Below are 57,671 nucleotides of genomic sequence, written 5' to 3'. Positions count from 1 at the left end.
CACCCCGTACTTCGCCTTCCGGATCGGGCCAAACCGGCGGCGGTTCCTTCTCCGCCATAAACCAGGCATCCATGGGCGCAGCCGCATGGGCGGTCGGCATACCCCGGTTCAATCCGCCCCGGTCCGGGACGAACACATACTGAATACCATGCAATAAGAAATCTTCCAGATTCCGGATATTCGGCCATATAGTGTCGCCCTCTTTCACTGCCAGCCTGGCAGCCAACGCCCGTTTGGCGGCTGCATGCACTTCCGAGGGGCTCATTCCCAGCTCAACAGCTAACTTATTGAATGACCAGTGCTTTTTACCCAAAGTGACCAGCTTCAGTAAAAACAAAACATCCTGTGGCTTCAAGTTCATCAAAATATTCTCTGTTCGCGATTCGCGAATTGAGAATAGCATTTCCAGATACTGTGTCAAGCGGCCAAAAAAGACGACGGTCACACAGCTTGTGGCGGTCAGCCCCCGCTCAGCATATCCTGCAGATTGTCACAAAAGGCCAGCTTGCGTGGGCCGGAGACCGCATAGCCGATTCACCAGTCGTTCACAAAATATGAACGACAGTTCAGTATTTCTGAACTTTTAATGCCACTCTCATAACTATCTGTTTTTATGTGATTATTTCCCAGCCAGGGGTGGCAGCCAAAAATCATGCTTGATTTTCAGCATAGAAAATACGATATTAGTGAACAGACGGGTAAATCCTATTATGTGCCTGGTATGTTCCCTTCCAGCGGTTGGCAAGAATACCAGGAACCTAGACATAATAGGGGCCGTCTTTTTTATGCCTGTTCACTTCCCAAGTATTCGGTTTCAAAAGCGATTTTATCGGCAAAGTGCCGATACCAATCCAGATCGCCGTGTTCATATTTTCGGTAAATTCCCCAACAAAACGAATCGACTGCCTGTAAACCAGTATTCGCTTTCGAATCTTCATGACTGATATTAAGCGGGACATTCAAGGGTAATTTCGCCTCCAGCTAATATGCCAGATACTGATTAAAATCCTCAATCTCAGCTTTATTTTTACTCTTATCCACGACCATCGTGACTGCGGGATTTGCTGCGCTCAAATCGATTTGCTTAAGTAAGAAATTAGCCAGGAAATTATAAAGTTTCTTCCGGCCGGATTTACTTGTTAGATAGTCATATACACGGCGTTTATTGAGTGCAACTGCATATATCCGCCAGTCCTGGCTCCTGATTTTCTGATAGAAATATGCCTTGATTGTGAGCGCATCATGAGTAGCATGTAATTCCTCGGCCACGCGTTTATTTTTGCTTTTGTGGTTGATTTTGTTCCTCAGCGTCTTTCGAACAGCCGCTTTAAAACTATTCACAGCGGCACGGTTATCACAGACAAGCAGCGTGATCACAAACTTTTCCGATGGGCGTTTGTCACCATAATCAAACCCCAGATCACCGGATTCATCGAGATAGATAAACATAAACGTCCTTGTTAATACGTGATATGCCAGTATAGCTGGATTTTTAAATCCTGAAAAATGCCGGTAAAGCGCTTCCTGGGCCTGAATTTTAAGCTATTATTTTCTGATTTCAACAACCTGAAAGGCTTGCGTGAGTCAGACCCTCTCAGCTCTCTGGTCTTCCCTTCTACTCTCGCGATCTCCTTGATCCCGTAGAGTGCCGGATCCACGTTGCTTGATCCCGCCTACCACTGCCGACTGCTATCTGCCAACTGCGAACTATTATTTACCAACTATCTTTTCAAGTTTCTTGGCAGACACCGGCAGGGAGGTTCCGAGCTCCTGGGCAAATAAGGACACGCGCAGCTCTTCCACCATCCAGCGGTAGGTCTCCCACTCAGGATCAAGGGTTTGGTATGGTTCATCGCCGATCTGCGCATACACCCGGTCCCAGTGCTTCTGCACCTCGCCCTGGCGTTGTTTATCCGCCGCCAGCGAGCGTTCCAGTTTGTCCAGCCGTAAATTAATGGCCTTGAGATAGCGCGGCAGGTGTTTCAGCCATTGTCGCGGGGTGGTGCTGATAAAGCCCTCGTAGACCAGGCAATCCAGTTGCTGGCGGATATCCTTGACGGCATCGAACCAGGCCAGTGGAATATTGCCCTGCAGCCGTTTGGCAACGGTATGGTATTGCTCCAGAATCTCGAACAGCCGATCACAGATGTTATTTGACACGCTCATCAGGTTGGCTTTGGCCTCTTCAACCCGGCGATTGAACTCATCTTGTGAACGAATATCCTCGCTATCTTTCAGCAGGGCTTCATCGATGATGGCGTTTTCGAGATCCTGCAACAGGCTTTGCTTGTCACCGATCGAGGTATAGAACAACTGGATCTTATCGATGTGGCGCAGGTTCTTGCGCAGGTATTTCATCTCCTTGCGGGCCACCAGTCGGAACAGTCGGCGCAGTCCCGGGCGCTGTTCGGCCGCCGCCTGTTCGGGATCACTGAACAGGCGCACCGACACACTCTCGCCCTCTTCACTGCCATCCACCAGCGCCGGGGTAGCGCGGATCGTCAGCCCGTGTTGCTCCAGCTCCACGACCTGCGGCAGATCCCCAAAGTCCCACTGGTTAATATTTTCCTTTTCAAACTCGGATGTAGGAAGCTCGGCCAGCACGCCCTCGCTCAGGGTCGACAGCTCTTGCTGCAACTGCCCCAGATCCCGGCCGACGCCCAGCACCTGGTTGTCCTGATCGATCACGCGAAAGTTCATGTGATAAAAGTCCGGCAGGTTAGCCAGTTGCCAGGCATCACTCTCTATTGTAGCACTGCTGATTTTTTGCAGATGCGCGCTCAGGTTGTCGAGTAACGGCCGGTTGCGATCGTAGCCCGAGGCGAGAAAGCCATCCGCATAACCGGGCACCGGCACGAACTGCTTGCGCAGCGCCTTGGGCAAACACTTGATCAGGGCGATCACCTTGTCGCGCAACAGGCCGGGGACCAGGTAATCAAATGTCGCTTCCCGTAATTGGCCCAGGATGGCCAGCGGGACGATCACCGTTACCCCATCCTCGGCATGGCCGGGTTCAAAGTGGTAATCGAGATCGAGCGTGACCCCGTCGACCTCCATGGTCCCGGGGAACTGTTCCTCGTTGATGTGTTCCGCTTCATGGCGCATCAACGATTCTTTCTGCAAATACAATATTTCGGGGTGGGTTTGCTGCACGGTCTTGAGCCATTTTTCAAAGGCCTTGCCGCTGTAAATCCCCGCGGGAATGCGCTCGTCGTAAAATTCATACAGCGCCTGGTCATCCACCAGGATATCCCGACGCCGACCACGGGCCTCCAGCGACTCGATCTCCTCGATCACCGACCGGTTATAGGCAAAGAACGACGCGCGAGTTTCATAGTCCCCCTGCACCAGCGCCTCGCGGATGAAGATCTCCCGCGCCAGCACCGGGTCGATGGGGCCATAGTTGATCCGCCGTTTGGGGCAGATCGTTATTCCATAAAGCGTGGTGCGCTCAAACGCCGCGACCTGGGCCGCTTTTTTCTGCCAATGGGGCTCGGAATAACTGCGCTTGAGCAAATGGGCCGCGAGCGCTTCAATCCACTCGGGCTCAATCCGGGCCACCATTCGCCCGTACAGGCGGGTGGTTTCCACCAGCTCGGCACACATCACCCACTTGGGTGGCTTCTTGGCCTGCCACGAGCCCGGGTGGATATGAAACCGGATATTGCGCGCGCCATGAAACTCGTTGGATTCGATGGACTTGTTGCCAATATTACCCAGCAGCCCTGACAACAGGGCCCGGTGGATGGCGTCATACCCGGCCGCCGTGGTATTGAGCCGGGCGCCCTGCTCTTTGAACAGCGTATGGATCTGCTGGTAAATATCCCGCCACTCCTGCATCCGGTTGTAGGAGAGAAAATGCTGCTTGCAGAACTTGCGCAGTTTGTTCTGGCTGAGGTGCTTGCGCTTCTCCTCGTACAGGTGCCATAAATTCAGATAAAACAGAAAGTCGGACTTTGGCCTGTCTTTTTTCTGTTTGTGCTTTGGTGTGTTGGCGTTCTTATCCGCTTCCTGGTCTTCCGGCGGGAAATAAATCAGCCGGTGCTGCTCATCGGCCTGTTGTTGCTTGTCGGCCGGGCGCTCGCGCGGGTCCTGCACACTCAGGGCACTGCCGATGATCAACAGCTCCTGCAGGCAACTGAACTCGCGCGCCGCGATCAACATGCGACCGATCTTCGGGTCCACCGGCAGGCGGGCCAGTTCCTTGCCCAGCGGCGTGACCGTCTGCTGTTCATCGACCGCACCGAGCTCATAGAGTAACTTGTAACCGTCCTTGATGTAGCGGGCATCCGGCGGCTCGATGAACGGGAAATCGTCAATATGCCCCAGCCGCATCGCCTCCATTTGCAAGATCACCGCCGCCAGGTTGGTGCGTTTGATCTCCGGATCGGTAAACTCGGGCCGCGCGTTAAAGTCTTCCTCCGAGTAGAGGCGAATACACACCCCTTCAGCAATCCGGCCACAGCGGCCCTTGCGCTGGTTGGCGCTGGACTGGGACACCGGCTCAACGGGCAGGCGCTGAATCTTGCTGCGATAACTGTAGCGGCTGATCCGCACCGTGCCGGTATCGATCACATAATGGATGCCGGGCACGGTCAACGAGGTCTCGGCGACATTGGTCGCCAGCACAATACGCCGGTGTTTGGCCGGGCTGAAGACCCGGTTCTGTTCCGCGCCACTGAGGCGGGCATATAACGGCAGGATCTCGGTCTGGGGGGGATGATGCTTGCGCAGCGCCTCGGCCGCCTGGCGGATCTCCCGTTCGCCACTGAAAAAGATCAGAATATGCCCCGGGCTTTTGCCCTGCGCGGTATCGATCGCCGCCAGCTCATCCACCGCCTCCAGCACGGCCTGTTGCATGTCTTTCGGTGTCGCCTCGCTGTCATCGCCGGCGTTCTCGCTCGTCGGTTCATCCAGCAGCGGCCGATACCGCACCTCGACCGGGTAGGTCCGGCCCGAGACCTCGATGATGGGCGCATTGTCAAAATGGCGGGAAAAGCGCTCGGTATCGATGGTCGCCGAGGTAATGATCACCTTCAGATCCGGCCGTCGGGGCAACAGCTGTTTGAGATACCCCAGCAGAAAATCGATATTCAGGCTGCGCTCGTGGGCCTCGTCGATGATCAGGGTGTCGTACTCGTTCAAAAACCGATCGCCCTGGATCTCGGCCAGCAGGATCCCGTCGGTCATCAGTTTCAGGTAAGTATTCGGACCGACCCGGTCCTTGAACCGGACCTTGTAGCCCACCGTCTCGCCCAGCTCACTCTGCAGCTCCTCGGCCACCCGGCCGGCAATACTGCGCGCCGCCAGGCGTCGCGGCTGGGTGTGGCCAATCATCCCGGCCACGCCGCGGCCCAGTTCCATACAGATCTTGGGCAACTGGGTCGTCTTGCCCGAGCCCGTCTCCCCCGCCACGATCACCACCTGGTGCTGTTCAATCGCCTCGCGGATATCCTCGCGCCGCTCACTGACCGGCAGATTTTCCGGGTAAGTCGGCACCGGCAGGCCGATCAGTCGCCGGGCACGCCGCGACGCCGAGCCTTGAATATCGGCGGCCAGCTTCTGCCATTGGGCGTCACCGGCATCACCCTTGCGCTTTGACTGCTGCAGTTTCTTCAAACGCCGCCGAAAACGGACCTGATCGCGCAGCATGCAGCTGGCGATTAAGTCAGATAAGGATTCGGTAGTCGGTTCCGCAGGCGCTGTCATCGGGGGTTATCGGGGGATAATTGGGGTAATCAAAGGACGGTATGATACCAATTTCAGTCAGGGTCGTGCCATCGTTGCCGGGCAATTTCGATCAAGAATAAAGGGGTATTGTATTGAATGGAACAGACCTCATAATTTTTGCGAAGCAAGCAAAAACCAACTGGTCTATGGCGGCATTTAGCTTTATTTACATCAACATCGACTCTAATGCGTTTAATTTATTTTCATAAAATCTCTCACCCCAAAGACTCAGACTTTTCTGCTCAACCGGCTTTAGAAACCGTTCGACATCGTCAGCAGCATCTTGCCAATTAATCGAGGCAATCTTGTCTCTCAACTTGCTGATAAGCCATTCCTGATTTACGTTCAGTTCTTGATCTTTGTGGGGGCCATATTGGTACAAAGCATTTTTAAGCAAAATGAGATTCGGGATAATCCCCTGAGCGATATACCAGTTAAAATCATACCAATCCCGCCCCTTCAGGTAATCCCTGCATAATAAAGCATGAATCTTCAGTGCAAAGTTACTACCTGGATCTTGATGGCATACTTCATAGTCAACCGGGAAATCCAGGTAGGTGTAATCAAAATCAGAGCCGGCCGGTGGATTGCAGTCAATTTCCAGTTTAATTTTTAATTTCTTTTCGCTGTGATTGACAAAACTCAGGTTCAGCTGGTTGGCAATGGAGCTATCCTTAATCAACGCCGCCTTCACGTTCTGGTCCATGCGGTTTTTATCCAGCACTTCCGGCTCGATGCCGAACTCTTTGCATGTCTCGGCAAGATTGTTCAGGTAAGGCTGCCAGGTAAAGGTAGGATCGGGCTCCAGCAGGATAAAGTCGATGTCTTCCGAAAAGCGCGGTAGGCCATGCAGAATTCTCAGACTGGTCCCACCCTGGAACGCGGCGACGTCAAAAAAACCTTCCCGCCATAATGCGAATAACAAAATTTCCTGAACAATTTCCTTAAGCGCATTCTCCTCTTCAAGAGGACTACCCGGGTTATAGGTTTCCAAACGTTTTTGAATCAATTCAATCATAATCCCAGCGCCCTTTTCAGTTCCGTAAGGAAGGCCTGTTCCCGCTTGCCTTTGTATACATCCATCAATCGCGAAATATCCAGACAGGTCACGGTACGTAGCTGTGGTTCATCGATCCGCAGTCCACTGGTTAAAAAATCGAGCCCCTGCCACTCGAATTTGCGCAAATAGACCAGGTCCATCAAGGCCCGTAGCGGTTCGGCAATTAACGCGACCTGATGGTGCAGCTCGTGCCGGGCCACCGACTGCAGAAAATAACCGCTTTTCACCGTCATACGTCGGAACTCGAATCTTCCCAATTGCACATTCTCGTAAGTCACGGATTTTCCGCCATGAGTCATGCTCAGCACGGTGTGCACCGACTCCGGAATCCAGCCATGAAACCCCAATGCCGATTCGGCAGAAATATAACTGCCGGGCAGCATTTGCTGGGCCAGGACAAAAGGATGCAAAGAATGTTTTCGGTAAATCGGATTCAGAACATAGAGCCCGCGGCGAGCCTTGATTAACTCCCCTTCCTTGAGGGCACGATTCACCTGACCATAGCGACGAGCATCACTGCCGCCTAACAGGCGCTCGACCTGGCGGATGGATAATGGCCGGTCAGCCAGACCGGATTGGATAATCTTTTCTGTGAGGGGAACCATATGAATAATTTACAGTAACTTCCATATTTTGCAAGTATCTGTAAATTATTATCCCCGGAAAGGCGAAAGAATCCCTAACTTATTGTTTTTATAGGGCTATAGAATGGCGTACTGAATATGAGGAGAATTGCCAGGCGATCTGGGACCAACCATAAGCGCGTGGGTCCCGTCCCCCTGCTCACCGGCGTAGAACTGGTAGCGATTGATCCCCAGACTCAGCGCCTGACGCAAGGCGCATTGACCGCCATGGGGGCGACGGCGGTAGAGGATGTACGAGCAGAATCGGTCATAACGAGCCAGACAAACTGTCTCCAGATATCAATATATGGTGACAGTTTGTCTCAAAAGGGTTTGGTTTATTCTTCTCTACAGACTGCTATCTGCCAACTATCTCTCCTCGTCCCTCGTAACTCGCCCCTCGTCCCCGTACCCGCAGGGTACCTGTAGCGCGACAGGAAAAGAGGCACACCGGTCGCCGATAGAATCGCCTCCTACAACTTCCCTGGTCTTGCACCCTACTCTCGCGAGGTCCTTGATCCCGTAGAGTGCCAGATCCGCGTTGCTTGATCCGGCCTACCTCTGCCAACTATCTCTCCTCGTCCCTCGTCACTCGTCCCTCGTCCCTGCCCGAAGGGCCGTAGGAGGGCATTCCATGCGCGACGGAATAGAGGCAACCCGGTCGCCGATGGAATCGCCTCCTACTAAGTACTCAGTACCTGCCATCTGCCAACTGCCAACTGCAAACTATCTTTTCTTATGACGAACAACTCATATGCGACACCCCACCGAGCTCACTGAACTCAGGGGGCTTCAGGAGATAGTATTTCGCTTCCACCTCTGGCGACTGCTCGGCGTAAGGTTGGGTCATCACGGCTTGAAGTTCTCTGATCAGCGCGTAATCCCCCCGGGCCGCTTGCTGATAAGCCGGGGCAAGGAACCATTCTCGCAGACTGTATTTTGGATTCACGCGTTTCATCTGGGCTGAAATCTCTTCCAGCGTGCGCGGCGTCTCGGTCACCCGCGATGTCCATTTGCTCAGCCACTCGGCCCAACGCGTTTCCAGCTCGTCATTCAACTGGTTGTAGAAGCTCTTTTTAAGCGGGCCAATCTCATCCGGTATCGACGAGAGCTCGCGGAAAAAGAGGGTGTAATCGACCGAGGTTTGCAGCATGAGGTTAGCGAGCTCATTGAACAGGTCGACGTCCAGCGACCCCATGCCCAGCTTGGTCGCAAACATCGTTTGCAGTTCTTCCTGCATCACATTGGCAAAGCCGTTGCGAATCTCGTCAAGCTCTTGTACTGCCTTGTGATCCGATTCCAGTAACGGCCTCAACGCCGTACAAAAACTCTCGAAGTTGCGTTCCGCGGCCACGGGTTGATTCCAGAACGCGAAGTGCTCCCCGCCGCCCGTCCAGGGCTGGTAGTAAGGATCAAACACTTCCATGAAGCCGAAGGGACCGTAATCCAGGGTAAAGCCACCGGCCGCGCAGTTGTCGCTGTTGAAATTGCCCTGGCAATACCCGACCCGGATCCAGTTGGCCACCAGTGCGGTCAGGCGGCGGCGAAATTCCCGCGCGAGCAATACCACTTTCTCACTGGTACTCCGATCCGGGTCGATGACCTCCGGGTACTCCCGGTCGATCAGGTGCAACACCAGCTGCTCCAGTTCCGCCAGCGCCTCGGGGTGTTCCTGCTTGCGCGCCCGGCGACCAAACAGCTCGAGCTGGCCCACCCGAATGAATGACGGGGCAACGCGCGTCGAGATCGCCACCGCTTCAGAGACCATGCTGTCGGGCTCGTGTGAGCGTGAGCCTTCCGAATACCAGGGTCGCTGCACCTGCTCCGTTTTCGACACATACAGGCTCAACGACCGGGATGTCGGCACCCCCAGGGCGTGCATGTGCTCCTGTGCCAGGAACTCCCGAACACTCGAGCGCAACACCGCGCGACCGTCCGCGCCGCGGCAGTATGGCGTGCGACCGCCCCCTTTGAGCTGCATCTCCCAGCGCCGGCCCCCGTTCCGATCAGGCATGACCGCTTCCAGCACCGACATGGCACGGCCATCCCCATAGCCATTACCGGTCCGAAACGGGCACTGTGCGGTGTACTCGGTACCGAAGATAGAAAGGGCATACCCCGTGGCCCAGCCCACCGGGCGCATCGGTGCCGGAACCGTTGAGAGGTCCCCGCTGAACACCCGCATGAAATCGGCGGACTCGGCCAGGCTGTCCGCCAAACCCAGTTCCTGGAAAAAGTCCCAACTGTGCGCGACATACTCGGGGTTTTCGATTGGCGTGGGTTTAACCGGGACATAATGGCCCGAGAAGACCTGACGCGGGGCGTGATCCGCGCCCTTTTCATTCGCCTCAGGATCGCGATTGAGCGTATCCATGAAGGAATAGTCGGCGAGTTCAGCGAGCTCTTCCAGCGTCGCGACACTGGGGGTAGATTGCTTCAATACTTGATTTTTCATAGGGTAATTAGACACTGTTTAAACTGATCGTCACTATGCCATGCATACACAGGCGTTGTGAATAAGACCGTACATCAACGCAGGGGTTCAAAAGGAAACCGTGTCTGACAACAAGCGACGCAAATATCAGAAACAATGGTGCCGTGAAGGTTGTTGGTATTCTCTAACAAATTTAGGCAAGATTTCTTTCTGATGGCGGCGGGGTTTTTGCACAGGATGTGGTTTTGTATCACAAGCAGGTTGATCAGGCCCTTTTCTGCCGACTGCCATCTGCCAACTGAAAACTATTTATAATCATTTCTGACATGCTTTCTCTTTCATGAGGCGGTTGTACTCACTACTGTTACTGGCGTATTCCTGCCTCCAAAAGCTGCAGACTTCATTCTGAGTCCGGGCAATACTTCGTTGTCGCTCGGCTTCAATTTTTGCCTGACGTTGCCGTCTTTCGGTTTCACGACGTTGTGCCTCTAACTGACTTTGTCTCTCAGCTTGTCGTTTTTTGGACTCAACAGCTTGTTTTTTCGTCATCTCTTCCATAGCAGCAATTGCCATATTCGCTTCATAAGTCAAATAAGCTTTTACCGCTAAAAGATTCAAGAAAATAGCCAAAAAGATTCCGCCAAATACAGCCCAGAACAGGCGTATATAGTTAATAGGATTCTCGTTTTCCATTTATTTGGATCGCTCCCGTTCTGCGCCACGAATAACTCTAACTTTGATTCTTCTCTGTCGACTGTTATCTGCCAACTGCCAACTATCTTTTTCTTTTCATCCCTGAAAAGGAGCTTTTAAGGCCTGTTTGAGCCTGAATTTTGAGGTTTTTGTTATTTATTTCAATAAATTGTACTGGTCCGAGCCAGTTCAGCTCTGACTGCCAGACTTGTTCATTCTTTTTTCTCAGGATAGGCTCTCTCTTGCGCTTCTTTTCTATACGATTCTAACGGACTGCTAAATATATAATAGATATAAAAGGTTATTAGTGCACCAACCAAGCCATACATGGCCAAGCGCATAAATATATCTTTCTCAGTTATAGCTGCAAGTATGAATGATATGAACATAAACCCTGAACTAATCAAAACCAAGCGTTCGAAATAACTACTGGCCTTTCTGATGCTTTCCTCGTGAGTACTGCATAATCTTTTTATGAAGCACCATATTTTATCTGTATAATGCTGCCCGACAAATAGAACTACTATAAAAATCAACAGCATAAATAATAGCTCAGGATTCCCCAATTTCTGCACCCACGTAATTCATCATAATTATATACAATAAAAAAAGAAATTCTTTCATCGCATCGATCTAAATCATTTTCATTCAGTTATAAGCTCGAGAATACTGCAAAGCCCATTAGCGTAAAACCAATAGCGAATGATATTCCACCTAAAATAGCTAAAATACTTCTAGTTATTTGAAATGGATACAAAGGCTCCTTCGCTTTTTTGTCATACATATAATATTTAAGTCTATTAAGATAAATATACTTAGAGCTTATGACTACGGCCATAAATAAACATAAGGTTATTATTGTTGATATTATAAAACCCCAAGATAAATATAATACGCAACCAGAATAAAATGAATTTCCATTAATGATTATTGCGCCTAATGTTAAAGATAATGCACCAACACACAAACCAATTAATAATTTGCAGAAATTTATCAAATGTGACTCAGTATCTAACTGATGCGTATTATATTGGTTTATTTCATCCTGCGATGGTTTTCTTTTATTCATGTTTTATCTTCCTGAGAAATCATACTAGGATGATAGGCATTCGCTTTTTTAGAAATGTGGTCTGGACTTAAATTTTACTTCCTAAAATTCAAATACAAGACCTGTCTAATTTCGGGGCAGAACACTCATTTCCGCATCCATTTTCGACCGACAATAAAATAGGTATACTGCGCCCCCCGATTTCTCTTTTCATGCTCATATTGATTTTTACTATTTAATTCTTTTACTTATATAATCCTGAGTTTGACTAGCACTCAGCTCAGTTGTTGATGGCCCAGTACGGACGAAGAAACGTTCTACATCACCGTCTTTGACGAACACAGGAGATGGTGATTTTGAACACCTTATGACCAGTACTCGATCCCCATTATGATCATCAAATTGCATATGCATATAAGTCAGAGATTGAGGACCCATTTTTGACTTAACGATATTTACCAGATGCAAACTCATTTTGTCTTCATTTGGAAATTTATCGGCCTCGATACCTACTGGAACACCATCATCTGAGATACCGATGATTAATGTCCCTCCATATGTATTAAGAAATCCCGCCAGCGTTTTTAATGCGCCCATTTCCATTCGCTTGTCAGACTCGCCTGTATGCAAATTTATACGAAGTGTAGATTTAAACTCTATAGAACCTGATTCTCCACTATCGATTATGGATGCCAAATCAAATACATCCACACCTTCATCGTCCTTTTGTCCTTGCGTTAATTTTTCATAGCCCTCGCGAATAATTTGCGCCATTAGTTCCCGACGCTTTTCAAGAAATTCCCTATATTCCATATTTTCCCATTCTGGAGGTAATGCATGAAATCGATACATTGCTTCAAGAGTCGATTTTGAAAATCTATTTTTTAATTTAGGAAGATATTCAGAGGGTGAGTCATCAGACGCTTTTATATTATCTGACCACTCTAAGTAGGCATAATTAGCAATCTGGTTCGTTTCCCGCGTACTAGTTATACCGATTTTTGCAAGATAATTCTTAGGAAAAAGGTGATGTCTCTCAATTGCAGAGCGTTGCGCTTGCAAAGACGGATCAAGAAGCTCTGCAATTTTTGCATCAGAAAACAGGACTGGCGCCTCTAACAATACAAGGGAGGCATTATAAGCAAACAATGATGGGCTTCTTGGTGACGATGTAGCCAAATCGTTAGGTAACGTAACTGACCAGTAGTCATTTGTGAGCGTAATATTGCATATATGCTGAAGCCTTTTGACAAACTCCTCTGGACTATCTACATCGCGTAATCTGGCCAGATCGAATTCCATAGCTGACTCCGGCGATCCAGTAAAACGTCCAGTTACGGCTGACATAAAAAACCATTGAGCTATTACTTTCCGTAGTACATACGGGTCAACACCGATTTCAACTCGTCCTATTAAATAGAGTATGTAAGAAAACAATAGATTATTTTTCGAGCTAATCATTTTTCCATTACGGAAACCTGCCATACGAATACAGGCTAAAAAATCATGCCAGAACTGAACATCCAGTGTCCAAGCCTGGGCGCGCTTAAGATTTTCAAACTGCTCAATACGACGTTCTGTACTGAATTTTTCAGTCTCTAAGTCTTTTCCTCGTAGAATAGAATAGACATAGCGAAGTCGCGCTCTTTTAAATGCCACACCAACACTAACTCGTAACAATTGGTCTGGATCAGGTTCTATAAAGTGATTGAAAGGCGAGGCAGTTCCCTTTGTTGGCTTACGGGCATCCTTACAAAACTTTTCAAGTTCTGAACGCCCTTCGTCCCAAAAAACTGACATAAGTGTCAGAATAAAGTCTGATTGATTAAGCGGCGTTCCTTTACTATTAATTCTTACAAATACATCTGAAACATCTTCTTCTGAAATATCTGCTGCGAGTTCAAGAGCTGTAAACGGGAACGTCAACAAACTTTGTAATTTCGTTAATGAATTTTGTATTTTTTCTGTCTCTTCATCACTTACTTCTTTTGTCGCCTTCAGAGCAGTTAGATACTCAGTGGCAACCTTGAAGATATTAGTGTGACCAGCCCATATTTGTGAAATGTCAGGAATAAAAGATTTATCACGTTCAATGGCAGCATCAACTACCTCAAAGCGCTCTTCAGTTGGATTGAATGCAATTTTAATTCGCTCACTATCATAATTCTCACGAACAACTTCAACACCTTTTACTACAGCATACAAAGATGTGAGTCTTTGTTGCCCATCGACAATCACTAACCGTGGTGGCTTTTGTTTGTTATCAGTACCGATTGTTTTGTCATCAGCCAACCCATTGCGCCAGAGTAATAAATAACCCACCGGGTAACCACGATACATGGAATCAAAAAGATCGCGAACTTTCGCATTTTTCCAAACAAAAGGCCTCTGAATATCTGGCAGACCTATTTCACCAAGTTCGATATATTTTACCAACGACCCCAAATCATAATCGACTTTTGTGAATACTGTGTCACTCATACTAAACTCCAACTTTGTGATAATGTTTCTGCCTGCTTGAGGACGAGGTCTATTGCCTCATCAGCCTTGTCGGGCGGGTATTTGTAGCGGCGGAGCAAGACGCGGACCATGTTGCGGAGTTTGGCGCGGACGCTGTCTCGGACTTGCCAGTCGACGGTGGTGCTTTTGCGTAGCTTCTCGACCAGTTCATGGGCGATTTTCTTAAGAGTCTCATCGCCCAGCTCGCGCACGGCGCTTTCGTTGTTGGCCAGGGCATCGTAGAAGGCCACTTCATCCTCGTTCAGGCCCAGTTCTTCGTGGCGTTTTACTGCCTCCTGGAAGTCCTTGGCCATCTGGATCAGTTCCTCGATGACCTGGGCAGTTTCGATGGCGCGGTTGCGGTATTTGGTTAAGGATTCCAGCAGGCGGTCGCTGTATTTTTTCTCCTGCACCACGTTGTTACGGGTATGGGAGCGGATTTCGTCACGTAGCAGTTTTTCCAGTAGCTCCACGGCGAAGTTGCGCTCTTTCATGTGGCGCAGGTCGGAGAGAAATTCATCATCCAGCAGGCCGATATTGGGTTTGTCGAGACCGGCGAGCTGGAAAACGTCCTCGACGCCCTCGGCGATGACGGCGTTGTCGAGGATCTGTTTGAGCATGGAATTGCGTTTTGCTTCGTCGCGCTTTTTGTCCACCGATTCGGTCTTGCTGATAACGGATTTGACGCCGTTGAAGAAGGCAATTTCGGTTTTGTACTCCTCCGCCTCATCCAGTGTACCGCACAGGGCCATGGCCTTGCTCATCGCCAGCACCGTATCCATAAAGCGCTTTTTGCCTTCCTCCAGGCCCAGAATGTGGTTGGCCGCCGGGATGAGCAGGGCGGTGCCTTCGGTCTCATAATCGCCGTAATCAAAGCCCTGAAACATGCCGCGGACGATGTCGACTTTTTCTACCAGCACGGCGAAGGCTTCCTCGGCCATGTGGGTCGGCCGGCCCCGGCCCTTGGCTTCGGTGTATTCCTTGAGGGCCTGCTTTAGTTCGTTGGCGATTCCGATGTAGTCCACTACCACGCCGCCGGGCTTGTCCCGGAACACCCGGTTGACGCGGGCGATGGCCTGCATCAGGTTGTGCCCGCGCATGGGCTTGTCCACATACATGGTATGCACGCAGGGGGCGTCGAAGCCGGTGAGCCACATGTCTCGCACGATCACCAGTTTCAGCGGATCGTCGGGGTTCTTGAAGCGCGCTTCCAGGCGCTTTTTCTGCTGTTTGTTGTAATTGTGTGGCTGTAACAGTTCTTTGTCCGAGGCCGAGGCGGTCATGATGACCTTGATGGCGCCCTTTTCGATATCCGTGTCGTGCCAATCCGGTCGCAGGGTGGTGAGTTCATTATAGAGGTGGGCGCAGATATCGCGGCTCATTGCCACGATCATACCTTTGCCCTCGATAAACGCATTGCGCTCCTCGAAGTGGCGCACCAGATCCTCGGCCACTTCCTTGATGCGCGGCTGGGCGCCGACCAGCTTTTCCAGCGCCGCCCACTGGCCCTTGGTCTTCTCGCGCGTGCTGACGTCCTCTTCGTCCTCCATGACCTCTTCGACATCCTCGTTGAGCTTTCCGATTTCGGCCTGGTTGATGTCGAGCTTGGCGAGGCGGCTTTCGTAATAGATGGGTACGGTGGCGCCGTCATCCACCGCATCCTGAATGTCGTAGATGCTGACGTAATCGCCAAAGACCGCGCGGGTATCCTTGTCCTCGGTGGAAATGGGTGTGCCGGTAAAACCGATAAACGAGGCCATCGGCAGGGCATCGCGCATGTGTTTGGCGTAGCCGTATTTGTATTTGCCGGTTTTCTTGTCCAGCACCGCCTTGTGGCCGTACTGGCTGCGGTGGGCCTCGTCGGAGATCACCACAATATTGCTGCGCTCGGTCAGCGCCGGATGGTGATCCTCGCCATTGACCAGGGAGAACTTCTGTACCGTGGTGAAGATGATCCCGCCCGACTGGCGCGACTCCAGCAGCTCGCGCAGCTCCTCGCGGCTGTCAGCGCGCACCGGGTCCTGCTTGAGCAGCATGCGGGCGGCGACGAAATTCTCGAATAACTGATTGTCCAGATCGTTGCGGTCGGTCACCACCACCAGGGTGGGGTTCTGCATCTCCGGCTGCTGTAACAGCTTGCCGGCATAACAGACCATGGAGATGCTCTTGCCCGAGCCCTGGGTGTGCCACACCACCCCGGCCTTGCGCGAACCGGGCACCACTTCTTTGCCATAGGTCGCCCGTTCTTCCTGTACAGCTTTGTATTCAGGGTGCGAGGCGATCACCGTCACCCGCACCGCCTCGCGCACGGCATGGAACTGATGATACCCGGCGATTTTCTTGATCAGGTTGTCGCCATCCTGCTCGAACAGCACAAAATGGCGAATGTAATCCAGCAGCAGTTCCCGATCGAAAAAGCCCCGAACTATTTTCTCCAGCTCGAAATCGACCAGTGGCCTGTCGTTTTCATTCTTGATGGTACGCCAGGGCATGAACCGTTCGGCACTGGCGGTCAGCGACCCGATGCGGGCAACCGGCCCATCGGAGATTACCAGGGCCTCGTTGAATAGGAACAGGTCGGTAATTTCATTCTTGTAGGTTTGTAGCTGGTCGTAGGCCTTCCAGACATCGGCGTTTTCATCGGCCGGATTTTTCAGTTCCAGTACAGCGATGGGCAGGCCGTTGATGAACACCACGACATCGGGACGGCGGTTCATCTTGGTGCCGAGCAGGGTAAACTGGTTAACAGCGAGAAACTGATTATTGGCAGGATTGTGAAAGTCGATCAGCTGAACGTGGTCGGATTGCGTCTCACCGGCCTGGTCGGTGTACTCTACCGGCACCCCTTCCAGCAGCCATTTCTGGAAGGTGTAGTTATTGCGGATCAGAACCGGGCTTTCGGGTTTGCCCAGCGGATGGATGACCTGCTCATCCAACACCTCGGAGGGCACGTGGGGGTTGATGCGTCGCAGTGCCTGATGCAGCCGACCAGTGAGGAGTACCTGCCGGTAATCCTCCCGCTCCGGGGCCTCGCCGTCGGGAGCGATATCCGGGCCATGGGCGGTCTCGTACCCCGCTTCGTGGAACCAGTTGAGGCAGAGTTGTTCGAGTTGATCTTCGGTAATCATGTCCCTGCCAGTTTTATCTGATTTCCAACCCGCTCATATGTGCGGCCTGTTAGCCTATTTAAGTGATATACCAAACCTCCACCATAATATCTTGGTTTAGTACCATTAAACCCAAACCCACCTCGAAGTTCACTATTATTTTCAAATGCACTTATAAGCCCTGTAATCTGCTGATCACTCAAATTATCAATATAAGGTAACAGCTCTGCCATTGTATTTGCATTATCATAACTAGTGCATTCATGTGCTGTTTTTATGTACGCATCAATCATCTTATCTTGCTTTATAAGAATTTTTGCAATTCCCATTGCTGTACTTTTCCAATCACTTCGCAATGCTTGAAACTTACCTATAAATCCATATGGGTCTCTACCTATTTTTATAGCAACTATCGGCACGCCTCTACCAAAAGCAACGCCTACTTCCTGATCCGTCCAGTCGCTTTCGTGAAAATTCTTCGTCATTAAGGCAACAAATGAATCCATTGAAAACAAAGCGTTTTCTATTTCATTCTGCCATTCTTTTGTTGGGTGTATGTCCTGATGCGCCACGAATGCCGAGACACCAAACAATTTTAGCTTTTCTTTCACTCCCGCCACATCGGCCTTGACTTCCGACTTGTGACTAAGAAAGACACGATATCTGCCATCTTCCCAGATTCTCCCCTCTGATTCAGGTGGCACCGTTTTCTTATTCGACAAAAGAACACCAGATTCTTTACGCCAATCATGGTCTTCGGCTATCTCCATTTCGAGGATTACGGCATCTATATATTCATTTTCAGAATTATGTGATTTACCTAGATCCTGGCTAATTCTATTTTGATACTCTTCTTTTTGATTTATTACTCTTAAATATAATGACTCTGGTAGAACTAAATAGACACTATGTCCATACATTCCTCCATTCCAATTATCATACCCACTCTCCTCATGTATCCTAATTTGTGCGTTCACAATAATTTCTTGCAGCTCTTTATTTCCTTCTTGTGCATAGACTTTTGAGAGCATAGCTAAATAGCGCTCTATATTTCTGGGTAAACCGTATTTTGATTCAATAGCACTCATATCTGTAATTCTTCTATCTAGTCACCTTTAACTTCTGCTTCTTCGTCCAAGTTGACAAACATCTTTCCAATCAAATCAATTTCGCTTTTTGTATGATGACCAGATATAGGAATAAAACTCACATCTTCATCTTTCAATATATCGAAACAGTTCTCGCCTACAAATGGGTTAGCGATAATGCCGTCAAAGAAAAGTTGATATAAAAGAACCCAATATTGATCCAACTCATAGAGATCGGAGCTATCCAAGTTATCGACAAACTGCTTTGTTTCACCCTCAAAAACACCGACCTGGTAAAGCATGAGTATTGCCATGCAATCTCTAGTCTCCAAAACTTTCTCTACTGCGTCATAACAAATAACCAAGTCATTCTCGACAAGATAATAAAGCGCCCAACACATACCATCGGAACGCCTGTTTATGGCATTTTCTATAAGAATTTCATTTAAGTTCCGTGCATAAGGCGTGCAATCTATTTTTTTTAGCTCGACTAAATGATTGAGCAACGGTAACAATAAAGGATAAAACCGGGAAATATTCAATAGATATTCAAAAACAGGCTGGACGGCATATTCGTCTAATCTATAAATAATATTTTTTACAGCAAACTTGAGCACACTCCCATCTGGCGTTTTTTTCTTGAGCTGAACCGCAAAATCAATATATCTCAGAGCTTCACTTGCTCCGTAGTGCTTACCTGTTTTCGGTGGATCGTTAGGTGTTCCAGCAGGCATCCTTGTACTCAACTCCACCACCCAATCTGAATCTATTGGGGCTGGTAACTCGACAATTTCTGTTTTTTTTAGATTTAGAGTTAGCTTGTACTTTCTAAGCTCATCATTGAGGTCCCGGAAGAAATCTTGACTTTCTTCATATTCCTCACAGTAGCACGTGAAATCATCTATATATCTATAATATGTATATTTACTGCTCAGATTCTCGTCAATCTTCGCCAAGATTGCTTCCGATACGACATTCGATGTACCAGGCCCTATTGCCACTCCCTGCGTTTCATTTCGCTTTATCATCCTTTGATGGTAATCGAGCCGGTTAAACCATAATGCTTTATGAGCTGGATTCTTGTGTGGAGCATGTGACTTTGCATAAGAAAACCCAACCGTTGCCCAAGGTATAGCATGGGTATAGATACTTGGAAAACAATTCGAAATATCCGTGTGAGCTCGAAATTTTTTACCAAAACCAATAGTAAGTGACCTGTTGGTCTTTTCTAATGGCTCTTCATAATCCATCACTAAAGCACGCATATCTGCGTGCACTTCAGGCTTAATCAAACTGTTTTCATTGTCGCATATATATTTTAGCTCGTTCCAATTATCACATATGCAGTTTACAAGGTGCGCATATGGCATAGGATGAGGAATTGCCAATGGACGAGAAACATTGTTATACCGCGTTGCATAATACTCAATCTGATCGTAACCACCTTGTCTCAACGCTTCTGCTACAAGTCTCTTCGCTACATGCGGGGTGAATTGACGCGTTGAAAATATGGAAGGAAGTTCCTCACTTTTACTTTTTTGATTCGGAAAGTAGTTCCAGCGCGTTAACGCCTCATACATATAATCCGAATCAACGCTCACGCCACAGCCTCCGTTGTCGATTGGGCACCCTCGACGCTGACTTCGCCTGTGAGTAGTTTTGGCAACAGCACGTCTCTTATTTCAGGCAACAACCTATTTTCTTCCCCATTTTTCTTTGCTTCACTCAAATAACCGCCAGACACCTTATCAAATGCTTTCAACAACTCATGTGGATAGTCCAACCATTTCTGTTCAGCTATAGCTTTTGCATTAGCACGCTGCCTACCACTCGTACCCGTCATAGTCTGTATAGCTTTAGTTCTAAATGATTCTTGGCGTGCAATAATATAACCCAGCGATAAAGGTCGATTGTCTTTTGGCCTCATCACTATGTACTCGGTTGATCCCCAACCAACCTGATCCTCATCAAGAAAATCAACAAATGCCGTTTTACCGTTTTCTAAACATGGTGTAATTCGTGCCAACAAAGTGTCGCCATTGATAAATTTAGTTCCACTCCCCATTTCTCTTAAATATACATCTTCTGCTATATGCCCTTGAGTTGGAACGTTTTTCATATCCAAGTAAGGTGCTAGCTCCCCTTTTTTAAGAGTACGTTTGGGATTAAATTCTAGTATCTGACCCAAGTTAGTTACGCCCCACCCTTTCGGTATTTCACCGAGTTCTGAGACTTCTAATTCGTCGGGGAAGAGTGCTGCTGTCTCGGCGAGTTGTTTGTATTGTTTTTTGCTGAGTTGTTCGAGCTCTTCGTCGGTTTTTCCGCTGATCGCGCGCATGGCGGCGCGTTTGGGGTCCTGGCCGTTTTGTTTGGCCTGTATTTTAGCCTTGACGGGCTCGAAGTCGACGAACCAGGATTTGAAAATAGCCTGGGCGATTTGTTCGAGGGTTTGGTTGATTTGGCGGTTCAGTTCGATTTTGTCAGATAGTGAACTCAATATTTCTGCAATTGCATCTTCACTTCCAGGGTGTCTAGGGATATTTAAATTCTTCAATACAGGTATTCTGACATTACTTACAGTAGATCCAGTCCCTTCATTCCAGGATATTTCATGTTGTACAGCAGGCGACTGTAATGCAAACAATAAATACTTACTATTTACATCTTTTTTTGGCCTTAATAATACTTGCCGTTGGCCCAGACAGCATTTAACTCCCTCTGGAATCATGCATACTTCACCCATAGGGGCTTCTCGCGTAAAAACAATGTCTCCGGGCCGTGGTTCCGCCCTTTTTATCCTTTGTTTGAAATGCTCCTCATTAGTAAAACTTGGATCAGAAAGGTCTAGCCTACCGTTCCTAATGTTCTGATTACGCAGTACTATTAGCCCACTATCTTTCCACTTAGGTGTTGAGTGTGGGCAGTCAACAACAAGTTCACACATTGATTCAAGGATATCAGTTTGAATATCCATTCTACGATCCCTTAACCATATTCATCAGCTTTTGGTACTGTTTTTTCCATGATGCTGGCGGAGACTTACAAATCCCATCTTCCCTAGAAAAAGCACAAACATTTGGCATCATATTTTTTGAACAGATGTTTGGGTTCGTGTGCCTACAGCCCACTGTTTGCGTTTCTGTATCTTCGTCATTTAATGGGGCATGAAAGGTATCTGGATTTTTATTACTCATACTTCGTATCCTAGACCCGCCAAATTCTTTTTGATCTCAGCTTCCAGCGTGTCACTCTGCTCGAACTGTTCCTTGAGCTGTGTGGTCAAGCGCTGCATTTTATCCGCGAAGGGTTCGCCGTCGTCTTCCTCTTCCACCGCGCCGACGTAGCGGCCAGGGGTGAGGACGTAGTCGTGCTTTTTAATTTCGTCGAGGGTGGCGCTTTTGCAGAAGCCGGGGATGTCTTCGTATAGAGATTGCTTCGCTTCGCTTGCAATGACATCGTTGCGCCAGGCATGGAACGTGTCGGCGATCTTGCGGATGTCGTCTTCGCTGAAGTCGCGCAGGATGCGGTCTTTCATGTAGCCGAGGCTGCGGGCGTCGATGAACAGGACTTCGCCGCTGCGATCGCGCAGTACGGGGTTGTTGCCTTTGTCTGAATTCGGGTCGGCCAGTTCCTTTTGTTTGCCGCCCTGCTTGGTCCTGGCCAGGAACCATATGCAGGCGGGGATCTGGGTGTTGGTGAACAACTGGCCCGGCAGCGCGACCATGCATTCGACACGGTCGGCCTCGATCAGGTTTTTGCGGATTTCACCTTCGTTATTGGTGTTGGAACTCATGGAGCCGTTGGCCAGCAACAGCGCCATGCTGCCGTTGGGCGCCAGGTGATAGAGCATGTGCTGCATCCAGGCGAAGTTGGCATTATTGGCCGGCGGTGTGCCGTACTGCCAGCGCGGGTCGTCTTCCTTCACGCCGCTGTTCCACTCCTTCATGTTGAAGGGCGGGTTGGCCATGACGAAATCGGCGCGCAGATCGGGGTGCTTGTCGCTGCTGAAGCTGTTGGCCGGCTCGTTGCCGAAGTTGAAGTCGATGCCGCGGATGGCCATGTTCATGGCGGCCAGGCGCCAGGTGGTGGGGTTGGACTCCTGGCCGTAGACCGAGATGTTGCCCAGCTTGCCGCCGTGCTGCTCGATGAACTTTTCCGACTGCACGAAGAAGCCACCGGAGCCCATGGCCGGGTCGTAGACGCGGCCCTTGTAGGGTTGCAGCATTTCGACGATGAGCCCGACGATGGACTTGGGGGTGAAGTACTGGCCGCCCTTTTTGCCCTCGGCCAGGGCGAACTCGCCGAGGAAGTATTCGTAAACGTGGCCGAGGATGTCCTTGGCGCCGAGGCTTTTGTGTTGAAAGGGGATCTCGGAGATGTGATTGATCAGCCCGATCAGCACGCTGGCGTCGATGTGGCGCTGGGCGTAACGCTTGTCGAGTACGCCCTTGAGGCGGGGGTTTTCCTTTTCGATCGCCTCCAGCGCGTCGTCGATTAACTTGGCGACCGAGCGGAACTCGTATTCCTCCTTTTTGCCGTTGGTGATCGTGATCTTGCTGCCCGGCGACAGGTTGGCGTTATCGCGCAGGGTTTTCCAACGCGCCAGGGCCGGCACCCAGAAGACGTTCTTTTCGGTGTAGTAGTCGCGGATTTCCTGCTCTTCGCGGATGGTCTGTTCGTACTCCTCGTCCGAGTCGTAATTCGCCCGCAGGACCCCGTAGTCGTGATCCTCGTCGCGCAGCATATCTTCGACTTCCTGGCGACGCTCATCGAAGGCATCGCTGACGTACTTGAGGAAGATCAGCCCCAGCACCACGTGCTTGTACTCCGCCGCGTCCACGTTGGAGCGCAGGCGGTCCGCTGCATTCCAGAGCTTTTTATCGAGGTCGTTGAGGAATTGTTGTTCTTCTTGCTTCATGCGGGTCCTTTGATTAGCGATATCTCTAGCCTAGCTTAGAGTCCTTATTAATAGTATCAGGGATACCCCTTAGTCGAAATCGGCCTTTAGGCGATTTCGACAGGTACGAGGGGCGAGTTACGAGGGACGAGGAGAAGGAATAGTCGGCAGCTGGCAGATAGCAGTCGGCGGGCCCTTCGGGCAGTGACGAGGGACGAGTTACGAGGGACGAGGAGAAGGAATAGTTGGCAGTTGGCAGATAGCAGTCGGCAGTAAAGAACAATTCAAGCCATGCAAGCTAGTCATGGCGTATAATTAACATCAAAAAACAATCATAAAATATTGTTTTTACGGTGTTATTTCCATATTCGCATCATTGATTTTGCCCCGGGTGGCCGGGGCGCTGTGGCCCCGGCAGTGGACCACCACCACCAGCCGCCCCGCTCCGTGTGTCACGACTCGCACAGCGCCGGAAAACCTTGTTAGACTCTCGGCCATGCGACATTACCGCCAATGGATATCCCGCCAGAGCTGGCTGATCGGACTGCTGTTCGGCAGTCTGCTGATGATGTTGTTGTTCCCCTCCCATCTACATCTGCACCACCTGGATGACGCCGCCAGCGAGCATGGGCATGTGGTCGATCGGCATTTTCTGACCGATATCGGCAGCCATGGGGAGACGGGTTCCGATTCGACGCCGCTGAAGAGCGGCCCGGGGACGCTGGTCAAGAAGTTCAGCGACCTCTCCCTGGATGTTGCCCTGCTGATGGTGCTGGTCCTGTTGTTGCCCCTCACGGGCAGGACACTCAGCCGGGCCCGAAAACAGTTTACGCTTCGACCGCCCCGTTATTATTCGCTCTCTCCCCCGCTGCGCGCCCCGCCGCAATACTGAAACTCCCCTGCTTTGCTGTTTTGATGCCACGGCCTATTTCTGTGCCGTGTGTGACGGTTCTGTGTGTTTGCCTGCCTGATCAGGCTAGCGCAGACCACTGATGAGAATTTCTGGAGTACGTAGTGATGGCGATTCGAGCGCTATGGGTGGGCCTGTTGTTGATGAGCCTGCCGTTTTCGGTTCCGGCGGCGTCGGCCGAGGATGAGATCACCCTGTCCGAGACGATCGTGCGGGTGTTGCAACACAACCCGACGATCCAGGCGATGGATTACCGGGCAGGCGCGACGGCGGCGCGCATTGAACAGGCGAGCCAGGCGCCGCCCTGGCGGGTCGGGCTGGAGCTAGAGAATGTCGCCGGCACCGGTGTCTACAGCGGGACGGATCGATTGCAGTCCACCCTGAGCCTGGCGAAGGTGCTGGAACTGGGTGATAAGCCTGAACAGCGGACGGAGGTGGCCCGGGCGCGGGCCGGGTTGTTGCAGGATGAGCTCTCCGCGCAACGGCTGGATATCGTGGCTACCGCCTCGCGGCGTTATCTGCAGGTGTTGATCCTGCAGCAGCGCATTGCGTTGATCGAACAGGCCCGCCAGACCCGCCAGCAAACCCTGCAATCGGTCAGCCAACGGGTCGAGGCCGGGCGCTCGCCGACGGCCGAACGTTTTCGGGCACAAAACGCCCTCGACCAGACCCGACTGGAACTGCAACGCCAGCGCCATGCGCTCGAGGTGGCGCGCTTGAAGCTGGCCAACATGTGGGGCGCGGCGTCGGCCGGGTTCGGGGCGCTGTCGGCGGATCTGTACGATCTGCCCTCGCCCGAACCTTTCGACACCTTGAAGGCCCGGCTTGCGGCCAATCCCCGTATCGCGCAGTTTGCCACCGAGCAACGCCTCGCCGAGGCCCGCTATCGTCTGGCACAGTCGCGCCGCTCGCTGGATGTTCAACTGCGTGGCGGGGTGCGCCACCAGCGCCAGACGGACGACGCGGCGTTGGTCTTCTCCTTCAGCGTGCCGCTGGGCAGCGGCTCGCGCGCCGAGCCCTATATCGACGAGGCGCAACAACGCCACCGGCAACAACCTTACGAACAGGAACAGCAACGCCTGGCCCTGCTCTCGGCCCTGTACGAGGCCTATCAGGAGATGCGTTATGCCTATACCGCGCTGGAGACCTTACAAGAGTCGATCATCCCCGGGGCCGAACGCGCGTTGCGCGATTATCGTCGCGGTTATCAACGCGGGCGCTATTCGCTGCTCGAATTGAATGATGCCGAGCAAGCGCTGATCGACAGTCGCCTGGAGCGGGTTGCCACCGCCGCCACCTATCATCGTGCCCGGTTCGAGATCGAACGCCTTACCGGCACGGCTGTACAGACAGGAGTTTCCCAATGAGTTTGCCCAAAAAATCCCCGGCGATCGCGATCGCCGTGATCGCCCTGCTGGCGCTGGCTGTGTTGCTGGTGATGGTGTTGGATAAGCCGGAGTCAACGGCCGCCGGTAATACCTCGGCCCATGGCGGCCAAGCCGATCACGAGGAAGTCCCGCGCGGTCCACAGGGCGGACGGCTGCTGGAGCAAGATAACTTTGCGCTGGAATTGACCATAGTCGAACAGGGCGTGCCGCCGGAGTATCACGTTTATGCCTATGCCGACGGTGAGCCGCTGGATCCCGATAACGTGGATCTGACCATCACGCTCGATCGCCTGGGCGGACGTCAGGATCGCATTGGCTTTAAACCGTTTGAGGATTATCTGCGCGGCCAGCAGACCGTTGTCGAGCCCCACTCGTTCGATGTGACGGTCGAAGCCAGTTATCAGGGAGAGGAGTACCGCTGGCAATTTGACAACCACGAAGGGCGCACCACGATCCCCAACGCGATGGCGGAACTGTCCGGTATCGCGACCGAGACCGCCGGGCCGCAAACCCTGGAACGGGTGGTCACGCTGCACGGGCGGGTGCAGGTCGATCCCGATCGGCTGTCCCAACTGCGCGCCCGCTTCCCCGGCGTGGTGCAATCCATCGAGGGCGATCTGGGCACGCGGGTGAAACAGGGCGAGACCCTGGCCGTCATCCAGAGTAACGAGAGCCTGCAAAACTACACCCTCAAGGCCCCCATCGACGGGGTGATCGTCAAACGCAATCTGCAGATCGGCCAGGCCACCGGCGACGCGGTGCTGTTTGTGATCGCCGATCTGTCGCAGGTCTGGGTGCAGCTGGATGTCTTCGGCCGCGATACCGAACAGGTCGAAGTCGGTCAGACCGTGCATGTCGGAAATCTGGAAGGGTACGAGCGCGAGGGGGTGATCGACTGGATCTCGCCCCTGGCGGAACATGCCAGCCAGAGCGTGCGCGCGCGGATCGTGCTGGACAATCCCGACGGCCGGCTACGACCGGGCCAGTTCGTGCACGGCGAGGTGGTGGTCGAACAGGAGGAGGTGCCGCTGGCGGTACGTCATTCGGCCATTCAGGACTTTCGGGACTTCAAGGTGGTGTATGCCAAATTCGATGACACCTACGAGGTGCGCATGCTGGAGCTGGGACGCCGCGACGCCCAATGGGTCGAGGTGCTCGGCGGCCTGGAACCGGGCACGCCGTATGTCACGCAAAACAGCTACCTGATCAAGGCGGACATCGAGAAGTCCGGCGCCACGCATGCGCACTGAGGATTAAAGTATGTTGAATCGAATTATTGCGTTTTCCCTGGCGCATCGCTGGCTGGTGCTGGTCGCCGTACTGCTTGTTACAGCGCTGGGGATCTATAACTACCAGCGCCTGCCCATCGATGCGGTGCCGGATATCACCAATATCCAGGTGCAGATCAACACCGATGCGCCGGGCTATTCGCCGCTGGAGTCCGAACAACGGATCACCTTCCCGGTGGAGACCGCTATGGCCGGCCTGCCCGGGCTGGACTATACCCGTTCCCTCTCCCGCTACGGCCTGTCGCAGGTGACGGTGGTGTTCAAGGAAGGCACGGATATCTATCGCGCCCGGCAACTGGTGAACGAACGGCTCTCCGGGGTCAAGTCGAAGCTGCCCGCCGATATCGAACCGGCCATGGGGCCGATCGCCACCGGGCTGGGCGAGATCTTTATGTACACGGTCAGCGGCGATAACCATTCGCCCATGGAACTCCGCACGGTGCAGGACTGGATCGTGCGCCCGCAGTTGCGCCAGACCCCCGGCGTGGTGGAAGTGAATACCATCGGCGGTTATACCAAGCAGTTTCATGTGCTGCCCTACCCCGACAAGCTGCTGGCGCATGATCTCACCCTGCAGGATGTGATGCGGGCCCTGGCGCGCAACAACCGCAACACCGGCGCCGGCTATATCGAACGCTTCGGCGCGCAGTACACCATTCGCTCGCCGGGGCAGCTGGCCGACCTGGACGCGATCCGGGAGATTACCGTGGCCAAGCGCAACGGCGTGCCGATCCCGCTGGCCAGTGTGGCGGATGTGAAACTGGGCAATGAACTGCGCACCGGCGCCGCGACCCGCGACGGCCAGGAGGTGGTACTGGGCACGGTCTTTATGCTGATGGGCGAGAACAGCCGCGAAGTGGCGCAGGCCGCCGCGCAACGCATCGAGCAGATCAAACCCTCCCTGCCCGACGGGGTGGAGCTCAACGCGGTCTACGATCGCACCAGCCTGGTGGACAAGACCATCGCCACCGTGCAGAAGAACCTGGCCGAGGGCGCGTTGCTGGTGATCCTGGTGCTGTTTTTGTTGCTCGGCAACTGGCGCGCCGCGTTGATCACCGCGGCGGTGATCCCGCTGGCGATGTTGATGACCGTCAGCGGCATGGTGGGCTCACGCGTCTCCGGTAACCTGATGAGCCTGGGCGCGCTGGACTTCGGCCTGATTGTCGATGGCGCGGTGATCATCGTGGAAAACTGTCTGCGACGACTGGGCGAGTACCAGCGCATGCACGGCGGGCTGCCCAACCTGAAACAGCGCCTGCGGGTGGTGCAGGAGGCGACCACGGAAGTGATCCGCCCCAGCGTGTTCGGGGTGACGATCATTATGATCGTGTATGTGCCGATCTTTGCCCTCAGTGGCGTGGAAGGCAAGATGTTCGAGCCCATGGCCTTTACCGTGGTCACCGCCCTCTTCTCGGCGTTGATCCTCTCGGTGACGGCGGTCCCGGCCGCGGTGGCCGTGTTTGTGCGCGGGCCGATCAACGAACAGGAGAACCGGGCGATGCGCGGCCTGCGCCGCGTTTACGAACCGGTGCTGAATCGGGCGCTGGCGAACAAGTTGCCCGTGGTGGTGATGGCTGTCGCCCTGGTGGGCATCGCCGCGCTGCAGGCCACGCGCATGGGCAGCGAGTTTGTCCCCGATTTGGATGAAGGCGACATTGCCATGCATGCCCTGCGCATTCCCGGCACCAGCCTGTCGCAGTCGATCGAGATGCAACAGCATGTGGAGGCGAAGGTGCGTGAGTTCGCCGAGGTCAAACATGTGTTCAGCAAGATCGGCACGCCCGAGGTGGCCACTGATCCCATGCCGCCCAACGTGGCCGACACCTTTATTATTATGCAGCCGCGCGAGCAGTGGCCCGATCCGCGCAAACCCAAGGCGCAACTGGTGCGCGAACTGGAAGCGGCGGTCACCGACCTGCCCGGCAACAAGTACGAGTTCACCCAGCCGATCCAGATGCGCTTTAATGAATTGATATCGGGGGTGCGCGCGGATCTGGCGGTGAAGATCTACGGCGATGATCTCGACACGCTGGTCGAGCTGGCCGAACAGATCGAGACCACCGTGCGCGGCGTGCCGGGGGCGGCGGATGTGCGCACCGAGCAGACCACCGGGTTGCCGTTGCTGACCGTCACGCCCGATCGCGAGCGCCTCGCGCTGTACGGGCTGGACGTCGCCTCGGTCCAGGAGGTGCTGCAGACCGCCACCGGCGGCAGCAGCGTGGGTCAGATCTACCAGGGCGATCGCCGCTTTGATCTGGTGGTGCGCCTGCCCGAAGATTTGCGTACTGATCTCGATGCCCTGGCACGCTTGCCGATCTCCCTGTCAGCCGATACGCAGCGCGAAGTTGAAGGCGACGCCGACATGCTGGGGGTGGGCCACGGCCTGGAGGAGAGTATCCCGCTGGGGGAAGTGGCGACGATCGATTTTCAAACCGGACCCAGCCAGATCAGCCGCGAGAACGGCAAGCGGCGCATCTTTGTTACCGCCAATGTTCGCGGCCAGGATCTGGGCAGCTTTGTCGATGCGGTCAGTGAGGCCGTGCGTTCCGAAGTCGATCTGCCCGCCGGGTACTGGATCGATTACGGCGGCACTTTTGAGCAGCTGATCGCCGCCGCGCAGCGGCTGTCGCTGGTGGTGCCGTTGACGCTGTTGCTGATCTTCGGCCTGCTGTTCATGGCCTTCGACTCGGCACGCGATGCGGGGCTGGTGTTCAGCGCCGTACCGCTGGCGTTGACCGGCGGCATCGCCGCCCTCGCCCTGCGCGGCATGCCCTTGTCCATCTCCGCGGCGGTCGGGTTTATTGCACTGTCGGGGATCGCGGTGCTCAATGGCGTGGTGATGCTCTCTTACATAAGACAGTTGCGTAACCAGGGCATCGCGCTGGATCAGGCGATTTTCGACGGCGCCATGCGCCGCCTGCGCCCGGTGATGATGACCGCCCTGGTCGCCAGTCTCGGTTTCGTGCCCATGGCCTTCAACGTCGGCATCGGCGCCGAAGTCCAACGGCCCCTGGCCACCGTGGTGATCGGCGGGATCGTCTCTTCCACATTACTGACCCTGGTGGTGTTGCCGGTGTTGTATCGGTTGGCTTATGCCAGACAGGCATAAAGATAGTTTGCAGTTGGCAGATAGCAGTCGGCAGTCTGTAGGCCCGATAAAGCGAAGCGGTATCGGGCAAATAGCCTGTTCCAACTTCATGCGCTTTATACTCTGGCTAATCCTGTAGGTCACGCTGGCGCGTTAGCCTGCGTGACTCCCCTGCCGATACGGAGAATGTCAGGTAGCGCTGCGCGCAACCTGACCTACATGGCTGGTAGCCGAGGTAGGTCGGATCAAGCACCCTTTGGAGCATGAACTACGCGGACCGATACATTGACTCTAAACAACTGTTCCAACTTCATGCGCACTTTATACTCTGGCTAATCCTGTAGGTCACGCTGGCGTTAGCCTGCGTGACTCCCCTGCCGATACGGAGAATGTCAGGTAGCGCTGCGCGCAACCTGACCTACGTTTCACAGCCCTTCGGGCAGGACCAAGGGACGAGTTACGAGGGACGAGGAAAGATAGTTTGCAGTTGGCAGATAGCCGTCGGCAGTCGCAGAAGTAGGGTGCGTTCTACGCACCGTTAACCTCGCATCAAGAACGAGGTGCGTAGGACGCACCCTACCCGGGTTTAACCCGCAGGTCGGATCAAGCGCCCTTTGGGGCATAAACTTCGTGGATCCGGCGCTACGAGCAAAGGGACAAGGAAAGATAGTTGGCCGTTGACAGTGAAGAGCCGGTTCAAGGACAGCGCGAGCACCGAGGTCGCTTTCTTTAATTGGCCGCCTTGAGGAAGACCATGATGTCCCGGGCGGTCATACCCGGCAGATTCGCTACCTTGCGCATGTGCATCACCGACACTTCCCATTCGTAGTCCTGGAGCTCTTTGGTGTCCCGCATGTTATGACAGCGTGCGCAATTGTTTTGCCACGCCTCGGCGCCCCGGGCGAATTGCTGCGAGTCGTTGCCGGCTTCCTCGGCCTGCACGATACCGGCCGTACCAAGTACCAGGGCGGCGGCAGCAAGCGCCGCTTTGACTGTTGTCTTTGCGCATAGAAGCTTCATGATCGTGTCTCCGCATTAAACCCTGTTAGAAACCGTAGGCGAATTGAACGAGGAACTGCTCGTAATCCTCGCCCTCGTCCGGACTCACCGATTGATAGGCCGTCTTGAGGATGGCGCTGGGCGCAAGCAGGTAGTTCAGACCGACCGTCCATTCGCTGCGCGTTTCCTCTATCCATGGGCCGTAGCCGTCCCCACTGTAGTCACTGTAACGCAGGACCGGCTCCCATTTGCCAAACTGCCGCGCCCCCTGCACGTACCAGGCCTCCCAGTTCGTCTCAGGCAGGGTGCTTGTACTGCCGGCGCCGTGTGCGCCCGCCCCAAGGTGCTCGCCCAGGGAGGAGTCCAGATACTCGGCCCGAAACTCCCAGGGCGCCCGGGTGTAGGCGGCGTCCACGCCCCACAGATCGAGATCGCCGTCGGTCACCGCGCCCGCATCGGCCTCCTCACCGGGGATTTCGGCGCTCAGGAACGAGACACCGAACTCCAGTTGCGAGGCGGGCAGGAAGATCCCGAAGCGGCCGCTGAGCGCCTTGTTGCTATTATTATCCGCGTTAAAGCCTTCGAGCTCGGGACCGTGGTGGCCGCCCTGCGGCCCGTTGCCCACGGCCAGGGCATAGCCAAATATCGCACCGCCCAGCGGGACGCCGCCGCGCGCCTGGACCCCGACATCGCTGAGCGGCTGCACCCCGCCATGTCCGAATCCCGCCGGGGCGTTCGGCAGCTTGTTGATCCAGGTCGGATGCAGGCGCTCCTGGAACTGGCCGACTGGACTCAGGAATTGCCCGGCCACGAGGGTGAGCGAGTCATTGACGAAGTAGTTCAGATCGACATACTCCATGGCCACCGAGGTTGTCCCGTCATCCCCGAGCTCGATCTGCAGCTCCGCCTCAAACAGCAAATTGTCTTTATACAGCCAGTGAAAGACCGGGTTGAAATGACCGACCGAGAATTTGTCGTCGGTATCGTCCTGATTCGAGGACTCGAAGCCGACGTCGGCGTAGCCGGCCAGGTGCCACTTGCTGTCGGCCCGCTCTTCGGCACCCGCCTCCAGCTCGATCGCCTCAAGCTTCTGTTCCAGCGTCTCGATCCGCTGCTTGAGATCGTCGTCAGCGCCCAGGGCCACACCCGGAACCACCAGGGCGGCCCCCAGCGTGGCGACCACCGCCCGGGTGCACGCCGTTTTTTTGAATTTATCCATTGTCTCACCCTCTTTGTTCGGGTTTCCCATGTAAGAAGATATGCGCGGGGTCATGGTTGGCCGTTGTGTCATCACAGGTCGCGCGAAGTGTGGCTGATGCAAGCCGATCGCGATAGACCGCGTGTATGACACACAATACTTGCAGGTTAGCGCTGCGAGCGCGGGGTACGGGGTGTTGCTCGATTGTCCATGCAGTCATCGGATTCCCGCCAACCGGTGTTGGCATTCAACCTAAACCTGGCAATCGCTAATACAAGGCTGAGCTGATTTAGAGTGGATTTGGCAAACTATCTCATCAACGTAGATCAAATATGGGCAGAATGCCAGCAGGTGCCAATAAGCACAGGGACGAGGGAAGATAGTTGGCAGTTGGCAGATAGCAGTCGGCAGAGGTAGGCCGGATCAAGCAAAGCGGATCCGGCGCATTCGCTTTAAGCCGCATCGTTGTGTAATGAATGTAGCTTTTCGAGTGTGTCGGGGTATTCACGCACCATCAGGATCAACGCCGCGGCCTGGGCATTGGGTTTGGCCCGGCCCTGCTCCCAGTTTTCCAGGGTTCGGGTCGAGACGCGCAAATGGCGGGCGAATACGGCGCGCGACACGTTCAGTTTTTCGCGTGTCTCGCGAATGGTATCGGCGGCAATTTCCAGGGGCGGTAATTCGTCGATTTCATGAGAGCGCAGTGTGATCTTGCCTTCACGCTCCTGGCTCATGGCATCGACACCCTCGATCAATTCATCAAACAGTTTGCGTTTATGGGTCATTGCTTTCTTCATAAAACGAGTGTACGCGAATTGCGTACAGACACAAGGTTTGACGAAGCCTAGGCTATATCAAGGGACAAGAAGAGATAGTTGGCAGATGGCAGTCATCAGAGAAGAGCGAGATTTACCCCCTCTACGCCTGTAGTCAGAGAATTTGTTAATATTCATAGCCTTACAAGCTATTTCAAGATGTAACCTTATCCTAAAATAAGCGAGCAACTTGTTTTAACTTCCACCCGGGATGCTTGACGTCACACGTCCCGCCTTCTAGTATTTGCCTATGATACGGAGCTTCAGGGACAGGGCGATTACCACTGACAGGTGAGCTTGATGACTACCCCGACGAACAAATTGCCGCCGATTCATCCCGGTGAGTTTCTGCGCGAGGATATGGACGAACTGGGCCTCTCGGCACGGGCACTCGCCGAGGCCATTGATGTGCCGCATAACCGGATTGCTGCCATCCTGCGTGGAGAACGGGCGATTACCGCCGATACGGCCCTGCGCCTGGCCCGTTACTTCGGTACCAGCGCCGAGGTCTGGATGAACCTGCAGCAGGCCTACGACCTGAAGAAAACCGAACTCGAGCGCGGCCAGGAAATTCGCAAAGCGGTTAAACGGAATAAAGATAGTTTTCAGTCGGTAGTTGGCAGGTAGCAGTCGGCAGAGAAAGGCCGTACGGTCGCCGCGCATTGGTATGGCCGCCTTTACTTCTCCCCTCGCCTGAAATAGCTAAAATTAGCTTTGTTATTCATAACTCTTTTCGTTATTTTTAAAGTGCAGCCCCCGGGTAAATCCTCTCCCAACCTCCGAGTTGGTGATGATCCTGGGGTTTTTCATTTCCGGGCCGATGAATTCTCTGGTGCGTCACCTCATTCCTGGGGTCTGCGGCACTCCTACAGGCGATTTTGGCAAGGATAAATGGAGACGGTTCTACGGTCTATTTTATATCCAACCTGGATTTGGCTTCCTCGAGTGAATATTCGCGTCCTGCCTCCAGATCAGTCAGCCCTGCTACCACGGCGTGCATGAAGGCCTGATCTTCTGCGGATTTGTCGCCATCGATGATTCGACCGGGATTGACCTTCAGTCCGGTTGCGGGAAGTCCATCTTTGGAAAATTTGCCTGTCATCACTACCGTTCCCCAATTCGCGATTCTGGACTGATAATAGCACTCGTAGAATAGCCCGGGAGGCTCACATGTTGATATATAAACCACTTGAAATATATATCATATCTTATTGTTTTAAATGGATTATTCAATCCGCATCCTCGTAATCGATGCTGATCCGGTCCCCGGCCACGGGGCGAAAATGGGTGTCGGCGTAGGCGACGTGGTCCGGGTGGTTCCTGTAACTGTCCGCGACCTCGCGGTGGGCGAAGCGGATGACCCAGCAGTGTTGATATGTGGCGTCTTCCTGCAGGGCGTTGCCGGTGAAGACGCGGCGCACGCCGGGGATGTTGCTGAGGGTGTCGCGACCGATCTGCATCAGCTCGTCCACCTGTTCGGCCGTGGTGCCCTCGGTGTTGTAGACGATGACGTGCTCGACCTCCTGCCAGGGCTCGGCCTCGGCCAGGACGGCGGCGGCCTTGCCGTCACTGCCCCACTGGCGGATGCGTTTTTCGCACTCTTGCTGGATGGCGCCGATGACGCCTTTGACCAGGCCGGTGTAACCGCAGCCGCTATCTGCTTGGGCATTGGCGCGGATCTGTTTGCCGGCGGCATCGGCCAGGGCGGTGTAATAGTTGATCTTGGTGACGCCGTTGGCGATCAGATCCTGGAACTGTTGATCGGAGAGACCGGTGCCGCCGTGAATGACCAATGGGATCCCAAGCGCGTCGTTGATGGCGCCGAGGCGTTCGATGTCCAGGTTGGGTTCGCCTTTCATGCGCCCGTGCACGGTGCCGATGGAGACGGCCAGAAAATCGACGCCGGTGCGCTCGACATACTCCTTGGCCTCCGCCACTTCGGTATAGCGGACTTCACCGGGATGGCGTTCGGCGTCCTCACCCTCGACGCCGGCGACGTAGCCCAGTTCGCCTTCGACCGGCACCCCGCAAGCGTGGGCCATCCCGACAATCTTGCGCGTGTAGTCCACGTTGCCTTCAAAGGGCCGGGTGGAGGCGTCCACCATGACCCCGGTGCAGCCCAGGTTGATGCCCTGCACCGCGCTCTCGTAGGTGGCGCCGTGATCCAGATGAATGGCGACCGGTACATTGGCGCGGCGCGCGGCCGAGACCACCGCCGGCATGAGGGTGGGAAAGTCGAAGTAATCAAAATGGGATTCGGCCAGACTCAGGATCACCGGCGCCTCGCAGGCTTCGGCGGCGTTGAGAATGGCGTGCAGAAAATCGAGACTGACCAGATCAAAGGCCGCAACGGCATACCGTTCACGGTGGGCATGCTGCAGCATGTCACGCATATTGACCAGGGGCATGGGACAGACTCCTTTGGCAGTTGAGCTCGGGTTGCCGTAGTCTGCCCCAGAAGACTGAATCAGTAAATATCAATCCTGTTATGACAATTCATCATCTTTTTATTATAGATAATCATCTATAGCTGAAACTCACCCTGCCATTGTCCCTGGCGATAATCGATGTCGAGCCGGCGGGGCGTGACCTTCTTGATCGCGGGATTGTCGAATGTCCGGCGCGCCGGATAGTTTCTGGCGAACTCTTGTGGATCGCACCACTGGGCCTCTACCGAGCGCAGGACCACCTTCAGTGACGGATTGATCGTGATGGCATCATCCGCGCTCTGTTCGGCCGCCTGATGAAACAGGACCCGTTTTTTGACCATGCAGGAGAAATAGAGCTGCATTTCGACGAGCATGGGGCTTGCCCCGGCCTGTAATGCCCGCTCGGCCCGCTCAGTCCAGCGGACCTGGAAGTCACGTCCCAGATAGGGCGTGTTGTGCACATGCCGATAAGGGTGTAACAGCTGATCGAGTCGTCGCCAGGGCGCAAACAGTTCGCCGACGCCCAGATAGCTGTGATTAATCAATAGACTCCGCATGCTCAACGCTCCTGTCAGGTAACTGTGAGACCCAGCTTAGCAATACTTGAGCGATCGTTCAATTACTTCCATACTGACACATCGAGCCCCTGTGCCCTCCTCTGCTACCCGGGACGTCGATCCAGTTCGTCCTTGACCCTGAAGCATACTTCAGGGTTTAGACTTTCACTCAATGGAGGTTCAACGATGAATAACCTGAGCATCGGCCAGCTGGCCAGCGCCGCCGGGGTAACGGTGGAAACCCTGCGCTTTTACGAGAAGCAGGGATTGTTGTCGAAGCCGCAGCGGACCGACAGCGGCTACCGGCAGTATCCGCCCGATTCGATCAAACGGGTCCGGTTTATCCAGCATGCCAAGCAGGTGGGCTTCACGCTGAACGACATAGGTGAATTACTGGCCCTGCGCCAGGATCAAAATACCGCCTGTGCCGACATCAAGAGCCGGGCGATCCGCAAGATTGAGGAGGTCGACCAGAAAATCCGGGAGCTTGAACGGATTCGCGACGCCTTGCAGCGCATGGCGCAAAAATGCAGCGGCGCCGGGGCGTTGAGTGATTGCCCGATCCTTGAGGAGCTGGATGATCAGGAGGAGAACAACGGATGAGCATCGAACTGGTTTATGAAAAAACCTGCCCGAATATCGCCGGGGCCCGCGAACAATTGTTGCGAGCCTTTGGTGAAGCCGGGCTGACGCCACGCTGGCGGGAATGGGAGATCACCGATCCCGCCGCGCCGGGGCATGTTCACGGCTACGGCTCTCCCACCATCCTGGTGGACGGCCAGGATGTCAGCGGGGCCGGGGTGTCCGGCGACGATCTCTGTTGCCGTCTCTATAGCCAGGGTGAGACAGGCCGACAACAGGGTGTGCCGGCACAGGCGGACATCGTTAACGCCTTGCGGAGCCGCGCTTCCACATCATCCACCTTCCCCGCGGCATGAAACTGAACAATTGTGTTTTTGTTATCAGGAGGTGAATCATGAGCGACAAACGTCAGATCGAAATATTCAGTGCCGGTTGCCCGGTCTGCCAGGAAACGATCGACCTGGTCAATCAACTGGCCTGTTCGTCCTGTGAGATCAGCGTGCTGGCGATGCACGACAGCGAGAATGCGGCACGGGCCAAATCGCTGGGGGTGCGTTCTGTGCCTGCCGTGGCGGTCAACGGTGAACTGGTTGCCTGTTGCCGGGATCGCGGCGTTGACGCGGCGAGCCTGAAAGCCGCCGGGATTGGTCAACCGCTGGGCTGAGGAAGCTATCTTTCAAAGGGTGTCACGCAGGCTATCGCCAGCGTGACCTGCGTATCTGTTGGAGGCGATTCCATCGGCGACCGAACCTTTCGGAGAGGACAGGTCGCGGCTACAAGCCCCTCCTACAACAACAATACATTTCTCTCTGGTTTCTCTGCGCCTTGGCACCCACACAACGGGCATAAACGCCTCCGCGTTAGCCCCGTAGGTCAGGTTGCGCGCATGCGCTACCTGACATTCTCCGTTTAAGAGATGTCACGCAGGCTATCGCCAGCGTGACCTGTGTATCTGTTGTAGGAGGCGATTCCATCGGCGACCGAACCTTTCGGAGAGGACAGGTCGCGGCTACAAGCCCCTCCCACAACGGCCTCCGGCCGCCGCGAGGTTGGCATGTACCTCAGGAACGCGCGTCGATCAAAGCCTGAACCTGATCGGCGATGTCGTACAGATAGAGATCCCGGAACATGTGATTGGCGCCGTCAATCACTTCCAGTTTGACCTTCTCGCCGTCGGCCAGCGGTTCAACGCGTTTCTCGAGTCCCTTGACCACGTTATCCTCGGTGCCGGCGATGACCAGAACCGGTTTGTCGATCTGTTTTAACAGCCCCGGGGTGTCCTTGCGCTCATCATCCTTGTAATAGTTGACAAAACTCTCGGCGCTGACCGTGGTGTCCTCGCAGTAGATGAAGTCGGTGTTTTTCAGCAGGGTATCGCCCTTGCCTTTTTTGACCAGCTTTTTCGCCTTGTTGAAGATCGGCTGCAGCGCGGTATCGTAGCGTTCCTTGTAGTTTTTACGCTCGTACTTCATGTCCCACATCTGCGGCGCAATCAGCACCACTTCTTTCAGGGCGGGATCATTCTGTTCGGCGGCGAACCAGGCGGCCTGGTTACCCCCGCGGGAATGGCCCAGTAGAGTGATATTATCGGCGCCCTGCTCCTTGAGCCAGTTCAGCCAGTGAGCGACTTCATCCACGGCGTCGGTATGCTTGTGACGATGCGTGTCGTCACAGTCGTACATACCTTCACGATCACTTTGTCCCAGGCTCAGGTTAATGGCCAGGGAGTTGATACCGTATTCCTTGAAGACGTTCTGCAGTCCCTTCATGATCTCCATCTGGCCGTGCGCCAGGGTGCCGTGGACCATCAGTACCACGCCCTCCTCCAGGCTGCTGCCGTCGGCCTGGACCAGTTCGGCATTGAGTTTGAGATCCTCATAGTCAGTCTGAACCTGTTTGGCCTGGGCGGCGCCGCTGCCCAGGGCCATGGTGATCAAAAGCAGGGTAAATATGTCACGTAAGCGCATTGTCTGATACCTCCGGTAAACGTTTTGGTGTTAGTTGTTATATTTGAAATGACGAACGGTTTTTATCGCCAGCAGCACCAGTGGTGCGCCGTGCAAAACAAGATCGAAAATATCGATCGGCTTGCTCAGGGTGCCGGCAAACAGCATCTGCAGTTTTTCAACCAGATGCGGTTGCGGCGAAAAAGGCGCCAGCCCCAGCAGGACGGCGATAATAATCAGGGTGGGAAACGGAATTTTATCCAGCCATTTCATCAGGGACTCCGGTTAATAAATGTTCGGGACAATGGATCAGATCCTCGGGGCGATCGATATCCTGTTTCGGTTCAAGCGCGATCCACTGCAAACCAGCCGCGTCGAGCTGCCGGATGGTCTGTTCGAACACCCGCTCGGTGCTCCAGTCGATGTCGCTGAAAATCAGCGGTGAAAACACTTTCAGTCCCAGCAAGACATAGCCACCGTCATGGGCCGGGATAATCACGGCATCCTGTGTATCCAGTGCCTCGATCACCGCACGCAGATCGTCCGGGGTCAGGGCGGGACAGTCGCAGCCAACCACCAGCACCTTTGGATAGCACGGCAGGTGGTCGGAAAATGCATTGGACATGCGCTCGCCCAGATCGTTCCCCTGTTGCGGATGCAGGCTCAGTGTTGTGCGATCGCCGGACCGGCGAAACAGCGGGTGTTGCGTATCGGGCTGGCAATAAAGCTGGATCGCAACATTCTCAAGCTGAGTCACTGTATTAAGTGTCTGTTCCAGAAGTCGCGCATGCAGTTCGGCCGCGCCCTTTTCTCCCAGCGCCGGGATCAGGCGGGTCTTGACCTGTCCCGGAACCGGCGCCCTGGCGAAGATCATGATGGCGGTGGTCGGTGCGTCTTGTTTCATCGATACAGCTTCGCCAGTTTATGGGGATCGCCACCCAGCGCATAGCGCAGCCGCAGGCGCCACATCAAAAAGACCGTGCGCCAGATGCCGCGGGTTTCCCAGCGTCGGCTGGAGGTGATCAGTTCCTGTTTGAGACAGTTCGGTCGGACATGGCGCTTGAGCCGACGGCTGATCTCGATATCTTCCATCAACGGCTGCTCGGCGAAGCCACCGATTTTTTCAAACAGCGCGCGGGTGACAAAGATCCCCTGATCGCCGGTGGCGATACCGCTCAGGCGCGAACGCCGGTTCATCATCAACGCAATCAGCCGAAACCGAACATCCTTGCCGTCGAGGCGCACATCGAAACGACCCCAGGCCAGGGACTGGTTGTCGATGGCCGCAGCGATGATCTGATCCGCCAGCTCGGGGATTAACGTGTCGGCATGCAAAAACCAGAAGATATCCCCCCTGGCCTGCGACGCGCCCACATTCATCTGATGGGCCCGCCCGGGATCGCTGTTAAGAATGCGATCCACCTCCGGACGGGCCATGTCCACAGTGTCATCGGTACTGCCGCCATCGACCAGAATCACCTCATGCCCGCGCGAACGCAGCGGCTGTAACAAAGCCAGCGTTTGGTTGATACTCCCGGCCTCGTTCAGGGTCGGGATGATGATGGAGAGCCGTTGCACGTGTTATTGCCTTCATTGAATAATTTTTTACCGCAGCCCCGTAGGTCAGGTTGTGCGCATGCGCTACCTGACATCCCCGTTCGAGAGATGTCACGCAGGCTATCGCCAGGTGACCTACGTAACTAAATCAAAATATATAAAGCATCATCCCTGTTTTTGATCACCCCACCCCGACCCTCCCCTTGCAGGGGAGGGAGAGGAGGCAGAACCTTCCTCTCTGCCTTTCCTGTGTAAAAGAGAGAGAAATATAGATCATGTCAATCACCTTCCGGGCTTCTCTTGAAGGAAGTGAGAAACAAGCAAGATACATTTCCTCAAAAGTTAATTGCCCGCCGCATTGTTCCCTCCCCTTGCAGGGGAGGGAGAGGAGGCAGAACTTTCCTCTCTGCCTTTCCTGTGTAAAAGAGAGAGAAATATAGATCATGTCAATCACCTTCCGGGCTTCTCTTGAAGGAAGTGAGAAACAAGCAAAATACATTTCCTCAAAAGTTAATTACCCGCCGCATTATTCCCTTCCCTACAAGGGGAAAGTTACTTGCCCGCCGCATTGTTCCCTCCCCTGCAAGGGGAGGGTTAGGGTGGGGTGTTCAATAGCAGGTTGCGCGCATACGCTACCTGACATCCCCGTTCGAGAGATGTCACGCAGGCTAACACCCGCGTGACCTACGGACCTTCCTTCATTTAACAATTCCTCACCACAGAGACGTTTATGCCCGTTGTTTGAGTGCGGAGAGACAAGTTTGAATGTTGGATTATGAATTTTGAATAGCAGTGCTCCGTGTAATTCAAAATTCAACATTCAGAACTCAACATTGTTACACCTCTGCGCCTCTGCACCCAGACAACGGGCATAAACGTCTCCGCGTCAGTCTCTTTTTCATCGGAAATGTTGAGACGTCAACAACATCCCCGACCGCTGATAGTGGTGTGATGGCTTCCGCCTTTGGTCTGGGCGGCGGGCCGCCGGGTGCCAGCCGGGGCACAGAAGGTATTCGGTTCACCCGGTTGTGCCGGGGCGATGCCGATGAAGTCCTCGCCGTAGGCGCCGCTTTCGGTTAGCAGGCGGAAGGTCTTCTCGCAGACGGCGATGCGCGCGCCGCGTGGATAAACATGGCCGTCGTCGTCACTGACCGAGCTGTGCGGTCCGCGATAGATCACGGCATGACCGTAATCGAGACACTCGGTGGCTTCGGGACGTGTGGCGGTCAGGGTCACGGAACGAAACTCGATCCCCTCCACCACCTGCCAGGGTTCGGCTTCCCATTTGTCATAGGCGACGGCGACAAAACCGGCATCGATAAAGGCGTTGAGAAAGTCCTCTTCCTGATATGCGCCGGAGATACAGCCGCTCCACAGCTCACTATTCTGTTTCAAATGCTCGGGGATCGGCTCGTCGCTGATGATATCGGAGATGGCCACCCGACCGCCCGGTTTGAGGACACGGAAGATTTCCTCGAGCATCTGCTGCTTTTGATCATCGGCGACCAGATTGAGCACGCAGTTGGAGATCACCAGATCGACGCTGTTATCGGCGACCAGGGGATTGTCGCGCCGTTGCGCCTGTTGCCAGGCCTGCAGGCGTTCCAGATCGGCCGCAGTGAACACCGGCTGGGCCGCCAGATAGTCTTCCATGGCCTGCACATCCAGCGCCAGGTCCTGGATATAGCCTTTGAGAAAGGTCACCCGGTTATTGCCGAGTTTTTCTTCCATTTCAGGTTGATATTTGCTGGCCAGTAGCAGCATATCGTCATTCATGTCAACGCCGATGACATGGCCCTGCTCACCGACCAGCTGCGCCGCCATATAACAGATCTTGCCGCCACCGGCGCCGAGATCCAGCACCACATCGCCCTCGCGTACATAGCGCGACGGATCGCCGCAACCGTAATCCTTGTCGACGATCTCCTTCGGCAGGATTTTCAATAATTCAGTATCGTAATCCACCGGGCAGCAGAGTGCGGTCTGAACCGACTCGGCACCTTCGGAATAGCGTTTTTTTACTTCAGCATGTACATCCATCTATGTTTCCTCACTTGGTTCGGAACAGTCACTAGTATCTAGTGACTAGCAGCTAGTCACTGCTATTGATCCCTGTAGGTCAGGTTGCGCGCATGCGCTACCTGACGCCCTCCGTTCGAGAGGTGTCACGCAGGCTATCGCCAGCGTGACCTACATAACTTTTCTCAAAAGATTGCTTCGCCAAGTTTATGCCCCGCAGGGGTGCTCGCAATGACCGAAAATAGAGCGGTCATTGCGAGGAACAACGTGACGAAGCAATCTCTCTGGACTGGCATTAGCCCTGTAGGTCAGGTTGCACGGATGCGCTACCTGACGTCCTCCGTTAGAGAGATGTCACGCAGGCTATCGCCAGCGTGACCTACGCAACTTCAGCATGTACATCCATCTATGTTTCTTTATTAATAATTTTTTCACCGCAGAGACGCAGAGGTCACAGAGAAGTTTTTGACTTTGTAGGAGGCGATTCCATCGGCGACCAATCCTATCGGAGAGGACAGGTCGCGGCTACAAGCCCCTCCTACAACAACAATAAATTTTCCTCTGCGATCTCTGCGTCTCTGCGTCTCTGCGGTGAATCATTTTTCAATTCAAAGCACCACCACAACTACTCCCCTGCCCGGCGGTGCAGCCGTAGCAGTGATCGGCAACGGCGATGGATCGGCCGGCCAGGGCGTCGGCGGTGAGGTCGCGGATATGCGGTCGGGGTTTGCCCACGTTGGGCAACGGCAGGTTGAGCATCTGGTTGAAATCACAATCATAGGCATAGCCCTGCCAGTCGATGCTGATGAGAGTGCGACACATAACGTTTTCCAGATTGGCGTCCTGATAGGCGCTTTTGAGCAGTTGCATATATTCCTCGAACTGGCCTTTGGAGATCAGCGTACTGCCAAAACGCTGGATGGGCAGGTTGGTCAGGGTGAACAGGTGAGTGAACTCCACAGACTGTTTGGCCAGTTCCCGTTTGTAATCGGCTTCCAGCTGCACCTGGGGCGGCGGCAGGAACGGGCCGGTGGGGTTGTAGACCAGATTCAATACCAGGCCGCTGTCCGCTTTGCCATAACCGACCGCGTTGAGTTGTTGCAGTGCGTCGATGCTGCGGGCGTAGACGCCGTCGCCCCGCTGGCCGTTGACATTGGCTTCCTGGTAACAGGGCAAGGAGGCGACGATCTCCACCTGATGGTCGGCCAGAAACTGCGCCAGATCGGCCTGCCCGTCTTCCTGCAGGATGGTCAGGTTACAGCGATCGATCACCTGCATCCCCAGTGACCGCGCCTGTTCGACCAGATAGCGAAAGTGCGGATTGAGTTCCGGCGCACCGCCGGTGATGTCCAGGGTTTGCAATGTATTAGTCCGCAGAAACGTTACGATGTCGTCCACGGTCTCGCGTTGCATGACTTCCTTGCGCGTCGGTCCGGCGTTGACGTGACAGTGCAGACAGGCCTGGTTACAACGGTAACCGAGATTGATCTGCAACGTGGTCAGCCGATCCCGTTTCAGGGTCGGGAAGTCGGTTTCTTGCAATAACGGTAAGGTGGCGTGCATATAACGGCCTTTTGTTCAGTTGTGGTGTTGTCGGGTCAGATGAACCGCCAGAAAACCGCCCCACAATATTGTCCCGGGTATCAAACGTTCCATGACGCGGGCTGTCGGTCCACCGCCAGGGAAAAAAATGGTACTGCGAAAACGGGTGTCCGCCGAGGTGATACCCGCCTGTTGCAGCCAGTTTATCACATCCGCCCGATTGTCCCAGCGGGCACCGGCATAGGCCCCCCGCCCGGCCTTTTGTCGGTACAACAGGCTGTGGCGATTCAACAAACCCAGTACCACACCGTGTTGACTCACGCGCCATAGCTCCTGCAGGGCGGTGACGGGATTGTCCACAAAACACAAACTGGTAATGGCACTGCCATAGTCAAACTGTTTATCGTCAAAGGGCAGGCGTTCGGCCGTGCCTACAAAATAGTCGATCCCCTTCGACTGCTCACGGGCATACGCCAGCATGGCCGGATCGGGATCCAGGCCGGTAACAGCCAGGCCGGCCTGATGAAAACGGCGCGTAAAATGGCCGGTGCCGCAACCGACATCCAGCAAACCGGCGCCGGGTGTCGGGTTTAACAGCTTGCGCAACAGCCCAAACTCCCGATCGCTGATCCATCGGCCGCGCGAGGTGTGATACCAGTGGTCATACTTTTCGGGCGTGATATTCATAACGTAATCGAAGGTTATCCGGGCAGGCGTTGCAGCCAGCGCACCAGTCGCCGGGTCAGCGGGCTGAACAGTTTCGCCGCATAGGCGGTGTTGACCGTGCGACGATGGATTTGTGCCAGCGTCGGATAGGCATGAATCGCCGCCGAGATGTCGCCGATTTTTGCCCCGCTCTGCATGGCCAGCACCAGTTCATGGATCAGTTCGCCGGCCTGCGGTCCCAGAATGCTGGCACCGAGAATTTTTCCCTTGCGGGTAACCAGTTTGACCCGCCCGGCGGTTTCCCGTTCCGTCAACGCGCGATCGACTTCCTTGAAATCAAAGCGCAGGACGGTGTGTTTGATCCCCTGCTCCCGGGCCTGCTGTTCGGTGAGCCCCACCTGGGCCAGTTCCGGATCGGTGTAAGTGACCCACGGCAGAATGCGATAGTCGGCCTTCTTGGGAAAACGAAACACAGCATTGCTGATGATAAGCCCGGCCTGGTACTCGGCCTGATGGGTGAAGGCATAGGGGCCGGCCACATCGCCACAGGCATAGATGTGTTTTTGCGAGGTACGCAGACGTCGATCCACCATGATGCCACGTGGTGTCGTTTCAATGCCGGCGCGCTCCGGATCGAGGCCTTCGATATTGGGTCGGCGGCCGGTGGCGACAAGAATTTTGTCGACCCGAACGCGATCATGGTTGTTATCGATAATCTCGTACTGATCGTTTTGGTGTTCGATTCGCTCGATATCGCTGTTGGTCTGGATTTGCAGCCCTTCGTCGGTCAGTTGTTTCTGCAGTAAATCCACCAGTTCCGTATCTTCATGCGCTAACAACCGGGGACCGCGTTGCAGTAACGTCACCTGGCTACCCAGTCGACTCATCGCCTGACCCAGCTCCAGGCCGATCGGCCCGCCGCCGAGTACCGCCAGTGACGCGGGCAGTTGTTGCAGATCGAACAGGCTTTCGTTGGTGAGCAGATCGTCCGGGTTGATACCGGGGATCGCCGGGATAAACGGGCGCGAACCGGTGGCAATGACAAAACGTCGTCCTTCAATCACCCGTTCCCCGACCTGGACGGCATGGGGCGAAATGAACCGGGCCGGCTCGCCCAGTAACACCTCGCAACCATAGGCGCGAAAGCGTTCGGGATCATCGTGCTGTTGAATATGATCCACGATTGAATTGACCTGTTGATTCACCTTACCGAGGTCGATCGGGAATGATTGTGATGGCAGACCGAACTCCCCGGCCCGGCGCATCAGGTGCGCGACTTTCGCGGCCTTGATCAGCGCCTTGCTCGGTACGCAGCCATGATGCAGGCAATCGCCGCCCAGCTTCGCCTGTTTTTCGATCAGCGTCACATTCAGGCCGAGCTGGGAAGCCACGCTGGCGATCACCAGCCCCCCCGCGCCGCCACCGATAACAATCAAATCTCGTTTGTTTTGCATTAAAACGTCAATACCTTGTTTGCAGTAGCCGCCAGGATCAAGACGCAATGCGCCGCCTCCAGGCTTTGCCGGTTTCGGGGATCCGCTGCGCTTGAGCCACTCTACGAGAGGGATCGCGTCCGGGTAACTTTTATTGAGTCGCGGGGAGGCATGGATCCTTACAGGCCGGCCATGGCCGCCTGCGCATCCCATTGCTGCACCTGCCTGAGAATCGATTGCGAATCGGTCGCGTCAGGATCGTAGGCCACGGTCAACTCATGTTGATGTTGTGGACTGAAATGGACCGATACCACGCCGTCGCTTGCCGCTACCGCCTCCTCCAGTTTTGTTCGCTGCTCGACTGACAGATCGGGATGAACGTGTATCATAATGTCTGTAATGTCCATATTCTGCTCCTTTACCGCCGCCGGGCGGTTATGGTGGGAATAAGCCGTGCCTTACGACTCAATATCCCGCTTTTTTTGTTCGAACTCTTCTCGATCGATCTCACCTCTGGCGTAACGCTCTTCGAGTATCTGCCGCGCCGTTTTCGATGGCGGCAGAGGCACATTCGTCTCCGGGCCGCCTATCAGCCATTTCACGATGGCGATGAGCCCCGCGAGGATCAACAGCCAGAACAGGATCATCACAATCCAGCCAAATCCTCCCCCCCAGCCAAACGGGCCAAACTCATTCATCATTCTCGTCCCCCCTTAAAACAAATCAAACAGCACTTCCAACAGGATAGAACGATTCGACCCGGGATGAGCGGCTTTTGCCGGCAAAGGCTCAAATTAACCCGGGCCCCGGGGGACTCGCTTTTGCCCCGACCGGGTGATGAACCGTCGATCCGCCCCCGCACCGGTTCGCTGGCCCACCTTCGCGCCCGGTCAGGCCCTTAATTCTCGTCGGGGTAATCGGCGATAGCGGCCCCTGTTGCCGCCACCGCGCCGTTTTGCGCCTTACCGCTGAAAAAATTCGCCAACCCCCTTGACTCTTTCAAGTATTCTATTAATCTATTGAATAGTCGTAAAGCGTAAACAGGAGCGCCCAACATGACACTCAGCGCCATTCTCGCCGGCCTGGCCACAGGCATCATGCTCGGCATCTTCGGCAGCGGGGGCTCGATTATCACCACCCCGGCCCTGCTCTATCTGCTTGATGTCGCACCGAAATCGGCCATTGCCATGAGCCTGGGGATCGTGGCTGTCACCGCCACCCTGACCGCCCTGCAGCACTGGCGGGCCGGCAATGTGAACGGCAAAGTAACACTGGTGTTCGGGATATTCGGTATCGTCGGCACCTATGCCGGCGCCCGCCTGGGGGTCATCACCCCGGTGGTGTTGCAGCTGAGCATCTTCGCCCTGGTCATGTACGCCGCCGCCTGGAAAATGTTTCGCCCCGCCAACCCCCCCCGCTCGGCCGGTGCCGCCGCGGTGGATCTGGCCGACGCCGAGGGCTGCACCTCCAAACGCTGCCTGAGCCATGTGGCGATGCACGGCATCGTGGTCGGTGCGCTGACCGGTCTGGTCGGTGTCGGTGGCGGTTTTCTGATTGTCCCGGCGCTGGTCATTCTCTCCCGGCTGCCCATGAAACAGGCGATCGGCACCTCGCTGGCCATCGTGGCCGTTAAATCCTATGCCGGCTTCGGCGGGTACGTGGGGGATGTGCCCATCGATTATAACCTCATGGCCGTTTTCATCGTGGTGGCCGTCATCGGCAGTGTGATCGGTACCCGCCTGGCACGCCGGGTTTCGGGCGACGTGTTGAAAAAAGGTTTCGCGGTTTTCCTGACGCTGGTGGCCACCTACATCCTGGCCAACCAGATACTTGCTCTGAGCACCTGATAAGGAGGTCCCACCATGAAGACGCTATACCGTTTCCGACTGTTAGTATTACTTCGGCTTCTCTGCTTTCAAAAAGTCATAACATGGTCGCTTGCTTTCACCCAGCCGGCCAGGGATTTCATGGAACCTTTTTCGATGCCCGGGATCAGCTGATCCGCGCTGATCCCGCAATCGTCCACCGCCATGCCGCAGGCGCGCACGGTCAGGCCGCATTCGATCAATTCACCCAGCAGTTCCTCGAGATTGACCGCACCGTCGGGGACCGTGTGATCACGCCGTCCGACCTGGACACCGTCATCCAGCAGATGGACCTGGACGGTCATATCCTCGGCCAGGGCGGCGCCGGCAAAACGCAGGGCGTGCCACGCCTTGTTGTCGGATTGATAAGGTGCGTTCTGGATGACTATGGTAGTGATGGTCATAACTCTCTCCTGGTTTAAACCGATACAGGTATGGGACGCAGCGATTCAGGACACCGGTTAACGGTCCGCTTGTGCCTGCTGTTCCAGCGTCTGCAGGTAATCCCGGATACGTTTGGCATTAACGCCCCGGTCGATTTTGCCCAGGCGGGAGTGGGAGCGGACATCCACGCGCGCGCCCTCTCCGCTCTCCGTGATCCGAACAGCGATGTTGTCCTTGAAGCCAAACAGTAACGTGGTATCGACCGCCTCGATCTGTTTGTCGAATTCATTTTCCGCGACGATCTCCCAGCCCTTCTGCCGGGCTATCTGCAGTGCCAGTTCGAATGCCTCGGCCGGGGCCATGTCCAGTTCCAGCGGTTGCAGATCCGGATAGCCCTCGCGTTGCAGTCGTGCCGTCGCCGCTCCCGGGTAGGCGGCGGGATTGGCAACGTCCCAGAAGGCGGGCGGGTTATCCGGATCGGTGGTGATATCGTTGATCGGCGGATAAACCCGGGCCGCGTATTCAAACTGCGCGTAGGAGAGCACCAGCGGCAGGCTCAGTACCGCGCCCAGCAGTGCGACAGCAAAACCGCGACGCCGCGCGCCCGGCCGGGTTCGCCACAGACCGATCAGGGCAAGTAGCAACCCGACGACCGCGACGTAGCTGGCCCACTGAAAAACATCAATGGCCGTCACAAAGTGAAAGCGCTCGCTGCGATAGCCGTAGATGGCGACAGCTGCGATCACGATGGCGGCCACACCACCGAGCAAGGCGAGCCAGGCTGCGATCGATCGAGACGGGCGGGTAAACATAGGATTGTCCTCCAATACTGATTTTTAGCGATTCGCGTTTTCAGTTGTTATGGCGCCAGGCGCGGATCAGCGCCGCGGCGGCCTGGTCGATCTCGTCAGTCGTTGTCGGTGTCCCCACCGACAGGCGCACGGCCCCCCGGGCCTGCTCGAGGGTAAGGCCCATCGCCCCCAGCACCCCGCTGACCTCTTTGCTGTCGGCATGGCAGGCCGAGCCGGTCGAGGCGGCAACGCTCTGCGCCGCCCGCGCCAGCACGGTTTTGCCATCGATGTTGGGAAAGGAGACGTTGAGGGTGTTGGGCAAGCGCGCCTCGGGGTGGCCGTTGAGCCGCAGATCGGGAATCGCCTCGCGCAACAGGCCGTGCAACCGGTCACGTTTCTCGCGCAAGGTCGCGGCGCTCGTGTCGAGATGTACCCGGGCCCGTTGCGCGGCCCGGCCCAGGCCGGCGATATAGGCCACATTCTCGGTCCCGGTACGCCGACCCTGCTCCTGGGCGGCGCCGAACAGAATCGGCGCCAGCGGGGTCCCCTCCTTTATATATAGGGCACCGATCCCCTTGGGGGCGTAGAACTTGTGGCCCGCCAGGCTCAGCAGATCGGCCCCCAGCGCCGTCACCTCCACCGGGATCTTGCCCGCCGACTGGGCCGCGTCCACATGCAGCAGCACCGATCGCTCGCGGGTGATGGCGCTGATCGCCTCGATGGGCTGGATGGTGCCGACCTCATTGTTGGCGTGCATGACCGAGACCAGCACCGTGTCGGGGCGAAGGGCCTGGCGGATCGCCTCGGGATCGACCCGGCCGCACGCATCGACGGGGATCACCGTCACCTCCCAGCCTTCTGAGGCCAGATGCTGTAACGGCTGGCTCACCGACGGATGCTCCACGGCGGAGGTGATGATATGCCGACCCCGTTGCTGTTGTGCCCGGGCGGCACCGAGCAGCGCCAGGTTGTTGGCCTCGGAGGCGCAGGCGGTAAAGACTACTTCGGATACCTCTGCCCGAATGAGATCCGCCACCTGCTGGCGCCCCTGCTCGATCACTGCTTTGGCCTGTTGACCATAGGGGTGCGCGGAGGACGGGTTGCCGAACGTCTCGCCCAGGACTTGCGTGATAGTCGCCTGCACCTCGGGATCGACCGGGGTCGTGGCGTTGTAATCGAGATACACGGGCTGCATGGGCTTACTCCACCGGGTAGCCTTTCTCGTTCCAGTCGGTCATCCCGCCCTTGACCACGTGCACATCGCCGAAACCCTGCTGCGCCAGCAGTTGCGCCGCCTTGGCGGAACGACGATCAGTGCGACAGACAGTGACGATTGGTCGCTCCAGGTAATCAGTCAGCTCGTCCAGTCGCCCGGACAACGCTTCCAGCGGGATGTTGCGCGCGCCGGGGATATGCTGCTGCTCGCCGGTGAAATCCTCTTCACTGCGTACATCCAGCACCAGCACATCGGCCTGTTGATCCAGTTGCTGCTTGAGCTGATCCACCGTCTGCGACGGGCGGCGACGCAAGCGCCCGATCCAGCGCGGCAAAAAGGCCACCAGCGCCAGCAGGCCGAGGGCCAGCAATCCTTTTTGGATCATCCCCTCGCCGCCGGCGATCGCCTCGCGTCCGGCGTAACCCAGATAGGTGTAGGCAGTCGCGCCGGGCAACATGCAGATATAGGAGGCAATGATGTAATGCAGCAGGTTGATGCGGGTCAGGCCCAGGGCATAGTTCAACAGGTTGAAGGGAAACAGCGGTACCAGGCGCACAAAGGCGACAAAGCGCCAGCCCTCCTTTTCCACGCCGGTTTTCAGTTGCGCCATGCGCCCGCCGGTCTTGCGTTCCACCCAGTCGGCGGCCAGGTAACGGGCAATCAGAAAGGCCAGTGTGGCCCCGAGGGTCGCCCCGGTCAGGTTATACAGCGTCCCCAGCACCGGACCGAACAACGCCCCACCCGCCAGGGTTAATACAGAACCGGGCAGAAACAGCACGGCGGCCGCGGCGTAGATCAACATGAACAGCAGCGGGCCGGCGGCGCCGGTCCCGTCGAGCCACATCTCCAGCGCCTCGGCGTCGAACTGATCCCGGTAGCTGATGGCAATGCCGATGGCGACGATCAGGACTGCAAGCAATCCGAAGCGAAGCAGTTTACTGTTCATTGCCATCACCCCACTGCCGACGGTTGATGGCGTAATCGCTGATCTTGCCCTTGAACGGCAGGATCAACATACCATTGAGCCAGCTCACCTGTTGCGGCTCACGGAATTTGCGAATACCGATGGTCATGCCGTCGTGACCGCCGCGCGGTTGATCCCGGTAGGTACCGAACAGCCGATCCCACCACGGCAGGTTGAAGCCGAAGTTGCTGTTGGCCTCGTCATCCTCCACCGAGTGATGCACGCGGTGCATGTCGGGGGTGACCACGAACCAGCGCAACACCCGGTCCAGTTTCAGCGGCAGGCGGATATTGCCGTGGTTGAACATGGCGGTGGCATTGAGCAGCACCTCGAAGATGACCACACCCACGACGGGCGGCCCCAGCACGACGATGGCGGCAAACTTGATCAGCATGGAAAGAATGATCTCCAGCGGATGAAAGCGGGCGCCGGTGGTGACATCGAAATCGAGATCGGCGTGGTGCATGCGATGCAGACGCCAGAACAGCGGTATGGCATGGACCATAATATGCTGCAGCCAGACCACGAAATCGAGCACAATGACTGATGCGACCACCGCCAGCCAGTACGGCACCTCGAAATAGTTAAAGATCCCCCAGCCCTGCTCGCCGGCAAAAAAGGCCATGCCGACCGCGGCGGCCGGGAACAACAGGCGCAGGACCACGGTATTGAGGACCACGATACCCAGGTTACTGCCCCAGCGCACCGTCTTGGAGGCAGTCAGGCCGCGACGCGGCGCGACCACCTCCCACAGACCGATCAGTGCGAGGATGCCGAAGAAGAAGCCGAGCCGGATAAACGGCTCATTGCCCAGAATAAACTCGTCGATGCTCATGGTGCCGATTCTCCATTGCTGTTTACTGCTTTTAATAATTTATTATTGAATTGATTGGATTATTGCCTGTCAGAAATGGCATGCTATACTGACAAATACAACTTATCAAGTGATTACTTGAATAATAGATTATCAGCGTGGTGATGCATGTCAAGCGGCAATTTCAAACACGATCTGTTTGCCCAGTTCGCCCGGGTCGGCAAGGCTCTGGGCAGTGGTAACCGTCTGGAAATCCTCGAATATCTCGCCCAGGGCGAGCGCAGCGTCGAGGACCTCGCCCGGGTCGCCGGGCTCTCCGTGGCCAACACCTCCCAGCATCTGCAGCACCTGCGCCAGGCCGGGCTGGTCACCACCCGCAAGGAAGGGCTCAAGGTCTATTATCGTCTCTCCAGCGACGATGTGCTGGATCTGATCGACGCCCTGCGCCGGGTGGCCGAGCACCACGTGGCCGAGGTGGATCGGTTGATTAACAGCTACCTGACGGTCAAGGACGATCTCGAGCCGATCCCCCGTGACGAGCTGCTGGCCCGGGCCCGGGATGGTCATGTCACGGTCATCGACGTGCGCCCGGCCGAGGAGTACGCCGCCGGCCATCTGCCCGGTGCGGTCAACATCCCCCTGGGCGAGCTGGAGCAGCGGCTGGCGGAACTCGGCGAGAACAAGGATCAGGAGATCGTCGCCTACTGCCGGGGGCCGCACTGTGTGCTCGCCTTCGATGCGGTGGCGCGGCTGCGGGAGAAAGGCCTCAAGGCCCGACGTCTGCAGGACGGCTACCCCGAGTGGAAAACCGCGGGGCTGCCGGTGGAAGAACAAAACCCGACAAAATAGACAGGTGGGGTTATGCGGTTAGCTCAACGAATCACGCCGGCGTGCCTGTTTCTGGCCCTGTGTTTCACGACGCCATTGCAGGCGCAACTGAGCCGGGGTGAAGATCCCGACACGGGCCTGCGCCACTGGCAGTGGCAGGAAGCCGGTATCCATTTCAAACTGACCCAGCGCCTGCCGGATCAGACCCGCGCCTTTTTTGGCGCCCGGGGTTTTGACAGGGAAGCCCGCGAGCGCATTGCCCTCGCCTGTGTTTTTCAAACGGAATTTCGCAATACGGCGGGAAATGATCAGCCCCCCGTCGAATATGACCTGAGCGAATGGCGGGTTCATACCGATGACGGGACACAGCCGTTAATGGTGCGGGAAACCTGGAAGCCGATCTGGCAGGAACACGACGATCTGCCCAAAGCCGCCCGGATTGCGTTTGAATGGGCGCTGCTGCCCACGCAACAGGAATACGCCGCCGATGATTACAACTGGGGCATGACCGCGTACGGCCTGGCGCCCGGCAGTGAGTTTGATCTCGAATTCAGCTGGCAACGCGGTGACCAGCAGTATACGCGCCGTATCGATGCCATCGAATGTCCGCCCGACATCCACCCACAACCCGACTGAGTTCTCTTTATGCTGTCAAAACCGTTCCCGTTTTTATTAACCCTGGTCTTGCTTGTCACCTCGGCGCCCCTGGCCGCCGAACGCCCGCCGTTGATTAACGATCCCGCCCCCGCCCCTTCCTTCACACTGGAAGACATGGATGGCAAGACCTACAAACTGGAGGACTACAAGGGACAGGTGGTCGTGGTCAATTTCTGGGCCAGCTGGTGCCCGCCCTGCCGTGAAGAGATGCCCTCCATGGAGCGCGCCTGGAAACAGCTGCAGGAAGAGGATATCGCCATGCTGGCGATTAACGTCGGTGAGGATGCCGATACGATTTTTACCTTTACCGCCGATTATCCGGTGAGTTTTCCCCTGCCGATGGATCAGGATTCAACCGTGATCAATGAGTGGCCGATACAGGGCCTGCCCACCACCTTTGTTCTGGATAAACAGGGGCGGATTGTGTATCGCGTCGTTGGCGGTCGCGAATGGGATGATCCGGAACTGATCGACATGCTCATCGAACTGCAAAACCAGTAAAGCGATTATCTCATGCAAAGCCAACCCGAGTTTTTGACCCTGCGCCGACACCTGGAGCAGACCATTGTCGGCCAGACCGCGCTGATCGATCGGTTGATGGTCGGCATGCTGACCGGCGGGCATATCCTGCTGGAGAGCGCCCCCGGCCTGGCCAAGACCACCGCGGTCAAGGCACTGGCCGCCGGCGTGCATGCCAGCTTTCAGCGCCTGCAGTTCACCCCCGATCTGCTGCCGGCGGATATCACCGGCGGAGATATCTTTGACCCGACCAAAAGCGAGTTTCGCTTTGTGCAGGGACCGCTGTTTCACGAAATCATTCTGGCCGACGAGATCAACCGCGCCCCGCCCAAGGTGCAGTCGGCGTTACTCGAAGCGATGGAAGAACATCAGGTCACCATCAGCGGCAAGTCCTGGCCCCTGCCCGATCTGTTTATCGTCATGGCAACCCAGAACCCGCTGGAACAGGGCGGTACCTATCCCCTGCCCGAAGCGCAGCTGGATCGCTTCCTGTTGCATGTCATCGTCGACTATCCCGATGCGGACGAAGAGTTGCAGATCCTGGAACGGGATCGCCAGCGCCACTTCAGCGAGGAAACGCCTTCGATCAACACCCGGCTGGATCCGCAAACGGTATTGAAGGCGCGTCAGGAAGTGGCGGACATTCACATCGAACCGGCACTGGAACGGTATGTCGTGGATATTGTGCAGGCCACCCGCAATCCGGCCCGCTGGGGCGAGGATCTGAAAGAGACGATTCAGTTCGGCGCCTCACCACGCGCCACCCTGGCGATGGTGCGCGCGGCCTGTGCCCATGCCTATCTGCAGGGGCGCGAGTATGTTCTGCCCGACGATGTTCTGGAGGTGGCCGGGGACGTCCTGCGTCATCGCATTATTCCCAGCTATACCGCCCGGGCGCGGGGTCGGGACGCCCAGAGCCTGATTGAACAGCTGCTGGATGTGATTCCGGTTCCCTGAAGCCGATGCCCCTCCCCTGGTTGACCCAGCTTCGCCGGTATCTGCCACCGCTGTCCCCCGTCACGACAGCGGCCAGTGATCAGCCGTTGCTCGCAGCCGGGGATTTACAACCGCTGCGGGCCCGGGCGTCTCAGCCCCACCCCTCGTTGATCCGCTTTGAGCACAATGTTGCCCAGCCGCGCATCGGGGATCGCCTCTCCCGGTTTCGCGGCCGGGGCTTTGAGTTTGAAGAAAACCGCGTCTATCAACCCGGCGATGAGCAACGCCTGATCAACTGGCGACTCTACGCGCGACGGGGCGAACTCTACAGCAAGGTGTTTGTGGAAGAGCGCCGCCCCGAGGTTTTTGTACTGGTGGATCGCCGTGCGGCCATGCGTTTCGGCACCCGGGTGCGCCTCAAGGCGACCCTGGCCGCGCAGCTGGCGGCCATTACCCTGTTTCAGGCCCGCCACCGGATGATCGCCGCCGGTGGCGTGGTGCTGGAAGATCGTGCGCGCTGGTTTTCACCCGCGCAGGGCGCGGCGGGATTGGATGCCCTGCTTGAGGCGATTAGCGCGCCCTGTCCGCCACAATCCTTCGATCGGGAACAGGAATCCCTGCCCGAGGTTCTGGCGCAACTGGCGATGCGCCTGGACGACGGCTGTTTCATCCTGCTGTTGAGCGACTTTGCCGATCTCGATGTAGATCACAACACGGCGATCCTGCAGCGGCTGGGCGAAAAACACACGGTCCAGGCGATCCGGATCCATGACGCGGTGGAAGCCCGCCTGCCACCGATCCAGCCGTTATTGATCGACGATCCCGGTTTCGAGCCGCTGGTGGTCGACGGCCGCGAGGCAAACCATGACGGCCGCTACGACGCTGCGGTGGCGCGCCAGCAACAGCTTTTGGACGACTGTTTCAGCCAGTGCCGGATCGCCGCGTATCATTGCGAAGCCAGCGTGGATTGGGGTGACTGTTTACAACAGGCCGCCCGGGGAAGCGCCGGACATGGATAAGCAGTGGGCCGGGATCATCGAACCGGGCGCGCCGCCGACGGACGAGACGCAGCTGTTGTGGTGGCTGCTGCCGATCCTGATAGCGGGATTGCTCACACTGTATTATCGGCAACGGCCGCGGCCGGCCATGCGCCGACAGTTACGCCATTTGCGTCGGAGGCTCCGGGATAACCGTCTCGATCGGCGCAACGCCGGATTCACCATTGCCGATTGCCTGCGCCGGGGCCGGGCCACGACCCGGCTGGATCGACTCGATTTCGGTACCCAACAGGCAAACTGGCGCGCGTTTCTCGACAAGCTGCAACACGCGCAGTATCGTCCCCGCCCGCCCTCACAAAGCGAACTGGATACATTGCTGGAAGATGCAATGGCCTGGTTGCGTCGATGAACGATTGGCCGACCTTGCAGTTCGACGCGCCGCTCTGGTTATGGCTGTGGCCGGTCAGTATGGTGTTACTCGGCGGCCTGTTACAGCGCGGTTATCTTCATGCCCTGGGCAGCAGTCTGCGCCGCTACGCGAGTGGACGCTTTCGGCATCCGCAAACCGGCCTGTTACGCCGGCTGTATCGCTCGCCGGCCGGCGCGGCACCGCGTTATCGGCTCTGGCAGTGGGCCGGTTACGGTCTGTTTCTGCTGGGCGTGCATCTGGCGCTGGCCAAACCCTTCTATCAGGGCGAACAACTGCCGCAACCGCCCAGTTACCGCGACGCCATGTTTGTCATCGACAGCTCCGTGAGCATGGTCCTCAAGGACTATGTCATCGATGAACAACGGGTTGATCGCATCACGATGCTTAAACATGTCATGCGACACCTGATCGATCGTCTGCAGGGCAATCGCATCGGCGTGGTGGCCTTCTCCGAACAGGCTTACACCCTGGTACCGTTAACGGCCGACTATCCCGTCCTGCGCACCCAGATCGATCGCCTCAAACCGGCCAGTCTGACCGGGCGCACCAGTCATCCCGGTCGCGCGCTGCTGTATACCCTGGACACGCTTGAACAACAACAGGATGACGACAGCGAGCAACGTCCGGTGCTGATCCTGGTCTCGGACGTGAACCGCCCTGATCGGCAAATCGATCCGCGTGTGGCGGCCGAATATATCGCGTCACAGGGCTATCGCCTGCATGTGATCGGTATTGGCGGGGCCAGTTATGCCGCCGATGATGAACAACAGGGCGGCCTGATTTATCACCCGTCCAACTTTGCCCTTCTCGAAGCGATCGCCGAACAGGGGAATGGCAACTTTTACTGGGCCAGGAACACGGACAGCCTGCAGACGGCCATTGAGGCGATTCAGAAGGCGGAGCAACGGGTTATCGAGGCCGAACCCCGCCATGTGCCCATCCCCCTCTATCAATGGCCCCTGCTGGCCAGTCTGATAGTGCTGGCGCTGCTCTCTCTGCCGATCCGGTTCGGGAGGCGCCCATGATGGGGGGGCTGGCCGATCTGGTCTGGCGGGAGCCGGCCTGGTTTGCCGTGGCGCTGGTGCCGTGGCTGTGGCTGCTCGGCCGGTATCTGTGGTCGGCCACCGACAGCCGGGCCTATGCCGATCCGGCGCTGCTGCCCTGGGCCCGGGTCGAACAACACAGGCTGCAGCGCTGGCGGCGTCACTGGCGGGAACTGCTCTCCGTGCTGGCCTGGCTGTTGCTGGCCGCCGCGCTGGCCGGACCGCGCCTGCCGCACTCCCTGCACAGCGAGGAAACGGATCGCCTGCCGGAGTTGATGGTGGTGCTGGATGTCTCCCACTCGATGAGCGCCGACGACATCTATCCCACCCGGCTGGAACGGGCCCGGCTCGAGCTGCAGGATCTGCTCGAACGGCTCGAGGGCTGGCGCATCGGGATGGTGGTTTATGCCGCGCAACCGCATCTGCTGGTACCGCCGACCCATGACAAGGCGCTGCTGCGCCATTATCTGCCGATCCCGCGCACCGGCCTGTTGCCCGTCGAAGGCAGTGATCCGGCCTCGGCCTTGCAATTTGCCGCCGGCACAGGCGTGACGAATGACGTACCGCGTCACCTGTTGCTGATCAGTGACGGGGCGATGGTCAGGCCGGACAGTGAAAGTGAACAGGCC

53 protein-coding genes (2 of these 53 only partly in view) are annotated in these 57,671 nt (G+C 55.7%); 17 read left to right on the top strand and 36 right to left on the bottom strand.

Annotation, left to right across the window (positions count from 1 at the left end; all coding sequences use genetic code 11):
* The 15 genes from EDC23_RS06120 to EDC23_RS06050 all read right to left on the bottom strand — a co-directional run.
* A protein-coding gene (locus tag EDC23_RS06120; protein ID WP_243830726.1) for a hypothetical protein crosses the window boundary here: on the bottom strand, window positions 1-403 show its 5' portion. The gene continues 161 nt to the left of window position 1, outside the view; the window shows 403 of its 564 coding nt (coding positions 1-403); the start codon lies at window positions 401-403; its stop codon lies beyond the left edge, outside the window.
* A 578-nt stretch (window positions 404-981) separates the two neighbouring features.
* Window positions 982-1,449 (bottom strand): DUF3800 domain-containing protein, encoded by a 468-nt coding sequence (locus EDC23_RS06115; RefSeq protein WP_134082130.1) that lies wholly within the window; start codon window positions 1,447-1,449, stop codon window positions 982-984.
* A 261-nt stretch (window positions 1,450-1,710) separates the two neighbouring features.
* Window positions 1,711-5,709, bottom strand: a complete 3,999-nt coding sequence (hrpA, locus tag EDC23_RS06110) for an ATP-dependent RNA helicase HrpA (protein ID WP_134082129.1) — start codon at window positions 5,707-5,709, stop codon at window positions 1,711-1,713.
* Between the two features lie 187 nt (window positions 5,710-5,896).
* The gene (locus tag EDC23_RS06105) at window positions 5,897-6,748 is read right to left on the bottom strand and encodes a nucleotidyl transferase AbiEii/AbiGii toxin family protein (RefSeq protein WP_134082128.1); all 852 of its coding nucleotides are present in this window, start codon (window positions 6,746-6,748) and stop codon (window positions 5,897-5,899) included.
* Window positions 6,745-7,395: a type IV toxin-antitoxin system AbiEi family antitoxin domain-containing protein gene (locus EDC23_RS06100; RefSeq protein ID WP_134082127.1), complete on the bottom strand. Its 651-nt coding sequence runs from the start codon at window positions 7,393-7,395 to the stop codon at window positions 6,745-6,747. Before EDC23_RS06100 ends, EDC23_RS06105 begins: the two co-directional genes overlap by 4 nt.
* A gap of 754 nt (window positions 7,396-8,149) precedes the next feature.
* On the bottom strand, window positions 8,150-9,868 hold the full coding sequence (locus EDC23_RS06095; protein WP_134082126.1) for a protein adenylyltransferase SelO: 1,719 nt from the start codon (window positions 9,866-9,868) through the stop codon (window positions 8,150-8,152).
* A 294-nt stretch (window positions 9,869-10,162) separates the two neighbouring features.
* Window positions 10,163-10,540: a hypothetical protein gene (locus EDC23_RS06090; RefSeq protein ID WP_134082124.1), complete on the bottom strand. Its 378-nt coding sequence runs from the start codon at window positions 10,538-10,540 to the stop codon at window positions 10,163-10,165.
* 652 nt (window positions 10,541-11,192) lie between these two features.
* Window positions 11,193-11,609 (bottom strand): hypothetical protein, encoded by a 417-nt coding sequence (locus EDC23_RS06085; protein WP_134082123.1) that lies wholly within the window; start codon window positions 11,607-11,609, stop codon window positions 11,193-11,195.
* A 210-nt stretch (window positions 11,610-11,819) separates the two neighbouring features.
* Window positions 11,820-14,069, bottom strand: a complete 2,250-nt coding sequence (locus tag EDC23_RS06080; protein WP_134082122.1) for a GmrSD restriction endonuclease domain-containing protein — start codon at window positions 14,067-14,069, stop codon at window positions 11,820-11,822.
* Window positions 14,066-17,212: a type I restriction endonuclease subunit R gene (locus EDC23_RS06075; protein ID WP_134082584.1), complete on the bottom strand. Its 3,147-nt coding sequence runs from the start codon at window positions 17,210-17,212 to the stop codon at window positions 14,066-14,068. Before EDC23_RS06075 ends, EDC23_RS06080 begins: the two co-directional genes overlap by 4 nt.
* On the bottom strand, window positions 17,212-18,282 hold the full coding sequence (locus EDC23_RS06070) for a toll/interleukin-1 receptor domain-containing protein (RefSeq protein WP_134082121.1): 1,071 nt from the start codon (window positions 18,280-18,282) through the stop codon (window positions 17,212-17,214). The genes EDC23_RS06075 and EDC23_RS06070 overlap by 1 nt, the downstream gene beginning before the upstream one ends.
* 17 nt (window positions 18,283-18,299) lie before the next feature.
* On the bottom strand, window positions 18,300-19,883 hold the full coding sequence (gene drt4 / locus EDC23_RS06065; RefSeq protein ID WP_134082120.1) for an antiviral reverse transcriptase Drt4: 1,584 nt from the start codon (window positions 19,881-19,883) through the stop codon (window positions 18,300-18,302).
* On the bottom strand, window positions 19,880-21,256 hold the full coding sequence (locus EDC23_RS06060; protein WP_208321292.1) for a restriction endonuclease subunit S: 1,377 nt from the start codon (window positions 21,254-21,256) through the stop codon (window positions 19,880-19,882). Before EDC23_RS06060 ends, drt4 begins: the two co-directional genes overlap by 4 nt.
* A gap of 1 nt (window position 21,257) precedes the next feature.
* A complete protein-coding gene (locus EDC23_RS06055) occupies window positions 21,258-21,476 on the bottom strand; it encodes a hypothetical protein (protein ID WP_134082118.1) in 219 nt (72 codons plus the stop codon).
* Window positions 21,473-23,200 (bottom strand): class I SAM-dependent DNA methyltransferase, encoded by a 1,728-nt coding sequence (locus tag EDC23_RS06050; protein ID WP_134082117.1) that lies wholly within the window; start codon window positions 23,198-23,200, stop codon window positions 21,473-21,475. Before EDC23_RS06050 ends, EDC23_RS06055 begins: the two co-directional genes overlap by 4 nt.
* A gap of 475 nt (window positions 23,201-23,675) precedes the next feature.
* Here EDC23_RS06050 and EDC23_RS06045 point away from each other — a divergent pair, with 475 nt between their 5' ends.
* The 4 genes from EDC23_RS06045 (at window position 23,676) to EDC23_RS06030 (ending at window position 29,875) form a co-directional block, all read left to right on the top strand.
* On the top strand, window positions 23,676-24,071 hold the full coding sequence (locus EDC23_RS06045) for a hypothetical protein (RefSeq protein ID WP_134082116.1): 396 nt from the start codon (window positions 23,676-23,678) through the stop codon (window positions 24,069-24,071).
* Between the two features lie 125 nt (window positions 24,072-24,196).
* Window positions 24,197-25,456, top strand: coding sequence for a TolC family protein (locus EDC23_RS06040; protein ID WP_243830735.1), 1,260 nt, complete (start codon window positions 24,197-24,199; stop codon window positions 25,454-25,456).
* Window positions 25,453-26,727 (top strand): efflux RND transporter periplasmic adaptor subunit, encoded by a 1,275-nt coding sequence (locus EDC23_RS06035; RefSeq protein WP_134082114.1) that lies wholly within the window; start codon window positions 25,453-25,455, stop codon window positions 26,725-26,727. The genes EDC23_RS06040 and EDC23_RS06035 overlap by 4 nt, the downstream gene beginning before the upstream one ends.
* Window positions 26,728-26,737: 10 nt before the next feature.
* Window positions 26,738-29,875 (top strand): efflux RND transporter permease subunit, encoded by a 3,138-nt coding sequence (locus tag EDC23_RS06030; RefSeq protein WP_134082112.1) that lies wholly within the window; start codon window positions 26,738-26,740, stop codon window positions 29,873-29,875.
* 708 nt (window positions 29,876-30,583) lie between these two features.
* On the opposite strand, the gene EDC23_RS06025 is transcribed toward EDC23_RS06030, so the two are convergent.
* The 3 genes from EDC23_RS06025 to EDC23_RS06015 form a co-directional block, all read right to left on the bottom strand.
* Window positions 30,584-30,874: a c-type cytochrome gene (locus EDC23_RS06025; protein WP_134082111.1), complete on the bottom strand. Its 291-nt coding sequence runs from the start codon at window positions 30,872-30,874 to the stop codon at window positions 30,584-30,586.
* 25 nt (window positions 30,875-30,899) lie between these two features.
* Window positions 30,900-32,072: a porin gene (locus EDC23_RS06020; protein WP_166668783.1), complete on the bottom strand. Its 1,173-nt coding sequence runs from the start codon at window positions 32,070-32,072 to the stop codon at window positions 30,900-30,902.
* Between the two features lie 431 nt (window positions 32,073-32,503).
* Window positions 32,504-32,836: a helix-turn-helix domain-containing protein gene (locus EDC23_RS06015; RefSeq protein ID WP_134082109.1), complete on the bottom strand. Its 333-nt coding sequence runs from the start codon at window positions 32,834-32,836 to the stop codon at window positions 32,504-32,506.
* 330 nt (window positions 32,837-33,166) lie between these two features.
* On the opposite strand from EDC23_RS06015, the gene EDC23_RS06010 reads away from it, so the two are divergent.
* Window positions 33,167-33,493, top strand: a complete 327-nt coding sequence (locus EDC23_RS06010; protein WP_134082107.1) for a HigA family addiction module antitoxin — start codon at window positions 33,167-33,169, stop codon at window positions 33,491-33,493.
* A gap of 283 nt (window positions 33,494-33,776) precedes the next feature.
* Here EDC23_RS06010 and EDC23_RS06005 read toward each other — a convergent pair whose 3' ends face one another.
* The 3 genes from EDC23_RS06005 to EDC23_RS05995 form a co-directional block, all read right to left on the bottom strand.
* A complete protein-coding gene (locus EDC23_RS06005) occupies window positions 33,777-33,968 on the bottom strand; it encodes a prevent-host-death family protein (protein ID WP_134082106.1) in 192 nt (63 codons plus the stop codon).
* A gap of 127 nt (window positions 33,969-34,095) precedes the next feature.
* Window positions 34,096-35,274 (bottom strand): ketose-bisphosphate aldolase, encoded by a 1,179-nt coding sequence (locus EDC23_RS06000; protein ID WP_134082105.1) that lies wholly within the window; start codon window positions 35,272-35,274, stop codon window positions 34,096-34,098.
* 116 nt (window positions 35,275-35,390) lie between these two features.
* Window positions 35,391-35,852: a hypothetical protein gene (locus EDC23_RS05995; RefSeq protein ID WP_134082104.1), complete on the bottom strand. Its 462-nt coding sequence runs from the start codon at window positions 35,850-35,852 to the stop codon at window positions 35,391-35,393.
* 186 nt (window positions 35,853-36,038) lie between these two features.
* Here EDC23_RS05995 and zntR point away from each other — a divergent pair, with 186 nt between their 5' ends.
* From zntR to EDC23_RS05980, 3 genes are read left to right on the top strand one after another with little or no spacing between them, the layout of a single operon-like run.
* Window positions 36,039-36,455 carry a Zn(2+)-responsive transcriptional regulator gene (zntR, locus tag EDC23_RS05990; protein ID WP_134082102.1) on the top strand — a complete coding sequence of 139 codons (417 nt, stop codon included), beginning with the start codon at window positions 36,039-36,041 and terminating at the stop codon, window positions 36,453-36,455.
* The gene (locus tag EDC23_RS05985) at window positions 36,452-36,790 is read left to right on the top strand and encodes a hypothetical protein (RefSeq protein WP_134082101.1); all 339 of its coding nucleotides are present in this window, start codon (window positions 36,452-36,454) and stop codon (window positions 36,788-36,790) included. Before zntR ends, EDC23_RS05985 begins: the two co-directional genes overlap by 4 nt.
* A 38-nt stretch (window positions 36,791-36,828) precedes the next feature.
* Window positions 36,829-37,098, top strand: coding sequence for a thioredoxin family protein (locus EDC23_RS05980; protein ID WP_134082099.1), 270 nt, complete (start codon window positions 36,829-36,831; stop codon window positions 37,096-37,098).
* Between the two features lie 397 nt (window positions 37,099-37,495).
* On the opposite strand, the gene EDC23_RS05975 is transcribed toward EDC23_RS05980, so the two are convergent.
* The 10 genes from EDC23_RS05975 to EDC23_RS05930 form a co-directional block, all read right to left on the bottom strand.
* Entirely contained in the window at window positions 37,496-38,401 is a 906-nt protein-coding gene (locus tag EDC23_RS05975; RefSeq protein WP_134082098.1) for an alpha/beta hydrolase, read from the bottom strand.
* A gap of 30 nt (window positions 38,402-38,431) precedes the next feature.
* Complete coding sequence (locus tag EDC23_RS05970; RefSeq protein ID WP_134082096.1) at window positions 38,432-38,653, bottom strand: hypothetical protein; 222 nt, start codon at window positions 38,651-38,653, stop codon at window positions 38,432-38,434.
* Window positions 38,637-39,284: a TIGR04282 family arsenosugar biosynthesis glycosyltransferase gene (locus EDC23_RS05965; protein WP_243830725.1), complete on the bottom strand. Its 648-nt coding sequence runs from the start codon at window positions 39,282-39,284 to the stop codon at window positions 38,637-38,639. Before EDC23_RS05965 ends, EDC23_RS05970 begins: the two co-directional genes overlap by 17 nt.
* A complete protein-coding gene (locus EDC23_RS05960; protein WP_243830724.1) occupies window positions 39,281-39,958 on the bottom strand; it encodes a TIGR04283 family arsenosugar biosynthesis glycosyltransferase in 678 nt (225 codons plus the stop codon). The genes EDC23_RS05965 and EDC23_RS05960 overlap by 4 nt, the downstream gene beginning before the upstream one ends.
* Before the next feature lie 897 nt (window positions 39,959-40,855).
* Complete coding sequence (locus EDC23_RS05955; RefSeq protein WP_134082095.1) at window positions 40,856-41,977, bottom strand: methyltransferase domain-containing protein; 1,122 nt, start codon at window positions 41,975-41,977, stop codon at window positions 40,856-40,858.
* 582 nt (window positions 41,978-42,559) lie between these two features.
* On the bottom strand, window positions 42,560-43,519 hold the full coding sequence (arsS, locus tag EDC23_RS05950; protein WP_134082094.1) for an arsenosugar biosynthesis radical SAM (seleno)protein ArsS: 960 nt from the start codon (window positions 43,517-43,519) through the stop codon (window positions 42,560-42,562).
* Window positions 43,520-43,534: 15 nt separating this feature from the next.
* Window positions 43,535-44,185 carry a class I SAM-dependent methyltransferase gene (locus EDC23_RS05945; protein WP_134082093.1) on the bottom strand — a complete coding sequence of 217 codons (651 nt, stop codon included), beginning with the start codon at window positions 44,183-44,185 and terminating at the stop codon, window positions 43,535-43,537.
* 14 nt (window positions 44,186-44,199) lie between these two features.
* Window positions 44,200-45,618 (bottom strand): dihydrolipoyl dehydrogenase family protein, encoded by a 1,419-nt coding sequence (locus tag EDC23_RS05940; protein ID WP_134082092.1) that lies wholly within the window; start codon window positions 45,616-45,618, stop codon window positions 44,200-44,202.
* A gap of 158 nt (window positions 45,619-45,776) precedes the next feature.
* Complete coding sequence (locus EDC23_RS05935; protein ID WP_134082091.1) at window positions 45,777-46,004, bottom strand: hypothetical protein; 228 nt, start codon at window positions 46,002-46,004, stop codon at window positions 45,777-45,779.
* A 51-nt stretch (window positions 46,005-46,055) separates the two neighbouring features.
* Window positions 46,056-46,298, bottom strand: a complete 243-nt coding sequence (locus tag EDC23_RS05930) for an SHOCT domain-containing protein (RefSeq protein WP_134082089.1) — start codon at window positions 46,296-46,298, stop codon at window positions 46,056-46,058.
* A gap of 354 nt (window positions 46,299-46,652) precedes the next feature.
* Between EDC23_RS05930 and EDC23_RS05925 the strand changes: the two genes are divergently transcribed.
* Entirely contained in the window at window positions 46,653-47,444 is a 792-nt protein-coding gene (locus tag EDC23_RS05925; RefSeq protein ID WP_134082088.1) for a sulfite exporter TauE/SafE family protein, read from the top strand.
* Window positions 47,445-47,512: 68 nt separating this feature from the next.
* Here the strand turns inward: EDC23_RS05925 and EDC23_RS05920 are convergent, their stop codons facing one another.
* The 5 genes from EDC23_RS05920 to EDC23_RS05900 are packed head-to-tail and all read right to left on the bottom strand — an operon-like array spanning window position 47,513 to window position 51,652.
* Window positions 47,513-47,866: a DsrE/DsrF/TusD sulfur relay family protein gene (locus EDC23_RS05920; RefSeq protein ID WP_134082087.1), complete on the bottom strand. Its 354-nt coding sequence runs from the start codon at window positions 47,864-47,866 to the stop codon at window positions 47,513-47,515.
* A 57-nt stretch (window positions 47,867-47,923) separates the two neighbouring features.
* Window positions 47,924-48,658 carry a DUF1499 domain-containing protein gene (locus tag EDC23_RS05915; RefSeq protein WP_134082086.1) on the bottom strand — a complete coding sequence of 245 codons (735 nt, stop codon included), beginning with the start codon at window positions 48,656-48,658 and terminating at the stop codon, window positions 47,924-47,926.
* Window positions 48,659-48,698: 40 nt separating this feature from the next.
* Entirely contained in the window at window positions 48,699-49,832 is a 1,134-nt protein-coding gene (locus EDC23_RS05910) for a cysteine desulfurase family protein (protein ID WP_134082084.1), read from the bottom strand.
* A gap of 4 nt (window positions 49,833-49,836) precedes the next feature.
* Window positions 49,837-50,799, bottom strand: coding sequence for a VTT domain-containing protein (locus EDC23_RS05905; protein WP_134082083.1), 963 nt, complete (start codon window positions 50,797-50,799; stop codon window positions 49,837-49,839).
* Window positions 50,789-51,652 carry a sterol desaturase family protein gene (locus tag EDC23_RS05900; protein WP_134082082.1) on the bottom strand — a complete coding sequence of 288 codons (864 nt, stop codon included), beginning with the start codon at window positions 51,650-51,652 and terminating at the stop codon, window positions 50,789-50,791. The genes EDC23_RS05905 and EDC23_RS05900 overlap by 11 nt, the downstream gene beginning before the upstream one ends.
* 147 nt (window positions 51,653-51,799) lie before the next feature.
* Here EDC23_RS05900 and EDC23_RS05895 point away from each other — a divergent pair, with 147 nt between their 5' ends.
* The 8 genes in view from EDC23_RS05895 to EDC23_RS05860 are tightly spaced (at most 12 nt apart) and all read left to right on the top strand, a layout consistent with a single transcriptional unit that may run on beyond the window.
* Window positions 51,800-52,480, top strand: a complete 681-nt coding sequence (locus EDC23_RS05895; protein ID WP_134082081.1) for an ArsR/SmtB family transcription factor — start codon at window positions 51,800-51,802, stop codon at window positions 52,478-52,480.
* A 12-nt stretch (window positions 52,481-52,492) separates the two neighbouring features.
* Window positions 52,493-53,095, top strand: a complete 603-nt coding sequence (locus tag EDC23_RS05890) for a hypothetical protein (protein WP_134082080.1) — start codon at window positions 52,493-52,495, stop codon at window positions 53,093-53,095.
* Between the two features lie 9 nt (window positions 53,096-53,104).
* Complete coding sequence (locus tag EDC23_RS05885) at window positions 53,105-53,617, top strand: TlpA family protein disulfide reductase (protein WP_134082079.1); 513 nt, start codon at window positions 53,105-53,107, stop codon at window positions 53,615-53,617.
* Window positions 53,618-53,629: 12 nt separating this feature from the next.
* Window positions 53,630-54,592 carry an AAA family ATPase gene (locus EDC23_RS05880; protein ID WP_134082077.1) on the top strand — a complete coding sequence of 321 codons (963 nt, stop codon included), beginning with the start codon at window positions 53,630-53,632 and terminating at the stop codon, window positions 54,590-54,592.
* Between the two features lie 5 nt (window positions 54,593-54,597).
* Window positions 54,598-55,590 (top strand): DUF58 domain-containing protein, encoded by a 993-nt coding sequence (locus EDC23_RS05875; protein WP_134082076.1) that lies wholly within the window; start codon window positions 54,598-54,600, stop codon window positions 55,588-55,590.
* Entirely contained in the window at window positions 55,583-55,978 is a 396-nt protein-coding gene (locus EDC23_RS05870) for a hypothetical protein (RefSeq protein ID WP_134082075.1), read from the top strand. Before EDC23_RS05875 ends, EDC23_RS05870 begins: the two co-directional genes overlap by 8 nt.
* Window positions 55,975-57,024, top strand: a complete 1,050-nt coding sequence (locus EDC23_RS05865) for a vWA domain-containing protein (protein WP_134082074.1) — start codon at window positions 55,975-55,977, stop codon at window positions 57,022-57,024. The genes EDC23_RS05870 and EDC23_RS05865 overlap by 4 nt, the downstream gene beginning before the upstream one ends.
* On the top strand, window positions 57,021-57,671 hold the start of the coding sequence (locus EDC23_RS05860; RefSeq protein ID WP_166668782.1) for a vWA domain-containing protein. 1,194 nt of this gene lie beyond the right edge of the window; only the first 651 of its 1,845 coding nucleotides appear in the window; it begins with the start codon at window positions 57,021-57,023; its stop codon lies off the right edge, out of view. Before EDC23_RS05865 ends, EDC23_RS05860 begins: the two co-directional genes overlap by 4 nt.

This window comes from Thiohalophilus thiocyanatoxydans (assembly GCF_004366735.1).
GTDB lineage: Bacteria > Pseudomonadota > Gammaproteobacteria > UBA6429 > Thiohalophilaceae > Thiohalophilus > Thiohalophilus thiocyanatoxydans.
This window is presented reverse-complemented; position numbering and strand designations above follow the sequence as displayed.

Excerpts from the sequence above, each read along its gene's own strand:
- EDC23_RS05985 (WP_134082101.1), top strand. The coding sequence starts at position 36,452 with ATGAGCATCGAACTGGTTTATGAAAAAACCTGCCCGAATATCGCCGGG.
- EDC23_RS05975 (WP_134082098.1), bottom strand. The coding sequence starts at position 38,401 with ATGCGCTTACGTGACATATTTACCCTGCTTTTGATCACCATGGCCCTG.
- hrpA (WP_134082129.1), bottom strand. The coding sequence starts at position 5,709 with ATGACAGCGCCTGCGGAACCGACTACCGAATCCTTATCTGACTTAATC.
- EDC23_RS05910 (WP_134082084.1), bottom strand. The coding sequence starts at position 49,832 with ATGCAGCCCGTGTATCTCGATTACAACGCCACGACCCCGGTCGATCCC.
- EDC23_RS06085 (WP_134082123.1), bottom strand. The coding sequence starts at position 11,609 with ATGAATAAAAGAAAACCATCGCAGGATGAAATAAACCAATATAATACG.
- arsS (WP_134082094.1), bottom strand. The coding sequence starts at position 43,519 with ATGCACGCCACCTTACCGTTATTGCAAGAAACCGACTTCCCGACCCTG.
- zntR (WP_134082102.1), top strand. The coding sequence starts at position 36,039 with ATGAATAACCTGAGCATCGGCCAGCTGGCCAGCGCCGCCGGGGTAACG.
- EDC23_RS06025 (WP_134082111.1), bottom strand. The coding sequence starts at position 30,874 with ATGAAGCTTCTATGCGCAAAGACAACAGTCAAAGCGGCGCTTGCTGCC.
- EDC23_RS05900 (WP_134082082.1), bottom strand. The coding sequence starts at position 51,652 with ATGAGCATCGACGAGTTTATTCTGGGCAATGAGCCGTTTATCCGGCTC.
- EDC23_RS06105 (WP_134082128.1), bottom strand. The coding sequence starts at position 6,748 with ATGATTGAATTGATTCAAAAACGTTTGGAAACCTATAACCCGGGTAGT.
- EDC23_RS05895 (WP_134082081.1), top strand. The coding sequence starts at position 51,800 with ATGTCAAGCGGCAATTTCAAACACGATCTGTTTGCCCAGTTCGCCCGG.
- EDC23_RS06080 (WP_134082122.1), bottom strand. The coding sequence starts at position 14,069 with ATGAGTGACACAGTATTCACAAAAGTCGATTATGATTTGGGGTCGTTG.
- EDC23_RS05915 (WP_134082086.1), bottom strand. The coding sequence starts at position 48,658 with ATGTTTACCCGCCCGTCTCGATCGATCGCAGCCTGGCTCGCCTTGCTC.
- EDC23_RS06005 (WP_134082106.1), bottom strand. The coding sequence starts at position 33,968 with ATGACAGGCAAATTTTCCAAAGATGGACTTCCCGCAACCGGACTGAAG.
- EDC23_RS05945 (WP_134082093.1), bottom strand. The coding sequence starts at position 44,185 with ATGAATATCACGCCCGAAAAGTATGACCACTGGTATCACACCTCGCGC.
- EDC23_RS05875 (WP_134082076.1), top strand. The coding sequence starts at position 54,598 with ATGCCCCTCCCCTGGTTGACCCAGCTTCGCCGGTATCTGCCACCGCTG.
- EDC23_RS05970 (WP_134082096.1), bottom strand. The coding sequence starts at position 38,653 with ATGAAATGGCTGGATAAAATTCCGTTTCCCACCCTGATTATTATCGCC.
- EDC23_RS06030 (WP_134082112.1), top strand. The coding sequence starts at position 26,738 with ATGTTGAATCGAATTATTGCGTTTTCCCTGGCGCATCGCTGGCTGGTG.
- EDC23_RS06045 (WP_134082116.1), top strand. The coding sequence starts at position 23,676 with ATGCGACATTACCGCCAATGGATATCCCGCCAGAGCTGGCTGATCGGA.
- EDC23_RS05920 (WP_134082087.1), bottom strand. The coding sequence starts at position 47,866 with ATGACCATCACTACCATAGTCATCCAGAACGCACCTTATCAATCCGAC.
- EDC23_RS06100 (WP_134082127.1), bottom strand. The coding sequence starts at position 7,395 with ATGGTTCCCCTCACAGAAAAGATTATCCAATCCGGTCTGGCTGACCGG.
- EDC23_RS05880 (WP_134082077.1), top strand. The coding sequence starts at position 53,630 with ATGCAAAGCCAACCCGAGTTTTTGACCCTGCGCCGACACCTGGAGCAG.
- EDC23_RS06060 (WP_208321292.1), bottom strand. The coding sequence starts at position 21,256 with ATGGATATTCAAACTGATATCCTTGAATCAATGTGTGAACTTGTTGTT.
- EDC23_RS06095 (WP_134082126.1), bottom strand. The coding sequence starts at position 9,868 with ATGAAAAATCAAGTATTGAAGCAATCTACCCCCAGTGTCGCGACGCTG.
- EDC23_RS05935 (WP_134082091.1), bottom strand. The coding sequence starts at position 46,004 with ATGGACATTACAGACATTATGATACACGTTCATCCCGATCTGTCAGTC.
- EDC23_RS06020 (WP_166668783.1), bottom strand. The coding sequence starts at position 32,072 with ATGGATAAATTCAAAAAAACGGCGTGCACCCGGGCGGTGGTCGCCACG.
- EDC23_RS05930 (WP_134082089.1), bottom strand. The coding sequence starts at position 46,298 with ATGATGAATGAGTTTGGCCCGTTTGGCTGGGGGGGAGGATTTGGCTGG.
- EDC23_RS05865 (WP_134082074.1), top strand. The coding sequence starts at position 55,975 with ATGAACGATTGGCCGACCTTGCAGTTCGACGCGCCGCTCTGGTTATGG.
- EDC23_RS06040 (WP_243830735.1), top strand. The coding sequence starts at position 24,197 with ATGGCGATTCGAGCGCTATGGGTGGGCCTGTTGTTGATGAGCCTGCCG.
- EDC23_RS06015 (WP_134082109.1), bottom strand. The coding sequence starts at position 32,836 with ATGACCCATAAACGCAAACTGTTTGATGAATTGATCGAGGGTGTCGAT.
- EDC23_RS06090 (WP_134082124.1), bottom strand. The coding sequence starts at position 10,540 with ATGGAAAACGAGAATCCTATTAACTATATACGCCTGTTCTGGGCTGTA.
- EDC23_RS06070 (WP_134082121.1), bottom strand. The coding sequence starts at position 18,282 with ATGAGTGCTATTGAATCAAAATACGGTTTACCCAGAAATATAGAGCGC.
- EDC23_RS06115 (WP_134082130.1), bottom strand. The coding sequence starts at position 1,449 with ATGTTTATCTATCTCGATGAATCCGGTGATCTGGGGTTTGATTATGGT.
- EDC23_RS06035 (WP_134082114.1), top strand. The coding sequence starts at position 25,453 with ATGAGTTTGCCCAAAAAATCCCCGGCGATCGCGATCGCCGTGATCGCC.
- EDC23_RS05905 (WP_134082083.1), bottom strand. The coding sequence starts at position 50,799 with ATGAACAGTAAACTGCTTCGCTTCGGATTGCTTGCAGTCCTGATCGTC.
- EDC23_RS05890 (WP_134082080.1), top strand. The coding sequence starts at position 52,493 with ATGCGGTTAGCTCAACGAATCACGCCGGCGTGCCTGTTTCTGGCCCTG.
- EDC23_RS06055 (WP_134082118.1), bottom strand. The coding sequence starts at position 21,476 with ATGAGTAATAAAAATCCAGATACCTTTCATGCCCCATTAAATGACGAA.
- EDC23_RS05885 (WP_134082079.1), top strand. The coding sequence starts at position 53,105 with ATGCTGTCAAAACCGTTCCCGTTTTTATTAACCCTGGTCTTGCTTGTC.
- EDC23_RS05870 (WP_134082075.1), top strand. The coding sequence starts at position 55,583 with ATGGATAAGCAGTGGGCCGGGATCATCGAACCGGGCGCGCCGCCGACG.
- EDC23_RS06010 (WP_134082107.1), top strand. The coding sequence starts at position 33,167 with ATGACTACCCCGACGAACAAATTGCCGCCGATTCATCCCGGTGAGTTT.
- EDC23_RS05955 (WP_134082095.1), bottom strand. The coding sequence starts at position 41,977 with ATGGATGTACATGCTGAAGTAAAAAAACGCTATTCCGAAGGTGCCGAG.
- EDC23_RS06000 (WP_134082105.1), bottom strand. The coding sequence starts at position 35,274 with ATGCCCCTGGTCAATATGCGTGACATGCTGCAGCATGCCCACCGTGAA.
- EDC23_RS05980 (WP_134082099.1), top strand. The coding sequence starts at position 36,829 with ATGAGCGACAAACGTCAGATCGAAATATTCAGTGCCGGTTGCCCGGTC.
- EDC23_RS05965 (WP_243830725.1), bottom strand. The coding sequence starts at position 39,284 with ATGAAACAAGACGCACCGACCACCGCCATCATGATCTTCGCCAGGGCG.
- EDC23_RS05995 (WP_134082104.1), bottom strand. The coding sequence starts at position 35,852 with ATGCGGAGTCTATTGATTAATCACAGCTATCTGGGCGTCGGCGAACTG.
- EDC23_RS06050 (WP_134082117.1), bottom strand. The coding sequence starts at position 23,200 with ATGAAGCAAGAAGAACAACAATTCCTCAACGACCTCGATAAAAAGCTC.
- EDC23_RS05925 (WP_134082088.1), top strand. The coding sequence starts at position 46,653 with ATGACACTCAGCGCCATTCTCGCCGGCCTGGCCACAGGCATCATGCTC.
- EDC23_RS05940 (WP_134082092.1), bottom strand. The coding sequence starts at position 45,618 with ATGCAAAACAAACGAGATTTGATTGTTATCGGTGGCGGCGCGGGGGGG.